Origin of the sequence: Polaromonas glacialis (assembly GCF_000709345.1) — a bacterium.
Classification (GTDB): domain Bacteria; phylum Pseudomonadota; class Gammaproteobacteria; order Burkholderiales; family Burkholderiaceae_C; genus Polaromonas; species Polaromonas glacialis.
Genome location: NZ_KL448323.1, coordinates 1,901,283 through 1,955,411, shown reverse-complemented (window position 1 = coordinate 1,955,411; position 54,129 = coordinate 1,901,283). Strand labels below are relative to the sequence as shown.

Below are 54,129 nucleotides of genomic sequence, written 5' to 3'. Positions count from 1 at the left end.
AGTTCTTCGCCTGACAACGGCTTGCCGTCATAGTCACCGCGCGTGCATTGACGAAGGTGGATTGCCATAAACACTGGTGTGGTCTGGGCTTGCGTGGGTACAAGCGTCACACGCACCGCGTTCCTAGCTGGGTCGAACTGCGCCTCACCCTTGAGGCCGTGGGCAAGCGCGGCCTGGATCAGGTTCTCGGTGGCGCAGCCCAGCGAGACGAAAATGTGATGATCGTCCGGATCTACCGCAGGGCAACGACGCGTCAGGTCGGGCTGGATGGTGATGGACCGGCCACTGCTTTCAAGTGCGAACTTCCAGCACTGCGTGTTGTGGCTGGACGGGGCCAGCGTGGCGTAGCGAACCAGCTCCCGACTGAGTGCGGCGCCACCCAGAACCGTCATGGCACCCAACTGCCATGTGCGCGCGGCGACCGCTTCGTAGCCGTCCGTCGCAGGCTCTTGGGAACAGCCGTAAAGCGCCAACGGGCTGGCTACCATGTACGACGTAGAAGCGGAGAACTGTCTGCGTGTGATCATGATTTCACTTTCCGATGCGTCTGACTGGCAGTCGCCAGAAGACCTGTTCCCACCAAGCCGGCAGGAATGAGGCCAAAGTCAGGCTGCACGCCAAGGAGAAAAGCAGCCTGGGCACCAACCAGGCACCACAGCAAAGGAACGATCAACGGGCTGCGCGGCGTGGGCGTTACTGCGAAGCACAGTAGGCCTATGGTGAAGATCGTCGTCGGGCACGGCAGGCCGAAAGTCGGTGTTGCCGGATACGGATGACCGGCGTAGGCCGACCAGACTGGGTACACGACCAGGGCAAAGACGATGAGCGCAGCCCCTGCCCACGCCTTCAGGCCGGGAACCCACTGGAATGATAGCCTGCGTCGAATCACGCCCTGCCAGATGAACGCGGCTGCGCCCACCATCGAGAGGGTGGCAAACACATAGGCAGGAGGACTGATGCGTGCGAAGAAGACGAGGTGGTAGGCCAAGGCGATCCAGGCCCAAAGCACCCCGAGGATGGCGGACTCGGCAACGCCAGACCAGGGCCGAGGCCTCAGCGCCGCTACCACTGCGGCCAGGGCCATTGCGACGAGTAACCACTGTGCCGGCCACATGGAAGTGTTGTAGTCACGAAAGACACCGTAAAACTGTTCGTTCGTGAACGAAAGATTCATAGCCGTTCAGTCTAAGCGCCAAACACTGCGGCGATCTGTGCGCTGCCGCACACGGCGCGACGGCTCTGGGACAAGCCAGTCGCACACCTTGCCCTAGCAACCGGCGCGCAGGCCGCCTGCACGACCCCGGATTTCGATGCCACAGGTCACCAACGAGAGCAAGGCGATCTCTGAGAAGAACGCTGCCTAGACAGTGGCGATTGAAGTTTTTTGGGCTGCTTGAAAGCTGACGGCCATGAACGGCAGGAACTGGCCCAGTCCTGTCCATCGGGCATGAACCGCGAGTGACCGTTCCCGCTGCAAAGGAGCCACTGGCGAAACCATTTCCAAATGGCCCATAAGCTCTCCTCAAATTGGCTGTTCACGCTGTCCGGCGTCAAACCAAGCAGTGGCTGCCTCGTGAATCAAGCGAGTCCATGCAGCATGGGCCAAACCTCCAGCCCAATTGCATACAGAACTTCATCATGGGCGATTCGGGCGGCTGGTTAGGCGGCGCCCGTTGACCCGGTCAAGACCTTGCAGCACGCAGCAAAACCAGATGACACTCCTCAGCCATTCAAAAAAGATAGCTGCTCACGCCCATCCCTATTGCGCAAAAGCCCGATTTAATCCCAAAACCTCCGTTGAAAAGCAGCTGTGAAACGCCGATGAGCGTCAGGCGCAAGGCGACTCGAAGGGAGAAACTCCCCCCACTTTATTTAAAATTATGCAAACGTCATAATTACCAAATTTCTCCGGAAATCCATAAACCATGACCTTCCGCCGCACCGTCCTCGCGCAGGAAATGGCCAAGCAGTTGCTGCGGCCAACATTTCTCGACACCTCATTGCGCTCCGGGCTCTTTCTTTCCGGGCAACGGCGAGTCGGCAAAACCACGTTTCTCGCCACCGACCTGATCCCGGCGCTGCAGGGTCTGGGGGCCATCGTCATTTATGTGGACCTGTGGAGCCAGCCGCAGGCCAACCCGGCGGACCTGGTGCACGGCGCCATCCGCCAGTCTTTGAACGCGTTGCAAACCCCCGGTTCAGCGATGCTCCAGCAACTCAAACGGGTTGCCAGCGTCGAGGCGGGCGCGGCGGGCTTCAAGTTTGGCTTCAAGCTCGCCGATGTGGGCAAGGAAGGCGGCGTCAGCCTGGCGCAGGCGTTCACGGAGCTGATTAACCAGTCGAAAACCGACCTGGTGCTGATCGTTGACGAGGTGCAGCATGCGCTGGGCAGCGCCGATGGCGACAACATGCTGCACGCGCTGAAAGCCGCGCGTGACGCCATCAACACGCGGCCGGCAACGCCGGGCTACTTTTTGTTCGTCGGGACCGGCTCGCATCGCGCGCGCGTCCAGGAACTCTCGCTGAAGGGCAACCAGGCGTTCAACGGCGCGGTGACGCATGAGTTTCCGGTGCTGGGGCTTGAATTTGTCGAATATGTCCTGGAGCAGGTCAAGCCGCAACTGGGCGTCATGGCACCCTCGGCCGGCGTCACCGAAGCGGCTTTCAAAAGAATGGGGAGCCGGCCCGAAGAACTGATGAAAGCCCTCAATGTCTTGCGCGCCCTGCCGCAGGGCGCCAACCCCGACGAGCATTTGCCGACCATTGCCCAGTCGTTTGGTGCTGCGGCGGCGGACATCGAGCTGCAAAAGATTGAAGCCTTCGGCCCGCTGGCGCAAGCCGTCTTTTCACGCATCTGCGGCATTGGCGGCAACGTCAAGGGCGTGTTCACCGCCGAGGCGCTGAAGGCGTATTCGGCCCAGATCGGCCGCGAAGCCACAGCCCAGGAAGTTCAGGGCGTTTTGGGCCTGATGACTTCGGCCAACTTGCTGATGCGCGTCAAGCACGGGCACTACGGGGTAACGGACAGCTTTGTCGAAAAAGCCTGGGGGACACGGTTGCAGGCCGACACGCTGTTGAAGCCCGGAGCGTCCACAGACCCTGCTGCGTCGGATTGAGGGGCTGGATGGCAAGCCAAAAGTGAGGAAACCACAGAACTCTCCATTTTGGAATATGGGTTGCTGAGGTACGAAAGCACAGTCATCAGCCTGCGGGAATACTGCGGACAAGTGCCTGAATCATGGATCAAACGCACGCAACGGCAGCCGCCGCACGTTCCTCCTGCCCACGGCGGTTAACGGCCAGTCCCATGCCCGCTATGCTTGCACCCTATGTACGCGCACCATTTCGGCATGAGCCAGGACCCGTTTTCCATCGCGCCCGACCCGCATTACCTGTTCATGAGCGAGCGCCACCGCGAGGCGCTGGCCCATCTGCTGTATGGCGTGGCCGGGCCGCACGGCGCTGGCAGCGGCACGGGCGGCGGTTTTGTGCTGCTCACCGGCGACATCGGCACCGGCAAGACCACGATTTGCCGCTGCTTCATGGAGCAGATTCCCGCCGGCTGCCATGTGGCCTATATCTTCAACCCCAAGCTCACCGTGACCGAGCTGCTGCAGTCGGTCTGCGAGGAATTCCACATCACGGCGGCGGCAGCGGCGGCTTCAGGCGCGCCGACGGTGAAGGACTACATCGATGCGCTGAATAGCTTTTTGCTCAAGAGCCATGCCGCCGGGGAAAGCAGCGTGCTGATCATCGACGAGGCGCAGAACCTCAGCGCCGATGTGCTGGAGCAGCTGCGCCTGCTGACCAACCTGGAAACCAGCGAGCGCAAGCTGCTGCAGATCGTGCTGATCGGCCAGCCTGAACTTCGCGCCTTGCTGGCTCGGCCCGAGATGGAGCAGCTGGCGCAGCGCGTGATTGCCCGCTTTCACCTTGACGCACTGACCGAGGCCGAGAGCGCGCAGTACATCGCCCATCGCCTGGCCGTGGCCGGGTTTGCTGGCCCGCTGCCGTTTGACCGCCCCGCGCTCAGGCGCATCCACCGCCTCGCGCGCGGCGTGCCGCGCCGCATCAACCTGCTCTGCGGGCGAGCGCTGCTCGGGGCCTGGGCCAACGGGCTGTTTCGCGTGAACCGAAAGGTGATCGACAAGGCGGCGGCCGAGGTGTTCGGGCTGGATGCCGGGCATGCTCCGGGCGCCGGAACGCGGCCAGCCGCCTATGCGCTGGGCGGTGTGGCCTTGCTGGCCGTCGCCGGGCTGGCGGGTTTCCTGGTGTTGAATCAGGGAAAAAAGGCGGCAGCGCCGTCCCAGCCTGTGGCGTCAAGCTTGCCAGCGCCGCAGGCTGGCGCTTCATCGCCGGTACCGGCTCAGCCGCCGGCCCTGCGTCCCGTCGAAGAGATCGACGCCTTGCTCGCGCAACTGCCGGCCGACATCAACGTGGCCTGGCGCGCGTTGGCGCCGGCCTGGAAACTGCCCGTCACCATCACCGTCACCGACCCGTGCCTGGCCGCCAGCGCGCAGCAACTGCAGTGCTACCGCACCGACAGCTTGAGCGTGCCGCTGCTGCGCCAGCTTGGCCGCCCCGGCATCCTGACGCTGCACACGGGCAATGGCCCGCCGGTGCATGCCGTGCTCGTGGGGCTGGATGACCAGACCGCCACGCTCCAGCTGGAAGGCGGCCAGCGCACGCTCAAGCTGGTGTCGCTGGGCCGGCTGTGGCGCGGCGAGTTCGCGACCTACTGGCGCCCGCCGCCGGGTTACACCGCCGGGCTGCAGGGCGGCGGCGCCGGCCCGGCGATCCGCCAGCTCGACGGTCAACTGGCCCAGCTGGAAGGCGTGCCCGCGCTGCCCGCTTCGACGGCGCCCCCGGTGCTGGATGCGGCCCTCAGGGCGCGTGTTCGGGCCTTTCAGCGCGCCCAGGGGCTGGACGCCGACGGGCAACCCGGCCCCCTGACCTTCATGCAGATCGACAGCGCCACGAATGCGGAAGCGCCGCGCTTGAACGCCAACCCGCCATCAGCCAAATAAGCCTATGTCCTACATCCTCGACGCCCTCAAGCGGGCCGATGCCGAACGCGAGCGCGGCGCCGTGCCCGGCCTGCAGTCGCGCCATGCGACGTTGCCAGCCGCCAAAGCAGACCGCAGCGGACGAAATTACATCTGGCTGGCAGCAGCAGCCTTGGCGCTTGGCGGCATGGCTGCCGGTTTGTGGCTTTGGCAAACACCTTCCGGCACCGAGCGGCTGGCGGCGGTGGAACCCGCCGTGCAAGCCATCCCAACGCCTCCGCCGCTGGCGCAGCCCGTGCCGCCGCCAACAATGCCACTGTCGGCATCGCCGCCTCCGGTGACGGCGCCACGGGTCGTCGCCTCTTCGCCGCCTGCCGTGGTTCGCGCCACGCCCACGCCTGTGCCCAGGCCGGCGCCTGCGGCATCCGCCGCTGCCGTGCAAGCGCCGCCCAGGCCCAAAACAGAGCCTGTCGCCAACTCGGCGGCAAGCCAGGCCGCGCCGCCCGCCGTGCGGCTGCTTGGCGATCTGCCCGAAGACATGCGCCGCCAGATTCCGCCGCTGGTCATCACCGGCTCGGTGTACTCAAGCAACCCGGACAAGCGGCTGCTGCTGGTGAACAACCAGGTTCTTCCGCAAGGCAGCCTGGCCGCGCCCGGGGTGACACTGGAACAAATCCAGGCCAGGAGTTCGGTGTTCAGTTATCAAGGCACGCGGTTCCGGGTGGCGCATTGATGGTTTCGCCTGCCTTGACCAAGAAAGAGAAAGGGCAAGCAACCGACAGCAGTGCTTGAGGCGCAAAGGAGCCGATCAGGCAGAGCGTGAAGCTGTTGGTGAACGAAGGGTAGAACCGGCCAGCCTTTGACAACGCCACCAGCCCTCAGATCCAGGTGCCCAGGGCCCAGCGAAGCGATGGCCCGTCGGAGCGTTCAGCTTCAACCCGCTCCCGCTCCCAAGGCAACTTTCTTGGCTATGTCACTGTTAAATGTGGAAATTTTCCCAAGGCCATCGCCAAGACAGCTTGCCCAGAGTCGCCATGGTGGCTGTCCAGGGCGCGAAACCAGCCCAGGTAGTTGTCCAGATAGCCCGTGGCAACGCCGTGAAAGCGGTGCAGCCACTGTTTGAGACGGCCGTGATAGGCGTTGACATTCTGGACATGGATGGCGCCGTTGACGCGCACGCCTGCGTTCAGATTGACCGCCTCGTGCGCCAGGTGCGCGTCGTGCGCAAAGCCGCAGTAGGTCCGGTTGCCATCGCTCACCAGCAGCGCATCCTTGGCCAGCACGGGCTGCAGTGCGCCGGCCAGTGCGGCTTTTGTCATCTGCCCGCGTCCCATCACCCAGTCCAGCGTCTGTCCGGCACGGTCCCGAGCCACCAAAACGCAGACCAGTTCACCGGACAGGCCCGCTTTTCTCGCCTTGCTGCCGCGACGGCGAGGCGGGCGGTCCAGCTTGCGACAGCCCTTGCGCGACTCCAGGATATAGGTCTCGTCGGCCTCGGTAATACCTTGCAGCGTTGTCGCGCGGTCTGCCTTGAGGCCGCTGAGAAAGCGATGGCGCCAGCGCAGCGCCGTGTTTCGGTGAACCTGCAGGGCAGTAGCGGCCCGGCGAAGGGTGAGGGACGCGGCCAGGGCTTGACTAAAACCGAACCACTTGCCCTTCTTGCGCAGCCGCGCCAGCGCGGTGCCCGTCAGGGCATTGAACGTGCGGTGGCATGTCCGGCAGCGGTAGCGCTGCAACCCACTGACGTGGCCATGCCGGTAAAGCTCGCTGCCTTGGCAGTGTGGGCAGCAGCGCGGCTCAGTCGCGCTGGACGACTCAATGACGGCCAGCCCTTTTTGCTGCTCATCGAGTTCATCCAGACGCTTTTTGAGCAGTTCACGCTGGCGCAGCGTGAGCCGGGGCACCTGTTGGTTCATCAACGCATTGAAAGTCTCGGCGTTCATGGCTAACCTCCTTCACGGTTCGCTATGAACTCTACGCCTCTGGAAAAAAAATTCCACATCTAACAGTGACAGAGCCACTTTCTTTGGTGGGCTTTCTTTTTTGCCAGAAAAGAAAGTTACCCCCCGCCGGGCAGGCGCTCCAAACCTTAGACCACAAAAGAAGCAACCAAAAGCCAAACAACAGAAAACAGAAAACGCAGCGATCAAACCGGAAGCATTAGCAGTTACACTTTTTGGCTTCAAAAAGGCCTCTGTCGCACGTCCAGTATGCGCAAGAAGCTATTGATTCAGTAGCAAAAATCTGTCGGGCGCCTTGAGGGCCGTGGCGCACGGGCAGGGTGATTTCGCGCTGCTACCGCGCCGGCAAGTCAAACACCAGGCAGGTAGTCGTCGCATGCGCATACAGCTTGCCGTCCGGGCCGACGATGCGGCCCTCGGCCGTGGCCAGCTGCTTGCCGCAGTGGATCACCGTGCCGATGGCGCGCAATGGTCCGGTGTCATGCGACGCAGCCCGAACGATGTTGATGCCCAGCTCGGCCGTGGTGTAGCCTCGGCCCGCCGGCATCAGGGTGTGAACCGCGCAGCCGACCGCCGAATCGAGCAGCGTGGCAAACCAGCCGCCATGCACCGTGCCCAGCGGGTTGTAGTGCTTGAGCTGCGGCGTACCCTGGAACGTCGCCTTGCCGGGTTCGACCGCGATCAGCGCGAAATCCAGCGTTTCGGCAATGTGCGAGTAGGGCAGTTCGCCCGCCAGCATCGCCTGCATGATTTCCATGCCGCTCTTGCCCGCGATGCACTCGGGCAGCGCCAAACCAGGCTTGCCGCCGCCGGCCAGCAGCTTGACGCGCACCGCCGCGCTTTCTTCCATCCACTCGGTCAATGTGTCCTTCTTGCGGGTCATGTTGTTCCTCCGGTTTAATTTGCATATGCAACAGTTGCAGCTACAATTAAATTATGCACGATAAGCCAACGCCTGTTCAAGACCTGCCTGAAGCCGACCTGATGGCTTCATTAAAAACCCTGAGCTGCACCAATTTCAAGCTGCGCCAGCTGATGCGCCGGGTGGCCCAGCACTACGATGTGGAGATGGCGGGCGCCGGACTCAAGACCACGCAGTATTCGCTGCTCAGCCATGTGCTCAAACTCGGCCCCCTGCGGCCGGGCGAGTTGGCGCAGACCATGAAGATGAGCGCGTCCACCCTGACGCGCAACCTCAAGCCGCTGGTCGATGCCGGCTGGCTGGAGTTGGCCCCCGGCAGCGATGCGCGCAGCCGCACCGTGACCATCACCCCGGCCGGCCGCGCCAAGCGCGAAGAGGCCCTTAGCCATTGGAAAATTGCCCAGCAAAGCCTGAACCAGCGTCTGGGCGCCGGCCGCGTGCTGGCGCTGCACGTTCTGATCAACGAATCCCTTGAACTGTTGCTGCCCGCTGACACCAGCACCGGCACTGGAGCTGATGATGAGTAAATCCAAAGCCCCCGCGCCCGGCGCAGCGTCTGCCCACAAGCACATCGCCATCTGGCTGGTGCTGCTGGCGGCTGGCGGCGCCTTTACGCTGACCATGGGCGTGCGCCAGACCATGGGCCTGTTCCTGTCGTCGCTGAACACCTCGACCGGGCTGGGCGTGGGCAGCATCAGCCTGGCGTTTGCCTTTGGCCAGCTCTGGTGGGGGCTGACGCAGCCGTTCGCCGGCGCGGTGGCCGACCGCATCGGCACTGGGCGGGTGATTGCCATCGGCCTGCTGCTGGTCGCCGTAGGGACCTTCATCACGCCGCTGATGACGACCACGGCCGGCCTGATCTTTGCGATTGGCGTGCTGGCGGCGGGCGGTGCCGGCATGGCCGGGCCTTCGGTGCTGATGGCCGCCAGCACGCGCCTGGTGGCGCCCGAAAAGCGCGGGCTGGCCACCGGCATCGTCAACGCCGGCGGCTCGTTCGGGCAGTTCGCCATGGCGCCGATCGCCATCGGCCTGACGGCTACCGTCGGCTGGGCCAGCGCCATGCAGTGGCTGGGCGTGCTGGTGCTGCTGGCGCTGCCGGCCGTGTGGGTGCTCCGGGGCAATTCCAACGCCGCGAACGCGCAGGCCGCCGCCGCTTCGGGCGTCAAGCCGCTCAGCGCCCGCCAGGCGATCGGCCAGGCGCTGGCCACGCCAGGCTATCGCTACCTGAGCCTGGGCTTCCTGGTGTGCGGATTCCACGTGGCATTCCTGGCGACGCACCTGCCGGGCGTGGTCGCCGCCTGCGGACTGCCGCCGGCCATCGGTGGCTGGGCGCTGGCGATGATCGGCCTGTTCAACATTGTCGGCAGCCTGGCGATGGGCTGGGCCGTCGGTCGCTGGCGCATGAAGTCGCTGCTGGCGCTGCTGTACGCGACGCGCGGGCTGGCGGTGTTGGTATTTTTGCTGGCGCCCAAGACGCCGGCGGTGATGCTGGTGTTTGCCGCCGTCATGGGCGTGACTTTTTTATCGACCGTGCCGCCCACGGTGGGGCTGGTCGCCAAGATGTTCGGCACGGTCAACATGGCGATGCTGTTCGGCGTCGTGATGCTGGCGCACCAGGTCGGCGGCTTTCTGGGCGCCTACCTGGGCGGCTACGTGTTCCAGGCGACCGGCAGCTATGACTGGGTCTGGTACATCGACATCGTGCTGGCCGCCGGCGCCGCGCTGGTGAACCTGCCGATCCCCGAGTCGCGCCTGCCGGGCGCCGCCAGGGCAGCCTGACCACGGAGAAATCAATGACCACCGTTGACCCGAGAACGCGCCTGCTGCTGGAGGCGCCGATTGGCCGCACGCTGCTGCGCCTGGCCATCCCCAATGTGGTGGTGATGGTGGCGCAGGCCGCCGTCGGACTGATCGAAACCTATTTCGTCGGCAAGCTCGGCCTTGACGCGCTGGCGGGCATGGCGCTGGTGTTTCCGGTCGTTATGCTGATGCAGATGACCTCGGCCGGGGCGATGGGCGGTGGCATCGCGTCGTCGATTGCGCGCGCGCTGGGGGCCGGGCGGCGCGACGACGCCAATGCGCTGGTGCTGCACGCGCTGGTGATTGCGCTCGGCTTTGGCCTGGCGTTTTCGCTGGCGCTGCTGCTCGGCGGGCGCTGGCTGTATGCGCTGATGGGCGGCAGCGGCGCGTCGCTGGAGGCGGCCCTGAACTATTCGCACTGGGTCTTTGGCGGCGCGGTGCTAGTGTGGCTGTTCAATTCGCTGGCGGCGGTGATACGCGGCACCGGCAACATGACGGTGCCGGCCAACGTGACCGTCGTGGGCGTGGTGGCGCTGGTGCCGCTGTCGCCGCTGTTGATCTTCGGCTGGGGCTTTGTGCCGGCGCTCGGCATCGCGGGCGGGGCCATCGCGCTGCTGCTGTACTACGCGCTCGGCACCCTGGCGCTGGCGGTTTACCTGTGCTCCAGCCGAAGCTTGCTCAAGCCGTCGCTGGCGTTGTCCGGGCTGCGCTGGCCGCTGTTTCGCGACATTTTGCGCATTGGGCTGATCGGCTCGATCTCCACCGTGGCGACCAACCTGTCGATCGGCGTGGCCACGTCGCTGGCGGGCGGCTTCGGGCCGGCGGCGATTGCCGGCTACGGCACGGCGTCGCGGCTGGAATACCTCTTGGTGCCGCTGGTGTTCGGCCTGGGCGCGCCGCTGGTGGCGATGGTCGGCACCTGCATGGGCGCCGGCCAGCATGAACGCGCGCTGCGCGCCACCTGGATAGGCGCGGCCATGGCGTTCACGCTGACCGGGGCGATTGGCCTGGCGGCGGCGATTTTTCCCCGGGCATGGCTGTCGCTGTTCGGCAGCGACCCGGCGATGCTGGAAGCCGGAACACTTTATTTGCGCACGGTGGCGCCGTTCTATGGTTTCTTCGGCGTCGCGCTGGTGCTGTATTTCGCCTCGCAGGGGGCCGGCCGGCTGCTCTGGCCGGTGGCCGGCAATGTCGCGCGGCTGGCGGTGGCCGCTGTCGGTGGCTGGCTGGCGATTCGCTGGGGCGGCGGCCTGGCCGGCGTCTTCATCGCGCAGGCTGCGGCGCTGGTGGTGTATGGCGTCGTGATCGCGGCGGCGATTGCCGGCGGCGCCTGGTTTGGACGTGTCGGCTGGCCTTGCGCGACCGCCACGCTGCTGCGCCGCCTGGAACACGTCAAGACTCTCAAACCGGGCTAAGCCCACACCCACCGAAAGCACCTCACCATGAACGCCACGATTTCCGAAAGCAGTTCAGCAACCATGCGCTACCTCGATGACCTGCAGGCCGGCGACCGTTTCGCCAGCGCAGACTATCTGCTCGACGAGGCGCAGATCAAGGCCTTTGCCCTGCAGTTCGACCCGCAGCCTTTCCACCTGGACCACGAGGCGGCCAAGGACTCCCTGTTCGGCGGGCTGGCCGCCAGCGGCTGGCACACGGCGGCCCTCACCATGCGCCTGCTGGTCGGCGGCGGCCTGCCGCTGGCGGGCGGCATCATTGGCGCCGGCGGCGAGATCAGCTGGCCCCAACCGACCCGGCCCGGCGATGTGCTGCGGGTCGAGAGCGAAGTGCTCAGCATCACGCCCTCGCGTTCGCGGCCCGAGCGCGGCATGGTGGTGGTGCGCAGCGAAACGCGCAACCAGCACGGCGATGTGCTGCAGCAGTCGGTTTACAAGCTGGTGGTGCCGCGCAGGCCGCAATGACGCCACCGGGCAGGTTGATGGCGCTGGCGGTTCCGTCCTTGCGGGCGGCGCTTGAGCCGCCAAGGGATGAAATTTCAGACAAAAATGGCCTTGTGCGCAATGCCGGAAAGCGAAGTTTGCTATTTAAAAAATAGCAAAGTGATGCTTTCGGCTGCGCAGAATTCCAGGCATGGCAGGGTTTCAACGGGTGTTTTCCAGGAAGCTGCTCCTGCCGTCGGCTTCGGCATACCGGGCACGGCCGGCCCTTACATGGCGAACAATGCGTGGCGCGGGCTGTTCGGGCTCTTCGTCTTCCAGTCGTTCATCGTCCCGGTACTGGTCGCGCAGGGCCAGGGCGCCGGCGGCCAGGCCGATGGCGAGCGCGGCATGCACCGCCAGCAGCGCTCCATTGGACAGGCGATGCTCGTAGCCGGGCGTGAAACGGTGCGGCGTTAGCTTGAAATCGACCAGGCAGGCGGTGGCGCTGGTGGCCGCCGCGCCGAGTGCGACGCCGGGCGTGGTGCGCAAGGCCGGCCGGTCGCTGGCAAGGGCCGCATACAGCGTGGCCCAGAACGTGGCCGCGACATGGTGCGTCAGGTAGCCCGCCGCCGTGTGGGCCAGGTCGGCTTCCTGCTGGCGAAATGCTTCATCGCCCCAGTACCAGTGGCTGACCGCATTCAGGGGAGCCGCCGCGCTGCCAGACTCGCGGCGGCCGGCAAGCGCCAGCACCGCCGTGGACATCAGGCTGGCAAGACTGCCTGCAAGCAGGCCCTGGCTGAGGACCAGTTTCCATTTTTTCACGGTCAGTCTCCTTGTATCCTTGTAAAGCGTCTACTGTGCCGCAGCCCCGGCCCAGAGACTGTAGGCCCCGGCCGAACGACAAGATAAGGCGCTGTCCTGCAATCAGCCGGGATGAAAACAGGGTCAATTTATGGAGCAGGCTATTGACCGGCCGGGTCCGGCGCTTCCTGCCCAGGTGTTGGGCGCGCGAATGGCTGTTTGGCGCCCCTGCCTCGCGCCCCGGCAAAATGACGGCGAACGCTGTACACAATCAGAACCCCCTGCGGACGCTGGCGAACCGCTGAACATCGCCCTGGAGAATTTTTTTGAGTCCCCTGCTGAACTGGAATGACGTCGACCTGGTCGTGTTCGACGTCGATGGAACGCTGTACGACCAGCGGCGCCTGCGCCTGGCCATGCTGCGCACCTTGCTGGCCGCCACCTGGCGCACCCGCAGCCTGGACACGCTGCGCACCTTGCGCACGTTTCGCCAGGTGCGTGAAGCGCTCGGTGACCGGCCCGAAGCCGATTTCATGCGCCTGCAATATGCCCGGACCGCCGCGCAGCAGCGCAAGACCGAGGACGAGGTGCGCGCCCTGACGGGCGAATGGATGGAGCGCCAGCCGCTGCCGCTGCTGGCCGGCTGCCGCTACCCGCATGTGGACGCGCTGTTTGCCGGCCTGCGCGGCGCGGGCAAGCAGGTGGCCGTATTTTCCGACTACCCGGCCATCGACAAGCTGGCGGCCCTTGGCCTGCAGGCCGCGCCGGTGGTCTGCGCCACCGACGCAGGGGTCGCCAGGCTCAAGCCCGACCCGGCAGGCCTGCTGTCCATCCTTCGCCGGACCGGGGTGGATGCGCGGCGCGCCTTGATGATCGGCGACCGCTTCGACCGTGACGGCGTGGCTGCCAGCCGGGCCGGCATGCGCGCGCTGATTCGCGCCGGCAGGCCGCATCCGGACTACGGCACCTTTCGCGCTTATGACGATCCGGTGTTCCAGCCCCTGCTGGCCGGATGCGCCCCCCGAGCCGCCGCGTGACGGCCCGGCGCGCGCCTGTCGTCGGCGTTGGCTACGGCGTCACGGTGTAGTTCAGCGTCATGCGTCCGCCATCGACCACGACGATCTCGCCGGTGATGTAGCTCGCCGCATCGCTGGCCAGGTAAGCCACCGTGTCGGCAATCTCCGACGGCTCGCCCAGGCGCCGCATGGGCGTGCGGCTCATGATGCGGGCCTTGGCCTCCTCGCTGGTCAGCACGGCTTTGGCGGCGAGTTCGGTGGCGATGGTGCCGGGCGCGACGGCATTCACGCGAATGCCCTTGTCGGCCAGCGACAGCGCCATCACCCGCGTCAGCTGGTTGATGCCACCCTTGCTGACGTTGTAGCCGGCAATCGTCGGGATCGCCAGCACGCCATTGACCGAACTCATGTTGACGATGCTGCCCTTGCCCGCCTTCGCCATCTCGCGCGCCACCGCCTGGCCCATCAGAAATGAGCCCTTGAGGTTGACGCGCAGCACGGCGTCGAAATCGGCCTCGGTCATTTCGAGGAAATCGGCGGCCCTGAAAATCCCGGCATTGTTGACCAGCACGTCGATGCGGCCGAGCGCCGCCAGGGTTTGCGCCACCAGCGCATCGACCTGCGCCTTGTCGCCGACATCGCAATGCGCATACACGCCATCCAGTTCCACCGCCAGCGCCGCGCCGCGCGCGTCGTCGATGTCGGCAATCACGACCTGTGCGCCCTCGCGGGCAAAGCGGCGGATGCAGGCTTCGCCGATGCCCTGCGCGCCGCCGGTGACGATGCAGACGCGGCCGGACAGGCCGAAGCTGATTTGTGATGATTTGGTGTTCATGCGCTTATGGTATATGAGTTTTGTGCTATTTAATTCGTAGCATTGTGCGCATGCGTTTCAGACGCTTGGCTGCGGCGCGAGCCGTCGTTGCGGTTTATCCAGCGCGATTCCTGTCGCCTGCGTGAAGGTTTTTCCTGATTTTTCTAAAGTTTTCTGCTTTGCCGGCCGATAGAACGACTGGACAGGCCTTTGATCCGTGGACTGACATCGAGACCCACTGGACGCAGCACGCCTGATCCCGATTTCCAACGAAAAGCCGATATGAACGAAACTGAAAAATACCTCAATACCCACTACCAAAGGGCAGACCGGATCATGCTGCCGGTGTTGTGGGTGCTGTTCGTCATCTCCCTCGGGCTGTCTGCCTGGCACGACACCCTTCGGTGAGCGCTGCTGATTGGCTTGCCCACGGCCATCATTCCCACGGCCCTGGTCTTTGGCTCGCCCGGCTCCTTGATGACACGGTCATCCATTGCGGCCGCATGCATGGTGTTTGCCGGGCTGCATGTGCATCAGGCCGCAGGAATGACCGAGCTGCACTTTGGCATTTTTGTGCTGCTCGCTATTTTGCTGGTCTACCGGGACTGGCGCGTCATCGTGGTGGCGGCAGCCGTCATCGCCGTGCATCACCTGAGCTTCAACTATCTGCAGGAACTGGGGTATGGCGTGATCTGCTTTACCAAGCCAGGGCTTGGCATCGTCATGGGCCATGCGGCTTATGTGGTGGTCGAGGCGGGTGTGCTGGCCTATCTGGCCATTTTGATGCAGCGCGAACTGGTGCAATCGGCTGAACTGGATGTCCGCGTGATGTCACTTTGCGCCGATGAGGCGGGAACCATAGACCTGTCGGCCACCATGGAGCCGCACAGCCAAAGCGCCAGGGACCTGGAACGCGTCCTGAACGCGCTGCGCAAGGCAATGACCGACATCAGCCAGGGTGCGCAGACCATCGCGACGGCGTCCAGCCAGATCGCGGCGGGCAACCAGGACCTGTCCAGCCGCACCGAGGAGCAGGCGAGTTCGCTGGGAAAAACTGCCGCATCGATGGATGCGCTGACCTCGACCGTCAGGCAAAACGCCGACAACGCCCGCCAGGCCAACGAACTGGCGGTGACGGCCTCGGGCGTGGCCGTCAAGGGCGGAAGCGTGGTGGCGCAGGTCGTCGGCACGATGGGCGCGATCAACACCTCGTCGAAAAAGATCGTGGACATCATCGGCGTGATCGACGGCATCGCGTTCCAGACCAACATCCTGGCGCTCAACGCCGCAGTCGAAGCGGCCCGGGCCGGCGAGCAGGGCCGGGGCTTTGCGGTGGTGGCTGCCGAAGTGCGCAACCTGGCCCAGCGCAGCGCGGCGGCGGCCAAGGAGATCAAGGTGCTGATCGACGAATCGGAGAACAAGGTCGGCGAGGGCAGCCGGCAGGTGGCCGAGGCGGGCAAGACGATGGACGAGATCGTGGACAGCGTGCGGCGCGTGACCGACATCATGGCCGAGATCACGGCCGCGAGCCAGGCGCAGGACAGCGGCATCGGCCAGATCAACCAGGCCATCGCGCAGATGCACCAGGTGACGCAGCAAAACGCGGCGCTCGTGGAAGAGGCGGTGGCCGCCGCGCAATCCTTGCAGGAGCAGGCCGGCGGGCTCAGCCAGGTGGTCAGCGTGTTCCGGCTGGATGCGGCGCAGCCGTTCAGCCCGGCGGCACGAACCGCCTGCGCCAGCACGGCGTCGATCCCCGGGCAGGCGCAGGGGAGGGGAAAGCGCTTCAAGGATGCCCCTCGGGACGCGGCCTGCTCTCAGATCGCCATGTAGCGGCCGGGCCGGTGGTTGATGGTGAGCGTCATGTTCAGCACCACCGCGCCGAGCACCGACAGCGCGACCCGCTCGCCGTCGGCCACCATCAGCGCGCCCAGCACGATCAGCGCGTCCATGGCCATCTGCACCTTGCCGGCGCGCCAGCCCAGGCGTTCCTGCAGGTAGAGCACCAGCACATTGAGCCCGCCCAGGCTGGCGCGGTGGCGAAACAGCATCAGCATGCCGGTGCCGCACAGCAGCCCGCCCAGCACTGCCGCCAGCGGAGGCGACAACAAGTCAAAACGCAGGCCGTGCGGCAGGAAATGCACGAACAGCGACAGCAGGCCGACCGCCGCGAAGGTCTTGGCGGCAAAGGCCTTGCCCATGCGTTTCCAGGCAAACACATAAAAAGGCAGGTTGATGACGAAAAACGCCAGGCTGAAACTCACGCCCGTGGCGTAGTGGATCAAAAAGGCGATGCCCGCCGTGCCGCCCGTGAGCAGCCCGGCGGTGCCGAACATCACCACGCCCAGCGCCACGAACAGCGTGCCGATGACCAACGCCTGGAGGTCCTCGTACCAGCGGTGGCGCGTGACAGACTCCGGGTCCGCGCCCGTGCCTGTCGCCGTGTCAGCGGCGGCGCTCATGGTGTCGCCCGGGTCATGCTCATGCCGCCTGCGCCGCCGGTTCGAGGGTTTTGCTGTCCGAGCAGCTGGCGCCGCCGCAGCCGTGGATGAGGCTGGCGGGCAGGGCGACCGTGCCGGTCAGCGGGTCGAAGCCGACGCTGCGCAAGTGCAGTGCCAGTGCCGCGTCCATGCTCTGGGCATGCTGGGGAAACCAGATGGCGAGTTCGCGCGCCATCTGGCGGACGGCGCCCAGGTCGCCCGCCTCGGCCAGGGCGATGCCTTCGCGCATCACCTGCAGCACCACCTTGTGCTGCACGCTGTGGCAGTTGGTGGAGGAAAAGCGCGTGTCCTGCATCCATCGGTCCTCGCGTCCGAAGTGGTCATCGGTATGGTCCACCAGCGTGCGCCAGTGGGCCAGCAGCGTGTCGTCGCCGGCGGTTTCGACCACCGCCAGCAGATCGACGAATTCACGGTGCGTGTCGTCCATGGCGGGCAGGTCAAGCACCAGCGCGTCGGACCATTGAAGTGGGGGCATGGAAGGAAAGCTCCTGTTTTGGCAAAGCCGCGAGCTTAATGAATCGCGCGTCGTCATGGACTGATCCAGGTCATGAAGCGGCCATGTCGCCAGATTTCCGCTGGCGCCGGCCTGCATGATGCTATTTTTTTGATAGCTGGTGACGCTGGCTGTCAGTGCGCAAAAGACCTATTTCTTATAAATTTCTTCCTGAAAAGAAAATCGCCCGGCAACCAGAGAAGGTTGCCGGGCGATACGTGCCGGGCGGCGTTTGACTTCCTGTGAATCAGCCCGCCGCCAAAGTCAGCTTAGCGGCCGGTAAACGAGCCGGGGCCGCCTGGACGGCGAGGCCCGCTGTTGCGTCCGCCCGCGCCGCCGCCGCCGGTGCGCGGACCGCCACGGAAGTTGTTGCGGTTGCCGGTAGGCTGGCCCGACGACGGGAAGCCCGAAGAAGCATGGCTGGCCGGTTGCTGGCTGTCGAAGTCGTTGCGCGACTCATGGTCGCGCTGCTGGCGCGGTGCCGGGGCATGGGCGCTTCGTGGCTGGCTGAAAGACGGCTGGCTGCCTTGCGGATAGCCGGCGTTCTGGCGCGGCTGGGCCGGTCCACGGCGGTCGGCATTGCCGCCACCGTTGCCGCCGAAGCCGCCGCCATTGCCGCCACGGCCAGCGCCTGCGCTGTTGCCGGCAGGGGCGCGGGGGCCGCGGCCACCGGCGCCGGCATTGCCGCCACGCGCAGGCTGGGCGCCCTTGGTGTCGCGGATGCGCGTCATCATCTCGCTGCGAGCAGCCTTGGCGGCGGCCTGCATCACGTCGCGGCTAGGCGGCTTGCCCAGGCCGCCCCAGATGGTCTGACGGCCCATGGCCAGCGGCTCGGCGCGTTCGCCGGGCTCGGCTTCAAAGCCGGGAACGATCACGTTCTCGATGTTCTGCTTGGTGAAGCGCTCGATGTCCTGCATGAAGCCTTCCTCGTCCAGGCACACCAGGCTGACGGCTTCGCCGCTGTTGCCGGCGCGGCCGGTGCGGCCGATGCGGTGGACATAGTCTTCGCTGACATTCGGGATTTCGTAGTTCACGACATGCGGCAACTCGTCGATGTCAATGCCGCGTGCGGCAATGTCAGTCGCCACCAGCGCGCGGATGTCGCCGTTCTTGAAGCCCTGCAGCGCCTGCGTGCGCGCCGTCTGGCTCTTGTTGCCGTGCAGCGCCATGGCCGGAATGCCGGCCTTGGTCAGGTGCTCGGCGACGTTGTTGGCGCCGAACTTGGTGCGCGTGAACACCAGCACCTGGCTCCAGTTGTGCTCGTTGATGATGTGCGTGAGCAGTGCCTTTTTCTTGCTGCGGCCGACCGGGTGGATGGTCTGCGTGATGCGCTGCACCGTGGTGTTGCGCGGCGTGACCTGGATCGACAGCGGATTGCGCAGCAGGCCGTTGGCCAGTTCGCGGATTTCATCGCTGAACGTGGCCGAAAACAGCAGCGTCTGCTTCTGCTTGGGCACCAGCGCCAGCACCTTCTTGATGTCGTGGATGAAGCCCATGTCCAGCATGCGGTCGGCTTCGTCAAGGATCAGGATCTGCACCTGGCTCAGGTCCAGCGTGCCCTGGCTCGCATGGTCCAGCAGGCGGCCGGGGGTGGCTACCAGGATATCGACGCCACGGCGCAGTTTTTCGATCTGCGCGCCCATGCCGACACCGCCGAACATCACCATCGAGGTGAGGTCCAGGTATTTGCCGTAGGTGCGAACGCTTTCCTCGACCTGAGCCGCGAGTTCGCGCGTCGGGGTCATGATCAGGGCACGCACCGCGTTGACGCCTCGCCGGTTGGTCAGGCGCGGCTCGGACGAAAGGCGCTGCAGCAGCGGCAGGGTGAAGGCCGCAGTCTTGCCGGTGCCGGTCTGGGCGCCGCCCAGCAGGTCGCTGCCGGCCAGCACGGCCGGAATGGCCTGTGCCTGGATCGGCGTGGGCGTGTCGTAGCCCTGCTCAAGCACGGCCTTCAGGATGGCCGGGGCCAGGTTCAATTCTTCAAATTTCATGGAATGTGCGCCACTGGGGCGCTAGTCTTGATCGGCCTGTTGGGCGCCTTGGTTTGAAGGCAACCCGCCAGTCATAGGCAGATGGGGTCAAGGAGCCGGGCTGAAAAACATCGCAGCTGGGTTGCTAAACCTGTCCCTGGATGTGCCCGAATGTTGAAGGCAACTGGAGCCCTCCAACCTCGGTATTGTTGCACGGAACGATAATCAACGGATAAAGGCCTGAATTTCGCCTCTAATGGCGCACTCAGGCATGCCGCCCGGCCCGCACAATTCGGCATTCATTTGCCAACAGGCGGGCCTGCAATTTATCCTTAGCTATTTTTATTTACCAAAGTGATCTGATGGCCCAGTACGTATTCACCATGAACAAGGTCGGCAAAATCGTGCCGCCCAAACGACAGATTCTCAAGGACGTTTCCCTGAGCTTTTTCCCGGGCGCCAAGATCGGCGTGCTGGGCGTGAACGGCTCCGGCAAATCGACCCTGCTCAAGATCATGGCCGGGCTGGACAAGGAAATCGAAGGCGAAGCCACGCCGATGCCGGGCCTGAACATCGGCTACCTGCCGCAGGAGCCCAAGCTCGACCCCGAGCACACGGTGCGCGAAAGCGTCGAGGCCAGCATGGGCGCGGTGTTCACCGCCAAGGCCCAACTGGAAGCGGTGTATGTCGCCTACGGCGAGCCCGATGCCGATTTCGATGCGCTGGCGACCGAGCAGGCCAGGCTGGAAGCCATCATCGCCACCGCCGGCACCGACTCCGAGCACCAGCTTGAAATCGCCGCCGACGCGCTGCGACTGCCGCCCTGGGACGCCAAGATCGGCCTGCTTTCGGGTGGCGAAAAGCGCCGCGTCGCGCTGTGCAGCATGCTGCTGTCCAAGCCCGACATGCTGCTGCTCGACGAACCGACCAATCACCTGGACGCCGAATCGGTGGACTGGCTGGAGCAGTTTTTGCAGCGCTACCCCGGCACCGTGGTGGCGATTACCCACGACCGCTACTTCCTCGACAACGCCGCCGAATGGATTCTGGAACTGGACCGGGGCCACGGCATTCCGTGGAAGGGCAACTACAGCACCTGGCTGAGCCAGAAGGGCGAACGCCTCGCGCAAGAGCAAAAGGGCGAGGAAGCCCGTGCCAAGGCCCTGAAGAAGGAACTCGAATGGTCGCGCCAGAACCCGAAGGCGCGCCAGGCCAAGAGCAAGTCGCGCCTGGCCCGGTTCGAGGAACTGTCCGATTTTGAATACCAGAAGCGCGTCGAGACCAACGAAATCTTCATCCCCGTGGCAGAGCGCCTGGGCAGCCAGGTGATTGAATTCCACAACGTCACCAAGTCGTTTGGCGACCGGGTGCTGATCGACAACCTGAGCTTCACCGTTCCGGCCGGCGCGATTGTCGGCATCATCGGCCCGAACGGCGCCGGTAAATCGACGCTGTTCAAGCTGATCGCCGGCAAGGAAAAGCCCGACAGCGGCGAGGTCGTGATCGGTTCGACCGTGCGCATGGCCTTCGTGGACCAGCACCGCGATGACCTGGCGAACGAAAAAACCGTATGGGAAGACGTGTCGGGCGGCCTGGACATCCTCAATGTCGGCAAGTTCCAGATGCCCAGCCGCGCCTATTGCGGCCGCTTCAACTTCAACGGCGGCGACCAGCAAAAGCGTGTCGGCACGCTGTCGGGCGGCGAGCGCGGACGCCTGCACCTGGCCAAGACCCTGATTGCCGGTGGCAACGTGCTGATGCTCGACGAGCCGTCGAACGACCTGGACGTCGAAACCCTGCGAGCGCTCGAAGACGCGTTGCTCGAATTCGCCGGCTCCATCATGGTCATCAGCCATGACCGCTGGTTCCTGGACCGCATCGCCACCCACATCCTGGCCGCCGAGGGCGACAGCCAGTGGACCTTCTTTGATGGCAACTACCAGGAATACGAAGCCGACAAGAAGCGCCGGCTGGGCGAGGAGGGCGCCAAGCCCAAGCGCATGCGGTTCAAGGATATCAAGTAATGCCCCCACGCTTGTCGCTTCGCGTACTGCGCTGCCCCCCGAGGGGGCCGCTGCGCCTGCGGCCTGGCAAAGCCAGTTCCGCGGCCCTGACTGGAAGGGAGCGGTGCCGACGACCATCAGTGCTTGTGGTTCCTTGCCCCCCTGGGTGCGTTGGCCTTGCTGGGCGCGGTACGGCGCTGCGGCCGGTCATCATCACCGGAGTCAGCGCATGACCGACGACGAAGTCCTGAACCAGACCCGCCACTGGCTTGAAAAAGCCGTGATCGGCCTGAACCTTTGCCCGTTCGCCAAGGCGGTGTATGTCAAGAACCAGGTTCGCCTGGTCGTGAGCCAGGCGCGCCATGCCGACGACCTGCTGGAAGAACTCGACCGCGAGCTGGACCTGCTGGTCAATACGCCCGCCGGGGAAATCGACACGACGCTGCTGATCCATCCGACGCTGTTCGACGATTTTCTGGATTTCAACGATTTCATGGAGATTGCCGAAGGCGTGCTCGACGAGCATGGACTCGAAGGCGTGGTGCAACTGGCCAGTTTTCATCCGAGGTTCCAGTTCGACGGCACCGAGCTTGATGACATCGGCAACTACACCAACCGCGCGCCGTTTGCGACGATCCATTTGCTCCGCGAGGAAAGCATAGAGCGGGCGGTGCAGTCATTTCCCCATGCCGAAGCGATTTATGAAGAAAATATCCGGACGCTTGAAAAGCTGGGACCTGCTGGCTGGCAGGCCCTGGGCTTGAAGTCCTGAGTCCAACCATGCCGGGTAGAAAAGGCCGTGGCCTGATGCCCTCAAATTTCTTTTGCAAAATTTTGCCGGAAGTGAGGTAGCCGACGCTATGACCCACCCAACACAAGCCCCAAGTGCAGCCTATCAGGCATGTATTGACGAAGTCCTCAGGCAGTGCCCCTTCTTGATTGACCGCTGGGCCGCCAAGCTTGTAGTTGCAATGCATGAGCGTTCCCTGAGCGTTGCCGATTCCTGGGAACGGCGCCAGCTTCAGGACGCCATCACGGTTCTCAACAAAAACCGCTTGGGCATCGAGCAAGGCTTTCCCCAAAGACTGAAAATCGCCATGGCTGCGGACGGCGTCACCAAGAGCGCCAGCAAAAAGCCGGTCCAATCCGGACGCTTGCTGTCATTGGTGAGCTTTGACGACCTCGAACTGATGGGCGACAGCCAGGTCCAGCAAGCCGTGGAGAACGCGCGCCTGCAGCAGCGTGTGAGACTGGGCTGCGAGGCCGGGCTGTCCAGTTTTTCGGCGCGGCTGAGCACGGCGCAGGGTTTTCTGGTGGTCAAGCCCGACAGCAACCCCCTGCGCCCGGAAATCATGTCCATGGCGTTGCTCGAATTGCTTCAGTCGCTCCCGGCGTCAGTCCAGACACGGGCCTACTGGCTGCTCGACGGCGCCTGGATCATGGGCGAGGAACTCCAGTCGCTGTATGTGTTCCTCAATGATTTCCTTGCCGGCCAGGGAATTGCGCCGGCGGCCTACGGTGTCATTGGCGTTCCCCAGGGAAGGGCGTCAAGCGCGGGGTCGTCAGAAAAAGCAGAAGACGCACCGCCTGCCCCGTCGTTTTCCGGACAGGCCGATGTTGCCGAGAGCCAGCCTGCGCAAGAAAATGCCTCAGCGCCTGTGGGGCGCAAGCCCTTGCTCACGCTCGATCACCTGCACCACCTGCTGGTCGGTGACTATGACGATTCCGACCATGAGCCGACTTCCTTTTCCGAGTTCGGCGCTGAAGAACTTTCGCAGCAGGATTTTTCTCATACGGTGCCTGCCGCGCTCGATGCACTGACCGAGCTTGAAGAGAAGGGCCTGGTTTCCGCCAGGATGAAATTGACCCGGCCGCCGCCCCCGGCGCCGGTGGCCAACCTGCGGGCCCGGCTCAAGACCGATGCCAAGACGCTGGGCCAGTCATTGGCCATTGAAGTGGTCGGACTGATGATCGAGCAGGTGGCCAGCGATGAGCGGCTCTTGGCACCGGTCCGGCAGATGATTGCGAACGCGGAACCGGCTTTTTTGCGGCTGGCGGTGACGGACCCCCGGTTTTTCAGTGACAAAAGCCATCCAGCCCGAAGGCTGCTGGACGCCATCACCCGCGCCAGCCTGGGATATGCCAACGAAAACGCCGCCGGTTTTCCGGAATTTTTGCAACATCTTCGCGAACTTGCTGTCCTGCTCGCAGACGAGAGCGTCAGCGATTCCGAGGATTTCGCCAGATTGCTTCACAATTTCGAAAGCAGGCAAGGCCGCAACACTCCTGAAAATAGAAAAGCGCAGCGCCTCGCGGTCCAGGCGCTGCTTCAGGCGGAACAACGTAACCTGATGGCCGTCAAGATCGCCGCCGAAATCAGGGCCCGCCCCGATTTCATCGGCGACAACCGGATCATCACGGCGTTTCTCACCGGTCCCTGGGCGCAGGTCCTGGCCCAGGAGCGGCTGGCCCCGCTTGGAAAAACTTCCGGCAGCAGCCCTTCGGCGTACAGCCTGGCGCTGGACAGCGTCCTCTGGAGCCTGAATGTCGAGCAGGCGACGAGGCACCGCAGACGACTCCTCAAGTTGATCCCGGGCCTGATCGATTCGCTCAGGCAGGGACTGTCGTCGATTGATTTTCCGGCCGAGCAGTCGCAGCCGTTTTTCAATGAACTCATGCTGGTCCACCGTGCGGCGCTCAAGGCGGTGCCCGACCTGCCAGCGCAGTCGGCAGAGGGCAGCCATTCGCTGGGCAAGATGTTCTTCGAAAATTCCGATCCGGTGCCGCTGTGGCTGGCGCCGTCCGAGGTCCAGCACTCCGGCTTCATGGATGACCCGGACGAGCCAACCCAGCCGTGGCCTGCCGCCAGCCTGCTGGAGCCTGAAGGCAGCGGGCTTCACGCCAGGGCTGAACTGAAGGGGAAGATAGAGCTTGAACTGGGCGACTGGGTTGACCTGCTTGTGGACATGCAGTGGCTGCGCGCGGAACTGACATGGGTCAGCCCCCTGGGCACCCTGTTCATGTTCACCAGCCAGGGAGGGCGCAAGCATTCGATGACCTCCCGCGTGCTGCGCAACCTGCTCGCGCTGGACCTGGTCAAGGTCGTCAGCCAGCAGGGCGTGGTCGAGGGCGCGCTGGACAGCGTTGCCCGCACCGCCATGCAAAACAGCGTGCAGGACAAGGGCCGCTCGTAACGCATTCGCTTGATGCTGAAAATAACCATTTCAGCATCAAATAGGCCTCTTGCGCACGTTTGGCGTGTGCAAGCAGCTATTAATTCAGTAGCAAAAAGCGGTCAGGCGCCTTGTGCGCCGTGGTCCAACGCCGGGTGATTTCGCCCCTGTGTCAGGCCGTTCTGGCCGTGTTCAGCCAGCGGCTGGCCAGTTGCACCCAGTAGGCGGCGCCCAGCGGGATCAAGTTGTCGTTGAAGTCATAGCTGGGGTTGTGTAGCATGCAGGGGCCGCCGCCGTGGCCGATGTCGCGGTGATCGCCCTCGCCGTTGGCAATGAAACAGTAAGCGCCTGGCCTGGCCTGCAGCATGTAGGAAAAATCCTCCGCGCCCATGGTGGGCTCCTGCGGCAGGATCTTGTCAGCGCCGACGATGCCCGCCATGACCTGGCGCGCAAAATCCGCCTCGGCCGCCGAGTTGATGGTGGGCGGGTAGTTGCGTGAAAACTCGAATTCGCAGTTCGCCTCGAACGCCGCGCAGGTGTGCTCGGCAATCGCCCGCATGCGCCGCTCGATCAGGTCCAGCACCTCGATGCTGAAGGTGCGCACGGTGCCCTGGAGTTCGCAAAAGTCGGGCACCACGTTGGTCGCTTCGCCGGCGTTGATCATCGTCACCGAGATGACGCCGGCGTCCAACGGTTTTTTGTTGCGGCTGATGATGGTCTGGAACGCCAGCACCATCTGGCAGGCCACCGGCACCGGGTCGATGCCGGTGTGCGGCATGGCCGCATGGCCGCCCTTGCCGCGAATGACGATCCTGAATTCGTTGCTCGACGCCATGACCGGCCCGGCGCTGACGGCAAACGTGCCGACCTCGCCGCCCGGCCAGTTGTGCATGCCGAACACCGCTTCCATGGGGAATTTCCCGAACAGGCCGTCCCGGATCATTTCCCGCGCGCCGCCGCCGCCTTCCTCGGCGGGCTGGAAGATCAGGTACACCGTGCCGTCGAAGTCGCGGTGCCTGGAGAAATGCTGCGCGGCGGCCAGCAGCATGGCGGTATGGCCGTCATGGCCGCAGGCGTGCATCTTGCCGGCGTGCTGGCTGGTGTGGGCGAAGGTGTTGGATTCCTGCATCGGCAGCGCGTCCATGTCGGCGCGCAGGCCTATGCCGCGCCCGCAGGCGCCGCCGTCGCGGCCGTGGACAATGCCCACCACGCCGGTCGTGCCCATGCCCCGGTGGATCGGAATGCCCCAGCCGGTCAGTTTGCCGGCCACCATGTCGGCCGTTCGAAGTTCCTCGAAGCACAGTTCGGGATGGGCATGGATGTCGCGTCGCAGCGCGGCGATCTCTGGCAGGTCAAACGCAAGCGTGTCAGTGAGTTTCATGTCGGGAGCCTTCTTGTCAATCAGGGTGGATGCCGAATCAGTTCGCGCGTGCCATCGACACAAGCACGTCGCAACTGCCCTCGGCGAGGACGGACTGGGTCACGCTGCCGAGCAGCAATTCTTCAGCGGCCGACTGGCCATGCTTGCCGGCCACCACCAGGTCGCAATCATGCGCCTGCTCCTGCCCGACGATGCACTGCCAGGCTTCGCCCTCGACAACGCAGGCGTCCCATTGCGCCGGCTGAAGAACGGCCTGCGGCGCCACGCACCGGACCAGGGCGATAGCCTGCGCCGACCAGGGCGAGAAGTCCAGCGCCACCAGCGCGCGGCGGTAGGGTTCGCGCGGCATTTGCTTGACCACCAGCAGCGGCCGCGTCGAGCGCCGCAGCAGCCGCTCGGACGTGCTGCCCAGCATCAGCCGCCGCAGGAAGCCCGCGCCACGGGCGCCGAGCACCAGCAGCCCGGCATTGACGTCATCGGCCTTCTGGCTGATCACGTCGAGCACCGGTCCGGTCGCCAGGCAGCACTGCACCGCCACCTGCTGCGCCGCCGCAAGTGCGTCGGCGAGTTGCTGCAGTTGCTGGCCGGTTTCGGCGATGAGCCGCTGCTCCGCCTGATGGCCCGTGCCCAGCCAGTGCCGCAGCTCATCGAGCACGCGGCTGGAAAGCGCATGCATCAGCGTGAGCGGCAGGCCGGTTTCGCGGGCCAGCCTCGCCGCCCGGTCCGCCGCGTGGCGCGAGGGCGCAGAGAAGTCGGTGGCGACCAGAATCGGGCGTTTTGGGTTCATGCCTTGTCCTCCCTGGATGAACGGGTGTCCCCGGACCCGCTGCAATGGCTTGCGTGCAGCGCGTGCAGCAAGGCTCGGCGGGTTTCCCCGTGCGAAAGGCGAATTTGGCGAACGGTCCGGGCGTCAGGCTCATGGTGGCTTTGCTTTTATCACGCCGGTTCAGGCGCCGCCATACAAAAAGACCAGCGCTGCGTTGAAAAGGTAGATGGCCAGCCGCCCCGCGCTGTCCCAGTTCCAGCACCTGCAACTCGCGGCCCAGCGGCCCTGCGGCCGGCCGCATCACCAGGCCGACCACGACCAGCCCGCTCACCACCACGGCGGCAATGGCCGTGCCGCCATGCACCGCCGAAGCGTCGGCGAGCAGCGGCCACCCGTCAGGCCGGTCGCCTGGGCGATGCGGCCGGCGTTCTGGCAAAGCACGGTGCCGGCCACTCCGATCAGCGCCGCGCACAGCAGGAATTGCAGCGCCAGCAGCCCCAGCGTCATGCCGCCAGCCTGCGGCCGAGCCGCACGACGAGTTTGCGCAGTTCCTCGGCCCAGAGCACGCAGCTGGCCAGCGCGGCCAGCGGCAGCAGCGCGGCGGGCGCCAGCGGAACGGTGTAAAACAGCGCATTCATCGGCGGCGCATACAGCACCAGCGCCTGCAGCCCGATGCTCAGCGACAGGCCGCCGAGCAGCCAGGGGTTTTTCAGCAGGCCCAGCGCCAGCGCCGAACGCGTGGCCGACTGGCAGTTCAGCACATTGAACCACTGGCACATCGCCAGCAGGGTGAAGGTCTCGGTGCGTACCAGTTCGACCGGCGTGCCCTGGCCCAGCCTCCAGGCAAACCAGCCGAAAGTGACCAGCACGGCGACTGTTGACATTAGCAGAATCCGTCCGAGCATCGTCCGGTCCACCAGCGCGTCATCCTTGGGCACCGGCACGCGTTTCATTTCCTCTCCATCCGGCGGGTCCATCACCAGGTTCACTGTCAGCGTGCCCTCGGTGACGATGTTGATCCACAAAATCTGCACCGCCATCAACGGCAGCGGGAAGCCGCCCAGCAAGGCCAGCAGCAGCAACGCCACCTCGTCAATCGACGTGGCGAACAGGTAGAGGATGACCTTTTTCAGGTTGCCATAGACCACGCGCCCCTGCTCGACCGCGCCGACGATGGTCGAGAAGTTGTCGTCGGTGATGACGATCTTGGCCGCGCTCTTGGCCACCTCGGTGCCGGTGATGCCCATGGCAATGCCGACATCGGCCCGGGCCAGCGCCGGTGCGTCGTTGACGCCGTCGCCGGTCATGGCGACCACCTCGCCGCGCGCCTGCAGGGCCTCGACGATGCGCAGCTTTTGCGCCGGATGCACGCGCGCAAACACGGCGATGCTGCCGAGGTCGCTGCGCAGGTCGGCTTCGCCCATCCGCTCCAGTTCGGCGCCATCGACGGCCCGGTCGCCGTCCCGGGCAATGCCGAGTTCTCTGGCAATCGACAGCCCGGTGAGCTTGTGGTCGCCGGTCACCATCACCGGCCGGATGCCGGCCGCGCGGCATTCGGCGACGGCGACCTTGACTTCCTCGCGCGGCGGGTCGGTCTGGCCGACCAGGCCGAGCAGGCGGGCGCGTCCGGCCAGCACGCAAAAGCCCGTGCCGGCGTCCAGCGGGTCGTCATCCACCACGGCAAAGGCCAGCACGCGCAGCGCCTGTCCGGCCATGGCTTCGGCGGCCGTGCGCGCGGCCTGGACTACGGCGGCATCGCTGGTGGCGCACAGGCTGAGCACCGCTTCCGGCGCGCCCTTGATGAAGACGCGGCGCGGCGCATCGGCAAAGCGGTGGCGCGTGGCCATCATCTTGGTGTCGGCGTCAAAAGGCAGCTCGGCTTCGCGCGGTGCGTCGTGTTTCAGCTGTTCCAGGTCGATGCCGGCCTTGGCCGCCAGCACGATCAGCGCGCCTTCGGTCGGGTCGCCCAGCACCGTCCACTGGGTTCGGGTTTCTTCGGGCGGCAACAATTGGGCATCGTTGCACAGCGCCGCCGCCTTCAGCAGCGGCAAGGTGGCCGCGTCGTCGGCGCTGAGCCGGCCCTCGGGCGCGTAGCCGATGCCGCTGACCGCTACTTCCTTGCCGCCGGGCAGCCAGAGCCGGCTGACGGTCATCTCGTTGCGCGTCAGGGTTCCGGTCTTGTCGGTGCAGATCACCGTGGTCGAGCCCAGCGTCTCGACGGCCGACAGCCGGCGGATGATGGCGCCGCGCGCTGCCATGCGCTGCATGCCCACGGCCAGCGCGATGGTCATGGCCACCGGCAGGCCCTCGGGCACCATCGACACCATCTGGCTGATCGCCACCATCAGCACATCGACCAGCGGCAGCTCGCGGTACAGGCCCAGCGCGACGACCAGGACGAACAGCAGCAGCGCCGCCGCCACCAGCCAGCGGCCGAACTGCTCGATGCGCTGCTCCAGCGGCGTCTTGGGCTCGCTCGCGTTTTCGGTCATGCCGGCGATGCGGCCGACTTCCGTCTGGGCGCCAATCGCCACGACGACCGCGCGCGCGCGCCCGGCGGTGGCGTAGGTGCCGGAAAACACCATGTTGTGGCGGTCGGCCAGGCCCGTGGCTTCGGGAAGGGCCGGGGTCGTCTTGCCGACCGGCACCGATTCGCCGGTCAGCGCGGCTTCGGCCACCTGCAGCTGGGCGGCCTCGATCAGCCGCGCATCGGCGCCCACCGCATCGCCCGCCGCCAGCAGCAGCACGTCGCCGGCCACCAGCTCGCGCGCCTCGATCAAGGCTTCATGGCCGCCGCGCAGCACCCGCACATGCAGCGCCGAGAGTTGCCGCAGCGAAGCCATCGAGCGTTCGGCGCGGCCCTCCTGGAACACGCCGATCAAGGCGTTGGCCAGCACCACCAGCAAGATGACCACCGCGTCGCCGTAATGCGACAGCGCCATCGCCAGCACCGCTGCCGCAAACAGGATGTAGATCAGCGGGCTCTTGAACTGGCGCGCCACCATCGCCAGCGTGGAGCGGCGCGGCGGCTCGGGCAGCGTGTTGGCGCCGTCCTGGGCGCGGCGCCGGTCAGCTTCCGCAGCGCTCAGGCCCGCTGCCGGGTCGCAGGCCAGCCGGGCCAGCACCTGCTCGACCGGCAGGGCATGCCAGTACGGCGCCGACACGATCTCCGGTGGCGCCTTGCTGGCGGGTGCGGGGGGCGTTGAATTCATGGGCAGATCGCGATCAAATTTGCCAGCCTAGCGCACAACCGGGCCAAATCAGACGGCGGCGGGAACCTGGTCGCGCTCAATGCCAAATGCCTTGCGTTAAATCAAGTGATCCTTCATTGAGCCGGCGGATCGCCTGATTTGCGCTGGGGTTGCGGGTTTGGCCCGTCTTGGCGCTGATCGCAGTCGTGCTGCCCGGCAGCGCCTACGGTTCCTTCTGAACGCCGGGCCGGTTTTGCAGTTTGCGGCGCACCAGCTGTATGTTGTTGCGCAGCGCATACAGCTCGTTGGCATACGACAGCGGCACGCTGATCTTTTCGGCCCGGCGATCCAGGCTGTCCAGCGCGTCGAGCAGCCCGCCTTCGGCGTCCGCGCCGTCGATGCGGTTTTCAATGTCGCGCAGCTGGCCGTACCAGCGAAAGATGCGCGAGCGCACCCGGAACTCGTACAGCGGCGGCACGATGCGCGACAGCGGCAGCATGATGGCGATGATCAAGCCCATCACCAGCCACATGCGCTCGACCAGGTTGGCCACCCAGAACGGCAGGTAGCGCTGCAAAAACGGCTTGTCGTTCTTGATGCTGCGCTCGGCCTCGGCGGAAATCGGCACCTCGTTTTGCGCCAGCTTGGGGTATTCGCGGGCCTGCTTGAACCAGCCCGCGCTGCCGTGGATGTCGTTGCCCGCCAGCGCGAACAGCTGCAGCAGCGCCGGGTGCGTGCCGGTGCGCGTGAGCAGGGTGGTGGTGGGCGCCAACAGGCGAACGTCCTGCGGCGGAATGTCGGCCGCCAGATCGACCACGCCGCGCGGCAGCACCGCCGGGCTCAGAAAGGCAAAGCGCCGGGAATAGGCTTCGCTCTGCGCAAAATCCATCAGCTTGACGCCGGGCGTCTGCAGCAGCATTTGCACCATCAGCGACTCGGGCGCCGAGGCGAACACGATGGCGTCGAGCTCGCCGCCCAGAAAGGCCATGGTGGCCGGCGTCTGCTCCAGCTCGGACACGGCCAGCGCGCTGGCGTCGATGCGGTTGCTCTCCAGCAATTTGCCCATCAGGCTGGGCAGGCCGCTGCCCGCCGTGCCGACGTTGACGCGCAGCCCCTTGAGTTCGCTCAAGCCGGTCAGCGTGGCCTGCGGGTTGACCCGGCGCGCCGCGTCCTCGCGGTAGAACAGCCAGACCGGCTCCAGGAACAGGCTGCCCAGCGATTCGAGTTCCTCAAGTCCTTCTTCCTGCGGGTTGCCCGCTTCGCTGCTGCCGCCCTGCACAAAGCCCAGGTCGGCCTTGCCTTCGCGCAGCAACTGCAGGTTGGCCGCCGACCCCTCGGAGGGCAGCAGCACGACGTCGATGCCTTCCTTTTTCAGCGCCTCGGCATAGCGCTTGCCAAAGGCCTCGTACGCACTTTGCGCCGGGCCGGTGGCCAGCGTGACGCGCTTGGGCGGATTCGGGTCCAGCCAGCTGTAGGCCAGCACCAGCAGCGCCACCGCCAGCACCAGAAACGGGCCGGCAGAAACCGCTAGGTCGCGCAGCGACAGCAGGGTGAAACGCAGGGTCTTGGGCATGGGCCGAACCATAGCATGCGGCGCCGGCCCGAGGTTTTGGACTCAATTTGTGAGTCAAATAGGCCTTTTGCGCAATACCCACGGGCGGTGACAGCTATACTTAAAATAGCAATTCAGTGCTTCGGTCTGATGCGTTCAATGCCATGGGCAAGGCCGCGCCCGCCCTGGCCCGACGCTGATTGCCAGAGCGCAGGAACTTCACCGTCGCCAGCCACCCCAAAGAACATGAACCTCATCAAAACCCTGATCCTGGCCGTTTCGGCCGCCGTGCTGGCCTTTCCCGCAGCGGCCCAGTTCGCCAAGCCCGAGGACGCCATCAAGTACCGGCAATCGTCCTTCAGCGTGATGCAGACGCACTTTTTTCGCCTGGGCAACATGGTCAATGGCCGCGTGCCTTACGACGCCAGGGCGGCAGCAGAAAATGCCGACACCGTTCAGGCGCTGGCCCGGCTGCCCTGGCCGGCTTTTGCCGCCGGCACCGGCCAGGGCGAAACCCGCGCCCATCCGGCCATCTGGACGCAGCAGGCCAAGTTTGCCGACCTGTCGAACAAAATGGTGGCCGAAACCGTCAAGCTCAGCGCCGCCGCCAAAACCGGTGACCTGGACAAGCTCAAGGTCGCCTTCAGGGCCACTTCCAGCACCTGCCAGTCGTGCCACGACGTGTTCCGCACGCGCTGAGGGGGACCGCTGGCTGCATGTGCTGAAGCCGCCTGCTTCCGCCCGGTTTGGTCCAACAGGCTGCCCCGGCGCTGCAAGCCGGAAATGGCCGGATTCCGGAACGCCCTGGCGGATCAAGCTGTGCCCAGCCCGGTCCAGCCGCCTGCGCGCCAGCGGCGACAGTGCCACCCTAGCGTCACGCAGGCGACAAAAAGCGTGGCGGCATCAGCAGCTACCCGAATGCGCGGCGCCCGGACTCGGGTTAGCCTGTGCGGACCTTATTCAGCCTGGAGCACTGCCTTGACCCGTCCTTCCATCGCCGATCAATCCGTGTCCGGCTCGCCGCCGCGCCACGACCTGCACCATGCGTTCTGGCCCAAGCGCCTGCCGCTCAGCATCACGCCGCCGCAAACGTCCCTGTGGCACAACCTGGCGGTCAGCGCGCTGCGCTTTCCCGACAAGCCGGCGCTGGTGTTTTTTGACCAGGCGCTGAGCTACGCCGCCGTGCTGCAGCAGGCCGAGCGGCTGGCCGCCACGCTGCACCGGCTGGGTGTGCGAAAGGGCGACCGGGTGCTGCTCAACCTGCAAAACTGCCCGCAGTGGGTGGTGGCGCATTTCGCCATTTTGCGGGTCGATGCGGTGGTGGTGCCGGTCAATCCGATGAACCGCGCCGAGGAACTCAAGCACTACATCACCGACCCGGACGTGAAAGTCGCCATCACCGCCGCCGACCTGGCGCCCGAACTGGCCAAGGCCAGCGGCGAACTGCCGCCGGCCGCCCGGCTGGCGCACCTGATCGTGACGCACTACAGCGACGCCTTCGAGGGCACGGCACCGGCCGCCGCCGACGACGGCGCGATGCCGCAAGCCTGGCGCGATTGGCTGGGCACGCGGCACGAACTGCCCGCGCTGCAAGGCGGGTCGGTGCTGGCCTGGGCCGATGCGCTGGCCGCCAGCGACATGAGCCACCTGCCCGACCACACGGCCACGCCGCAGGACCTGGCCGTGCTGCCCTACACCAGCGGCACCACCGGCCTGCCCAAGGGCTGCATGCACACCCATGCCAGCCTGATGCACAACGCCGTCGCCAGCGGCCTGTGGGGCAACAGCACGTCCGAGAACGTCGTGCTGTCGGTGATTCCGATGTTCCACATCACCGGCATGGTGTCGGTGATGCATGCGTCGATTTATGGCGGCGCCACGCTGGTCATCATGCCGCGCTGGGACCGCGAGCTGGCCGGCCGGCTGATTTCAACCTGGCGCGTGACGCACTGGACCAACATCCCGACCATGGTGATCGACCTGCTGGCCAGCCCGAACTTTGCCAGCTTTGATTTGAGCAGCCTGGTGTACATCGGCGGCGGCGGCGCGGCCATGCCGCAGGCCGTGGCCCAGAGGCTGTGGGAGCAGTACGGCCTGCGCTTTGCCGAAGGCTACGGACTGACCGAAACCGCCGCGCCGTCGCACAGCAACCCGCCCGACGCCACCAAGCAGCAATGCCTGGGCATTCCCTTCATGAGCACCGATGCGCGCGTCATCGACCCGCTTACGCTGCAGGAAATGCCGCAGGGTGAGCAGGGCGAAATCATCATGAGCGGGCCGCAGAACTTCTCGGGCTACTGGAAGCAGCCCGGGGCCACGGCAGCCGCCTTCATCGAAATCGACGGCAAGCAATTCTTTCGCTCGGGCGACCTGGGGCATGTGGACGAGGAAGGCTACTTCTTTATCACCGACCGGCTCAAGCGCATGATCAACGCATCGGGCTTCAAGGTCTGGCCGGCCGAGGTGGAAGCGCTGATGTTCAGGCACCCGGCGATTCAGGAAGCCTGCATCATTTCCACCCGCGACGCCTACCGGGGCGAGTCGGTCAAGGCCGTCGTGGTGCTGCGTGAAAAATTCAGGGGCCAGGTCAGCGAGCAAGAGATCATCGACTGGTGCAAGGACCACATGGCCGCCTACAAGTATCCGCGTGTCGTCCAGTTCGTCGATGCGCTGCCCAAGAGCGGCTCGGGCAAGGTGATGTGGCGCGCGCTGCAGGAAGCCGAAGGCGGCCAGCCCTGAGAGGCCTGAAAAATTGGATGAAACAAGCCGTTTGCGCAATGTGGGTGTGCGCAAGCAGCTATAAAAAACGGAGTATTCATCGATCTGGCGGCACAAGCGCCGGGTAGCCCCAGGCTTCGCCGCAAAGCCCTTGCCTGGGTTATCCTGCCGCCTTCCGAATCAAAAAAGACGCCTGCCCGCGTTGCCTGCCCGCATGAAGCCTTCCGCCGCCAAGCCCCCTGTTCCAGCGCTTGAAAAGCCCCTCGAAGGCTGGCGCCTGCGCTGGTACACCATCATTTTCGAGGCCGACACCCGCGCCGGCCGCATCTTTGACCAGACCCTGATCGGTGTCATCCTGCTCAGCATCGGCGTGGTCATGGCCGACAGCGTGCAGTCCATCCATCAGGTTCACGGCCGGACATTGACGTGGCTGGAATGGATTTTCACCCTCCTGTTCACCGCCGAATACCTGGCGCGCCTGCTGTGCGTACGCAGGCCGATGCAATACGCCACCAGCTTTTATGGCGTGATCGACCTGATCGCCGTGCTGCCGACCTACCTGGCGCTGTTCGTTCCGGGCCTGCATGCGCTGATCGATGTGCGGGTGCTGCGGCTGCTGCGCGTGTTCCGGGTCTTCAAGCTGACAGCCTACGTGGCCGAATACCAGTCGCTGGCGCGCGCGCTGAGTTCGAGCCGGCGCAAGATCATGGTGTTTTTGTCGGCGGTGCTGATGCTGGTGCTGGTCATGGGCACGGTGATGTATGTGGTCGAAGGCCCGGTCAACGGCTTCACCAGCATTCCCACCTCGGTCTACTGGGCCATCAGCACCGTGACGACCGTCGGCTTTGGCGACATCACGCCCAAGACCGACCTGGGGCGGCTGATTTCGTCGTTCATGATGCTGCTCGGCTGGGGCACGCTGGCCGTGCCGACCGGCATCGTGACGGCCGAAATGGCGGCCCACCGGCGGCTCGACTGGATGCAGGTCACGACCCGCACCTGCCATGAATGCCTCACCGAAGGCCATGCGGCCGATGCCGACTTCTGCTTTCACTGCGGCGCACGGTTGCCGCATTACAAGGCCGAGGAACACGGGGCCAAGGGCGAGCCGCAGGCGCAACGGCCGCGCGAGTCGCGGTAGCGGGATTAGCCGCCAGCCGTCAGCCGGCGCGGCGTGATTTCCACCGACTCGCTGCCGGTGCTCATCCACACCGTGCCGTCCTGGATCGTGATCTGCAACTGCATGCCGCGCTGGGCCAGTTTGGCCAGCGCCTGGCTTTCGGCTGCTTCAATTTGCCAGACGATCAGGTTGGCGGCGCGGGTCAGCTTGCTTTCTATGCCTTTCCACCAGACCGGCGTGCTGCTGGAAAAGCTGATCACCGTCACCCGTTCGGCCCGGCCGGCGGCGCGCATCAGGCGCTTGTCGTCGGGCTGGCCGACGTCGATCCAGTGCAGCACCGCGTCGGTGTAGTCCTTGTGCCAGAGGGCGGGCTCGTCCACGTCCCACAGGTCCTTGGCGAATTCGAGGTTGCCGCGCTTGTCGTCGCCCTGCACGTTCAGCGCGAACGCAAGCAGGCGGATCATCATGCGTTCGTCGGTTTCGGACGGGTGGCGGGCAATGATGACGTTGTGGTCGCCATAAATGCCGCGGTCCATGTCGGCGATCTGCAGTTGGGCTTTGTGAATGGTGGCTTTGATGGCCATGGGAATCGTTCTCGGGTGGCAATGCCCGGAATGCCTGACAGGCATCCGGGGAGTTTTTGCGTTAAACCGCCTATTGGAACAGCCTTTTTGCCGCCCGGGCAACGATCACATCAGATCAGCTTGGAGTAGGCCGCAGTGGTCGGCTGGGTCTGGTAGCTGTCGAACACCATGCCGCTGGCGCGCACAAACATCCGGCCTTTCGGGGTGACGCGGATGGCGTCCGGGTCAATGGTGATCAGGCCGGCTTCCTCGTAAGGCTTCAGAAGCGCCAGCTCGTGCGCGAAATACGTGCTGAAGTCGATGTCGTGGGCACGGTTGACCGCCTCGAACTCCACCGGCGCGCTGCACATCAGCGTCATGATGATCTCGCGCCTGAGCACGTCGTCGGCGCTCAGCGCAAAGCCCTTTTCCAGCGGCAGCCGGCCCTGGTCGAGCCGCTCGTAGTAGGCATTGACGGTGCGCACCGACTGGCTGTACGAATTGCCGACCTTGCTGATGGCCGACACGCCAAAGCCGATCAGGTCGCATTCGGCCCGCGTGGTGTAGCCCTGGAAATTGCGGTGCAGGGTTTTGTCCAGCCTGGCCTTGTTCAGCTCGTCGTCGGGCTTGGAGAAATGGTCGAGCCCGATGTACACATAACCGGCATCGAGCAAACGCTGCATCGACATCATGAAAATCTGCAGCCGCTCCTCGGCCGATGGCAGGTCGCTGTCGTTGATCAGGCGCTGGGCCTTGAAGCGCTGGGGCAGGTGCGCGTAGTTGTACAGCGCGATACGGTCGGGCGCGATGCGGATCAGGCTGTCGAGCGTGTGGCCGAAGCTGGTCAAGGTCTGCTTGGGCAGGCCGTAGATCAGGTCGGCATTGATCGACTCGAAGCCGGCCTTGCGGCTTTCCTCGACGGCTTTTTCCACCATTTCCAGCGGCTGGATGCGGTTCACGGCCTGCTGCACCGCCGCATCGAAATCCTGCACGCCAAAGCTGTTGCGGTTGAAACCCAGCCCGGCGAGCATGGCCAGCGTGCCTTCGCCGACGGTGCGCGGGTCGATTTCAACGCCGAGTTCGGCATCTGGCGAAAAGTCGAAATGCCGGCGCAGCATCGCCATCAGCTGGCCGAGCTCGTCGGCGCTGAAAAAAGTCGGCGTGCCCCCGCCCAGGTGCAATTGCACCGCCTTGCGGTCGGGGCCGATCCGCGCGGCGACCAGCGCCATTTCCTTGTCGAGGTAGCGCAGGTATTCGGCGACCCGGCCGTGCTCCCTGGTGATGATCTTGTTGCAGGCGCAAAAGTAGCACAGAGATTCGCAAAACGGCAGGTGTACGTAGATCGACAGCGGCGGGTTGCCGGGCTTGCCGGCGCGCTGCGCCAGGTGGTCCAGATAGGATTGCTCGGTAAAGCCGGTATTGAAACGGTCGGCGGTCGGGTAGGAGGTATAGCGGGGGCCGAGCTTGTCGAACCTGCGGATCAGTTCCTCGGACAGTTCAATATCGGGCAGGGGAGAAGTCATGGAAAGTCCAGGCAAAAAGGGTGGGATGATTTTGTCGCAAATTAAAACCCCTTTTGCAGTCGGCGCTGTCTGCGTCAAGGTAGGGACGCTGTCAGGGGTTTTGTCAGGGCGACGATATTTTTATAAGCAGGTAATGATTGTTTGCAAATTTCACCTTATCCTACGCCGCGCCGGCTCCCTAGCTGTTACAACCAAACCATGCGGCTGGCAAAGCCTATACGGGCGGCAGGCGAAATTAATGCAGCCAGCTAGGCGACATCAATACAACATCAGGAAGGAAAAACATGAAGGCTATCTGGAATGACGCTGTCATTGCCCAAAGCGACAACACCGTGGTGCTTGAAGGCAACCACTATTTCCCCGAAGGCTCGCTCAACCGCGACCACGTGACGTTCAGCAACCACCACACCATGTGTTCTTGGAAAGGCCAGGCCAGCTATTACTCGCTGCTGGTCAACGGCGAAATGAACACCGACGCCGCCTGGTATTACCCCGATCCCAAGCCCGAAGCCGACAATATCAGGGGGCATGTCGCTTTCTGGAAAGGCGTCCGGATTGAGCCCTGAAGTCAAGGAATTGGGCCTATGTTCAAGCACATTCTTGTTCCCGTTGACGGCTCGCCCGTCGCCCGCCAGGCGGTCGACAAGGCGCGCGCCATTGCGTGCGCATTCAGGAGTTCGGTGACGCTTATCTATGTCATCGACCCCTATGCCTTCACCAACAGGGACGCTGATTTTTCCTACGGCCAGTCCGAATACCTGCGTGCCGCCACGGTGGAGGCGAATGAAGCCATCGGCGCGGCCAGGCAGGTTTTTGAAGCCCAGGGAATGTTTGTCAAGGGCTCGGTCGTGGAAGGCCATTCGGTGTACCAGGCCATCCTGGAGGCTGCCGAAACGCTCGATGCCGACCTGGTCGTGATGGGTTCGCACGGCCGCCGGAGCCTGGATAAATTGGTGCTTGGCAGCGTCACGGCCCAGGTGTTGTCGCATGCCCACCTGCCCGTGCTGGTGGTGCGCGATGAAGGCGCCTGAATTTTTGTTCCTAAAGGAGTTGTCATGGAATTGTTGAATCACGATCTGGCGCATGAGTTTCCCCAGTACCTTGAAAAAATGAAGCAGCTCAAGGCCTCGGACGCGCATTTTTCAAGCCTTTGCGAACATTACGATACCGACAATCACACGATCACCCAATACGAGCAGGGCAAGACGGCCATGGCCGAAGACGCGCTGGAAGTGCTGAAGAAAAAACGGCTCGAACGCAAGGACGAGATCTACCAGATCCTGAAAGCCGGCTGACAAGTCCATGGCCACTGTTTACGCATCAAAAAATTGCTTTTCGCATGCTGTATATGCATTTAATGCTATATAAAAAATAGCAAAATAGTTCTGGAAACCTCGCGTTCGTTTTTCCCGCAGGCGGTCTGACTTTTTCATCAAACTGAAACAACGCATCGCTATGCTGGCGTGTTAAATCAACCAGCAGTGCCCGGAGCGCGCCATGAATTCAATTGACGAAGAGGTGATGCGGCGAATCCGCAATGACCTGATCGACAGCTACGACGAAGAGCTGGAGATGGAGCTTGAGGACCAGACGGTCGCCCAGCTCACAGGGGAAGAACCCATCAACTCAAGCTCGCAGGACAAGGAGCGCCGCCGCCAGTATTTCCGCGAATTGTTTCGCCTGCAGGGCGAACTCGTCAAGCTGCAGGACTGGGTGATTGCCACCGGCCACAAGGTGGTGATTCTGTTCGAAGGGCGCGATGCCGCCGGCAAGGGCGGCGTCATCAAGCGCATCACCCAGCGCCTGAACCCGCGTGTTTGCCGCGTGGCGGCGCTGCCTGCGCCCAGCGACCGCGAGCGCAGCCAGTGGTACTTCCAGCGCTACGTGGCGCATTTGCCCGCCGCCGGTGAAATGGTGCTGTTCGACCGCAGCTGGTACAACCGCGCCGGCGTCGAGCGGGTGATGGGCTTTTGCAGCGACGCGCAGTACGAGGAGTTTTTCCGCACCGTGCCGGAGTTTGAAAAGATGCTGGTGCGCTCGGGCGTGCAGATCATCAAGTACTGGTTCTCGATTTCCGACGACGAGCAGAACCTGCGCTTTCTGGGCCGCATCCACGATCCGCTCAAGCAGTGGAAACTCAGCCCGATGGACCTGGAGTCGCGCCGCCGCTGGGAGGAATACACCCGCGCCAAGGAAGTCATGCTGGAGCGCACCCACATTCCTGAAGCACCATGGTGGGTGGTGCAGGCCGATGACAAGAAAAAGGCCCGGCTGAACTGCATCCACCATCTTTTGCAGCAAATGCCCTACCAGGAAACCGAGCATCCGCCCGTGGTGCTGCCTGAGCGAATCCGCCATGACGACTATGTGCGCCAGCCGGTGTCGCAGGACATCGTCGTGCCCGAGGTGTATTGAGCGGGTTTCAGTCCCGGACGTCGGCGACCGGCTGCGAGCCAAAGTCGGACCGCACCAAGCAGGCGAGCACGCGGCGGGCAGCTTCGTCGGGCGAGGTCAGCTGGCCGCCGGTCTTTAGGCGCGCAAAGCTGTCCCGGTCAGGGAAGGCCGCCGGGTCCGCGCTGCGCAACTGAACCTGCATTTCGGTGTCGATCACGCCGGGCGCCAGCGAACAGATTTTTGCGCCATGGGTCTTGAGCGCTTCTTCCAGCGCCACGCAGCGGCTGAAATGGTCCATGCCGGCCTTGGCCGCGCAGTAGGCGGCTTGCGACGCCATCGGCCGGCGGCCCAGGCCCGACGAGATGTTGAGCACCCTGCGGTCGGCCTTCCAGCCGTCGGTGGCGCGCAGGAAGGCCGACGTCAGCAGCATGGGCGCCTCCAGCCCGACTCGCAATGCACGCGCCAGATCGGCCGGGTCGGCCTGGCTCAGCGGACCGATGCAGGCAATGACTCCGGCGTTGTTGATCAGCGTGGCGCTGCGCCAGTCCGTGCCGCCCTGTTCGCGCAGCCAGGCTTCAAGCCGTGGACCGAGTGCGCTGCTGTCGGCCAGGTCGTGGCAGCACTGGAGCAGCGCGGCGCCAGCCGACTGCGCGTGTTGCGCCAGCGCGGGTTGTTCGGTGCGCGAGATGCACAGCAGCGTGTGGCCAGGTGCGAGCAGCTGGCGCGCCATCGACAGGCCCATGCCGCGCGATGCGCCGGTCAGGATGAAAAGGTGTGGAGTCGTCATGCAGCGCATGGTAGCGCCAGGCGTTGCGGCATGCAGGCGCGAACGCGCAACGGTTAAAAATCGGGCGGGCTTTCAAACGACAGCGGGGCGCCGGTTGCCGGATGCAGCAGGCGCAGGGCGCAGGCATGCAGCAGCAGGCGCGGCGAACTGGCCTGCACCGCGCCGGGCGCATACAGCGCATCGCCCAAGATCGGATGGCCCAGCGCCTGCAAATGCACGCGCAACTGGTGCGAGCGGCCGGTGACCGGCTCCAGCTCGACGCGCGTGCTGTCGGCGGCGTCATCAAAGGCCAGGCTGCGCCAGCGCGTCTGGCTGGGCTTGCCGGCGGCGTCGATGATGCGCAGCGGGCGGCGCGGCCAGTCCACCGCAATCGGCAGGTCGATCAGGCCCCAGCCGTCGGCGCTCGATGCGGACGCCAGCCGGCCATCGACCACGGCCAGATAGCGCTTGTGGACTTCGCGGCGCTCGAACAGCTGGCTCAGGGCGCGCTGCATGGCGGCGCCGCGCGCCATCAGCATCAGGCCCGAAGTCGCCATGTCCAGCCGGTGAACGACCAGCGCGTCAGGGCAGAGGGATTGCGCCCGGCGGCTCAGGCAGTCCTGCTTGTCCTCGCCGCGCCCGGGCACGGACAGCAGGCCCGAGGGCTTGTTCAGCACCAGCAGGCTGTCGTCGGCATAAAGGATTTGCAAAGGCGTGTCCGCCGCAGGCATGTCGGTGTCCATGCCTTCCTTGACAGGGTTCAAGCTTTGGGCGGGGGGAAGTTGTGAACGGTCGGGCTGGTGCGCCGGGCCTCGCGCAGCATGAAAAGGTAGAGGCTTTCGACCTTTTCGCGTGCCCAGGGCGTCTTGCGCAGGAATTTGAGGCTGGACGCCACGCTGGGTTCGCTGGTGAAGCAGCGGATGTTGATGCGCCGGCCCAGGTCTTCCCAGCCGTAGTGGGCGGCCAGCGCGGTGACGATGGCCTCCAGCTTGACGCCGTGCAGCGGGTTGCCCGGCTGGCCGCCCGCCGGGGCAGGCGCTGGCGCAAGGGCGGTGGTAGGTCCGTCGGGCAGCACCATGAGGGAGCTTATTTGTTCTTCAGCTTGCCGCGCACCGGCACCTGCGTCACCACGGTCGGGCGAACCGCGTCGGGCGACACCAGCTTGGGCGGCGAGCTGTCTTTCTTGGGTTTTTTGACCATCTTGTCGTTGTTCTGCTGACCTTTTGCCATGTCGTTACTCCAGTAAGTTAATGCTTGAATTATCAGTGCAACTTTATCCGTGGGCGGTGCGTCCGGTCAATCATTTCGGACAGGGTGATGCGTGCGGCTTTGGAGGAGTCCGCCGAGCCCGGCTGACGGTGGATGGGTATGGATTTTTAAGTCGAAAAGGCCTTTTTCGCAAGCACAGTGGGCGTAATTAGCTATTGAATATATAGCAAAAAGTGGCCGTGAATGCTGGCTTGCATGGGTTTGAAGGCGGGCCGGCTGGTAAGCTCCGGCCCCATGCTGACCAATAGCTTTGCCGAACTCACCCGCCAGCGCGCTTTCATGCGCATGTGGTTTTCCCGACTGTTCGGCACCACCGGCAACCAGATGCTGATGGTCGCCGTCGGCTGGCAGATGTACGAGCTGACCGGCAGCGCCTGGGACCTGGGGCTGGTCGGCCTGTACCAGTTCGCGCCTGCGCTGCTCTTGACACTGGTGGCCGGGCATGTGGCCGACCGGCTGAACCGGGCGCATATCGTGGCGGCTTGTTTGCTGGCGCAGGGCGGCGTGGCGCTGCTGCTGGTGGCTGCGACGCAGGGCTGGGGTGCCCCGGCGGGCTGGGCATCGCGTGAATTGCTGCTCGGCGTGTCGGTCATGCTGGGCGTGGCCCGGGCCTTCCAGATGCCGGCGCAGCAGGCGCTGACGCCGATGCTGGTGCCTGCCGTGATGCTGCCGCGCGCCATGGCCTTCAGCTCGGCCGGCATGCAGGCGGCGGTGATCAGCGGCCCGGCGCTGGGTGGCGTGATTTTTGTCGCTGGCGCCACGGCGGTGTACGCGACCTGCGCGTTTTTATTCGCCACCGGCTGCGCGCTGGTCGCGGTGGTGCGCTACGACCATGTGCCGCCGCCGCGCGAGCCGGTGTCGGTGCGCACGCTGCTGGCCGGAGCCGAATTTGTCTGGCGGCGCAAGGCGCTGCTGGGCGCGGTGTCGCTGGACCTGTTCGCGGTGCTGCTGGGCGGCGCCACGGCCTTGCTGCCGATGTTTGCCAAGGACATCCTGCATGTCGGCCCCTGGGGCCTGGGCCTGCTGCGCGGGGCACCGGCGGCGGGCGCTTTGCTGCTGTCGGTGGCGCTGACGCGCTGGCCGCTGGAGCGGCACGTCGGCCGCACCATGCTGATGGCGGTGGCGGTCTACGGCGTGTGCATGCTGGTGTTCGGCCTGTCCACCCACTTTGTGCTGTCGATGGTGGCGCTGGCGGTGTCGGGCGGCGCCGACATGGTCAGCGTGGTGGTGCGCCAGACGCTGGTGCAGATCGAGACGCCCAACGAGATGCGCGGCCGGGTCAGCGCGGTCAATTCGGTGTTCATTGGCGCGTCGAACCAGCTCGGCGAATTCGAATCCGGCGCCACGGCGGCGCTGCTCGGGCCGGTCGGATCGGTGGTCGCGGGCGGCATCGGGACGCTGCTGGTGGCCGCGCTCTGGCTCAAGGGCTTTCCGGCGCTTGCCAACCGCGACCGCATGACCGATCCGCCGACGCCGGGGTAAAAATCCTGGCGGTGCGCGTTCAATGCGCCTGGTTGGCCCGGACGCGGTTGACTTCCAGCGGCGTGACGGCGCCGGCCTGGTTGCCCCACGAGGTGCGGATATAACTGATGAGGCTGGCCACTTCGCTGTCGTCGAGCACCAGCACGAAGGGCGGCATGCCAAAGGGACGCGGGTTGCCCTGTGTTGCTGGGGCAAAGCCGCCGTTGAGCACCATCTGCACCAGGTTGTTGGTGGCCGCCATCGTCACCGCGCGGTTGCCGGCCAGCGGCGGATAGGCATTGGCAATGCCTTCGCCCTGCGCGCCATGGCACTGCGCGCAATGCTGCTCGTACAGCTTGGCAGTTTTGTCGGTGTTCAGGGACAGCCTGGTGGGGCCGGGCGGAACTGTTTTTTCGGGCGGCGGGCTCGCGGCGGGAAGCGCCTGGAGGTAATTCGCCATGGCGCCCAGGTCCTGCGCCGTCAGGTGCTGGGTGCTGCGCAGCACCACCTCGGCCATCGGTCCGCTGACCGAGGCACCCGGCGCCACGCCGGTCTGGAGCAGTTGCACGATGCGCCCCTTGTCCCAGTCGCCCACGCCGGCCTCGTGCGGCGAGGTCAGCGAAGGTGCGTACCAGTTCTGCATCGGGATCAGCCCGCCGGCCAGCGCCAGGCTCTGGCGGCTTCCGCCCAGCGCATCGCGCGGCGAGTGGCAGGCGCTGCAGTGGCCCAGGCCATTGGCCAGGTAGGCGCCCCGGTTCCATTCGGCATCGCGGCTGGCGTCAGGCTGGTACACGCCCGGCTTGAAGTACAGCGCGCGCCAGACGGCGAGCGCGGCCTGTGAGCTGAAGGGAAAGCTGAGCGCGTGCGGCCGGTTCGTCTGGTTCACCGCCGGCTGGCTGCGCAGGTAGGCAAAAATCGCATCCGAATCTTCCCGCGTGACCTGGGTGTAGCTGGTGTAGGGAAAGGCCGGATACAGCAGCCGGCCGCTTTTGGAGCGGCCGTTGTGCAGGGCGCGCCAGAAATGCGCCGGCGACCAGCTGCCGATGCCGGTGTTGGCATCGGGCGTGAGGTTGGAGGTGAACACCGTGCCGAAGGGCGTCGGGATGCCCAGCCCGCCCGCATAGCTGGCGCCGCCGCGCGCCGTGTGGCAGGCCATGCAGTTGCCGGCGCGCGCCAGGTAGGCGCCGCGCGCGATCAGGCTGTCGGTGGGCGCAAAAGCCGCCGTGGCCCTGACATCGGCCTCGCCCTGCACATTGAGCGCCCAGATGGCAGCTGCGGCGCCAAGCACCAGCACGGCGATTCCCAGTGCAAATCGGGACCTTGTCTTCATTTTTGCGCTTTCGTTTCAAGCGTTCCGGCGGCCGGCAGCGCTGCGCTGCCGCAGCGCAGGGGGTCGCTGCCGGGCGCAACGGCGGGCGGCGAGGTGGCCGGATGGGTATCGGCCGGCAGCGGCTGGGCGGCGACCCAGCTGGCCACCGCGTTGATGTCTTCCAGGCTCAGGCGTGCCACGACCTCCTGCATGCAGTCGGGCGCATGGGCGCGGCGCTGGCCGGCCTTCCAGGCGCCCAGCTGCGCATTAAGGTAGTCGCGCGGCAGCCCGAGCAGCCCCGGCACCGCAGGCGCCACGCCGGTCATGGCCTGGCCGTGGCACTGGATGCAGGCCGGCAGCTTGCGGCCGCTGTCGCCGTGCATCACCAACTGCTCGCCCCGGCGCAGCACCGCAGCGGGCGCCTGTGCCGGCAGCGGCGCCGGGTAGGGCACGTCCAGGCTGGCGAAATACCGCGCCATCTCCAGCAGGTAAGCATCGCTCAGCGGATCAATCAGCCGGGTCATCAGGCCGTAATGGCGCCGCCCTTCGCGGAAATTGAGCAACTGGTTGTACAGGTAGCCGGCCGGCTTGCCGGCCAGTCGCGGGTAGTAGCCGTCGGGCGCGGCGCGGCCTTGCGGACCGTGGCAGGCGGTGCAGGCCAGCGTGCGCTGGGCCATGGTGTCTTCAAACGGCGCGGCGGCAGCAGCCGCATTGACGCTGGCGGTTAGCAAGCCGCAGCCCATCAGGACGGGCGCGGCGAGTCGGCGCGCCAGGGTGTGCAGTCGGGTCATCTTCATGGGGGGAATCATGCCTCAGCCCGCAGGCGTTTGTCCGTGGTCAGAAAAGCGCTTCAATCACCACGTCGGACGCTGGATACGCCACGCAGGGCAGGATGAAGCCCTCGCGTTTTTCATCCAGGCTCAGCCCCGGCCAGTCGATGCGGTACACCACCTGGCCGCTGACCAGCCGGCACAGGCAGGTGCGGCAGGTGCCGTTGCGGCAAGAACTGTCCCGCAGCCACACCCCGGCTTGTTCGGCGGCGCGCAGCAGCGGCAGCGCCGCAGGCGCTTCAAACACCGCGCCGTCGCCTGCGACACGCGCGATGAAGACAGTGCTGGCTGGGTCTGCCGGGGCGATGGCTGTCGGCTTGCGTTCTGGCATGGCGTGATGGGTGCGGGCAGGTTGGCGGTGCAAGGCGAAAAGCTGAATTTAACCCAATCCCTTTGGGCGCCGATTCGAATTGCGCGACAATCCGGCCTTTCCGACAGGCTGCTAGCCTTCCCCTGACTTTCACAAGCGATTTTTCTATGTCCAGCTATTCCGTCCGTCCCGCCGTTGCCCGTGATGCCAAAGCCATTGCTGAAATCCATGTTGCCACCTGGCAAGCCGCCTACAAGGATTTGATGCCCGACGACTACCTGGCCAAGATGACGGTGGACAAGCGCCAGGCCTACTGGCGCGAAGCGATCGAGTACAGCGAGCCGCAGGTGCTGGTGGCCACGCACGGCGACGAGATCGTCGGCTTCGTCGGCTTCGACCGTTCGCGCGATCCGAAGACCCGCTCCACCGTGGGCGAGATCTGGGCGCTCTACGTGTCGCCCGAGCACTGGAGAAAGGGCGTGGGCCTGCAGTTGTGGGACGGCGCGCGCGATGGCCTGAAGGATGAAGGCTGCACGCAGGTCACCCTGTGGGTGCTGCTGGGCAACGAGCGCGCGCTGGAGTTTTGCGAACATGCCGCCGGTTTCAAGCGGGAAATGCCGTCGCTCAAGACGGTCGATTTTGGCAGCGTGAAACTCGAAGAGCTGCGTCTCAAGCGGGCGGTGGACTGACGCCAGCCGCCGGCCGGCCGATGGTTTGCGACAGCACAATCTGGTGGTCGGCCTGCAGTCCCATAGCTTCCGACAGCGCCTGGCGGTCAATCCAGGCACGAATCACCGTTCCCAGCCCGGCCGAGGCACAGAATAAATAGACGGATTGCGCCATGGCGCCTGCCGCCACGGATGCATACGACTCGCGGTGCGCCGCCGGCACTGCGGTCATGCGGGAATGGTCTGCGACAAAAATCAGGTCGAGCGGCGCCCGGTCGACAAAGTCCTGGTAGCCGGTCACGCGCCGCATATCGGTCGCGCTGATCAGGTACAGCACATGGCCGGAAGACTCGTAGCGGTACAGGCCCTCGGGCAAGGCCACATACACCTCGATTTCCTGAGAATTCATCGCGCTCGGCGTCGTGCGGCCCTCGACATCGGGCCGGTTGACGCCCGCTGCCGCCCACAGCAGGTCGGACAGGACCTGATGACCCAGCGGGGAGGGTGAAAACTCGCGCTCCGAATGGCGCTGGCTGAGCGCCTGCATCAACGGCAGGCCGCCGTGCGTCTGCGGCGGTGGCAAGGACAGTGCGGAAACAGCATTGCCTTGCGCTGGCTGCGGCTTGAGCTGGCCGATCATCCCCAGCGCCAGTTTCGTCAGTGTGTTCATGGCTTCCCTTTTCTTGCGACAGCAACGTTTCCATGCTATGGCAACAAGCTCATCAGCACTTGTTATTAATCAAGCGCTTCGATGGAAAGAATCAGGGAAAACCCTTGTAGCCCCGACTTCGCGCGATTTCATGCGAAACGCGACGCAAAGGCTAACGTCGGTCCAGGCGTCAGGTCGGTACCGTGACCTCGCCTTCCTCGTCCGGAATCAGCGGCGTTCCCTGGTCGGGATTCACCGGCAGTTCCAGGCCTTCCTCGTCTTCGTCGGCCTCCTCGCCCGGACCCTTGCGGGGCAGGGTGTGGCCGGCGGCGCCTGCGTGGCGGTTCTGAAAGACGGAATTTGAAAAATGATGCATGCTGGGTTCCTCCGGTTTTTGGCGCGGCCGGTTGGCGCCACGCGTCAGCAGTGGATTATTGGCCCAAATCAGGCTCGGTTTCAGCCGGGCAGGGTTTGTCTTTCCTGTCCTACAAGGGCTTCCTGCGGCGCCGCACAGGCGGTGAACCGCAGCGCCGCTTAAACTGGACTTTCAAGCCCATGTGGCGTGGTTTCTGCACGGCACCGCCTGTCGGCAAGATTCGAAACTGCTGAATTTTTAAAGGAAACAAGATGGAACACACGACTTCATACCCCGGCGATCCCAGCGCTGGCAACACCAACACCACCGACGGCGGGGCGCTCAAGCGCGGCGTGGAATCGGCGGGCTCGGCGTTGCACAGTTCCATCGACAAGATGGTCGATCCTGCGATTGACACCGTTGCACGTGTCACCAGCGTGGCGCATGACGCGGTCAACCGGCTCTCCAGCGGCGCAACCCACATGGCTGACCGTGTTTCCGAACAGGCCACACGCGCTTCCGAGGCTTCCGGGCGTGCCGTGGAGTACTCAAAATCCTGGATTCAGGACAAGCCGCTCGAAGCCGTTGGCATGGCGCTGGCGCTGGGCTTTATCATCGGCCGCCTGACGGCGCACTGATCCAGACCGGGCCCATGCGCCGATGCCCGGAATCGGAAACCGCCTCAGGGCGGTTTTTTGCTGTCCCGGCATTCGGGATGATGTTGCTTTTCGTACCTTTCTCTATTTAACCCTGGCGTGCCACCGCACGCCCTGAAAACCCATGGCCACCAGCCTTTTAGCCCTGATCGATGACATTGCCAGCGTGCTGGACGATGTGGCCCTGCTGTCCAAGGTGGCGGCGAAGAAAACCGCCGGCGTCCTCGGCGACGACCTGGCCCTGAACGCGCAGCAGGTTTCCGGCGTCAAGGCGGAGCGCGAACTGCCGGTGGTCTGGGCGGTTGCCAGGGGTTCCTTCATCAACAAGGCGATCCTGGTGCCGGCGGCGCTGGCGATCAGTGCGTTTGCCCCGTGGCTGGTGACGCCGCTGCTGATGGTCGGCGGCGCTTTCCTGTGCTATGAAGGCTTTGAAAAGCTGGCGCACAAGTTCATGCACAGCACGGCCGAGCAGGCGGCCGAGCATGAGAAGCTCGCCAATGCGCTGGCCAATCCTGCGGTGGACCTGCGGGAAGTGGAAAAAGACAAGATCAAGGGCGCGATCCGCACGGACTTCATCCTGTCGGCGGAAATCATCGCCATCACGCTCGGCACGGTGCAGGACAGCCCTTTCACGACCCAACTGATGGTGTTGAGCGGCATTGCCCTGGTCATGACCGCCGGCGTCTATGGCCTGGTGGCCGGCATTGTCAAGCTTGACGACGGCGGACTCTACCTGAGCCAGCGTCCGGGCGCCGGGGCATGGAGCCGCTTTCAGCAAAGCCTGGGACGCGGCATCCTGTTTTCAGCGCCGTGGCTGATGAAGTTCCTGTCGATTGCCGGCACCGCTGCGATGTTTCTGGTCGGCGGCGGCATTCTGAGCCATGGTTTCCCGTTCCTGCACCATGCCGTTGACGTGGCCACACAATGGGCCAGCGATGTCAACGGAATTGGCGGTGTGCTGGGTGCCCTGGCGCCGCTGGCCATCGATGCCGTCGTCGGAATCATGGCCGGCGCGCTGGTGCTGCTGGCGGTCACCGCATTCAAGCGCATGAAGCCGGGCGCACATTGAACGCCGGGCAATCTTTCCCAACGTTCAGACGGTGCCAGGCAAGCTGACGGTTGCCAGGTCCAGCGCTTGCAGCTTCAACCCGAACTTTTGTCTTTGCCCGAACGGGCCGAAGGCTTGCCTTCCTGGTGAACGGCAAAGAGTTGCTTGTTGGCGCAAAACGGCCAGCTGCCTTTTTCTTCCGGTGCCGCGGGGCGGGTGGCATCGCGGGCGCGCTGCTCAATCATTTTGCGGCTGTCGCCATTGGGTGGCGGGGCGTTGAATCTTGACACGTGCTTGTCTCCCTGGGTAAGGTTTAACCTTAAACGTCCAGCGCCCGCCCTAGCTGTAGTCGCGGATTCAAGGCCTGCGTAGGATGACCTTGGCCCTTGCCCCCGGGAATTCCGACCGCCTGGAAGGCAAATCCTAGGATGCGGTTTTTTATCAGGAACTGCCTTGCAAAATTCACCCATGGCCTTTACCCCAACTCATCTCGTTGCCGGAATCGATTTTTCAGCCGCCAGCGACACCGTGGCGCGCCAGTTGATCGGCATGCGGCTGCTGGTCGATGGTGTGGGCGGCGTCATCGTCGAGACCGAAGCCTACGATGGCGAAGACCCGGCGTCGCACAGCTTTGGCGGCCCCAGCGCACGCAACGCAGCCATGTTCGGCCCGCCCGGCTGCGTCTATGTGTACCGCTCCTACGGCATCCACTGGTGCATGAACCTGGTCTGCCGCGAATCCGGACACGGCGCCGGGGTGCTGCTGCGCGCCATCGAGCCCACCGATGGGCTGGAGCGCATGCGCGAGCGGCGCGGGCTTAACGACGTCCGGCTGCTCTGCGCCGGTCCTGGCCGGCTGGGGCAGGCGCTGGGCATTGACCGCAGCTTCAACGGCCTGCGGCTGGGCGAACCGCCGTTTGCGCTGTTCCCCACCCCGCCAGGGCTGGCGCCGGGCGTCGTGGCCGGACCGCGCATTGGTATTTCAAAAGCCGTGGACCGGCTCTGGCGCTTCGGGCTGGCGGGCTCGCGTTTCCTGAGCCGGCCGTTTTGCCAGGGTGCTATTTAATTCATAGCTGCTTGCGCCCGCCATGCGTGCGCAAGTGCCCTGTTTTTCTCAAGAAATGCGGACGGCAGGGGTTTTATTGCCGGGAAAACCCCGGCCATCTGTTAAAACACTTGCTCTTTTCTTTCTGATCTTTCTGACTGCGTTACCCATGCCTACCTTCTTTTCCGTCACTTCCACCGCGCTTGCCGAAACCGCCGCCCCGGCCTCAACCCTGATCGAGTGGAAAGAAGCCGGCGTGGCGCATTCGGCGCTCTGGCGTTCCGAGCGCGGCGCCGCCCCGCCCCGGCGCATCGTCGAGGCCGACGACACCATGGCCGCCGACACCGCCTACCGGCTGGCTTGCGAAGGCACTGGCCTGCTGTGGCGCGGCGACTTCCAGAATGCCCGGCAGATGGTGCAGGCGCTGGCCCGGCGCATCGACAAGCCGCCGAAAGCGTCCAAGCTGGCGCGGGTCGCGACCAAGAAAGCCGCCGACAACGCCGTTTCCGGCGTGCCGGCCGGCCAGGATTTCCACCTGCACCGCCAGGCGCAGTCGCAGCGCGCCCGCGTGCTCGGCATGGTGCTGATCGAGTTCGGCGCCGACTACGCCGTTGACCTGCGCCGCGCACCTGACGCCAAACAGGCCTGCGCCGAAGCCTGGGGTGCGCCCGGCGACGTTGCCCAGCCCAGCGTGGCGTCGCTGCGCGAGCTGATGGGCGTGATCAGCGCGCACGAGTGGCGCAAGAAGGGCGTTGAAATCGCCGCGCTGGGCAAGGCGCCCAACAACCGCATCCACCCGCATTACGGCGTGTTTTCGCCGGTGCGCGGCGAGTACGTCGATCTGGTGGCCAACGCTCCCTTGCCCGCCAGCCCGTCTTCCAAGTTTGTCGCGTTCGACATCGGCACCGGCACCGGCGTGCTGTCGGCCGTGCTGGCGCTGCGCCCGGAAGTGGACCAGGTCGTCGCCACCGACCTGGACCCGCGCGCCCTCGAATGCGCCCGCGAGAACATCTACCGGCTGCGCCTGCCCAACCCGGTCAAGGTCATGCAAGCCGACCTGTATCCAGAGGGGCTGGCGTCGGTCATCGTCTGCAACCCGCCGTGGCTGCCGGCGCGCCCCGGCTCGCCGCTCGAAGGCGCGGTGTACGACGAAGACAGCCGCATGCTGCTCGGTTTCCTCAAGGGCTTGCCTGCGCACCTGGCGCCGGGGGGCGAAGGCTGGCTGATCCTGTCCAATTTTGCCGAGCAGCTGGGCTTGCGCACGCGCGCCGAACTGCTCGCCGCCATCAAGTCCAGCGGCCTGAAGGTGCTGGGCCGCATCGACGCCAAGCCTGAGCACCCGAAGGCGCTAGATGCCAGCAACCCGCTGCACAAGGCGCGCGCCGCCGAAGTGACGTCGCTGTGGCGCCTGGGCGCGGCTTGAGGCGGCTTAAAGCTCATCCCCGCACGCTGGCGGGTCCGTGACCATTTTGCTCGCGCCCATGGAAGGGCTGCTCGACTTCGTGCTGCGCGACATCCTGACGCGGGTCGGCGGCATTGACCGCTGCGTGTCCGAATTCATCCGCATCACCGACCAGCTGCTGCCCGAGCGTGTCTTCACCCGCATCGTTCCCGAACTGCTGAGCGGCAGCCGCACCCTGGCCGGCGTGCCGGTGCGCGCCCAGCTGCTCGGTTCCGACCCGGTCTGCCTGGCGGAAAACGCCGGGCGTCTGGCCGGACTGGGGCCGGCCGGCATCGACCTGAACTTTGGCTGCCCGGCCAAGGTGGTGAACCGCCATGGCGGCGGCGCCTTGCTGCTGGAGACGCCCGAGATCATTTTCGACATCGTTGCCGCCGTACGCCGCGCCGTGCCAAACCACATGCCGGTATCGGCCAAGATGCGGCTGGGCTTCAACGACGATTCCCGTGCGGTGGAATGCGCGCTGGCGATTGCCGGCGGCGGCGCCGACGAGCTGGTGGTGCATGCCCGCACCAAGGCGCAGGCCTACCGCCCGCCCGCGTACTGGGAACGCATCGCCGACATCCGCGCCGCCGTGCGGATTCCGGTGGTGGCGAATGGCGAAATCTGGACGGTCGAGGATGCGCGCCGCTGCCGCGAAGCGTCGGGCTGCGACATGCTGATGCTCGGGCGCGGCGTGGTCACCGACCCGGGGCTGGGCTGGGCCATCAAGGCGTCGATGAATGCCGCCGCGCCGCAAAACCGCGTCGGCTGGCCGGAGGTGCTGCCGCGCCTGGCCGAGTTCTGGCACGTCGTCTGCACCCGGCTGGACGCCCGCTCACGCGCCGGGCGCCTCAAGCAGTGGCTCAACTTTTTGCGGCGGCGTTTTCCCGAGGCGCAAACCGCTTATCAGCAGATCAGGACCACCAACGACCCGGCGCTGATTGATGCCTGGCTGGCGGCGATGCTGCAGGCGCAGCTTGTTGATGGCGCGTCAGGGCGCAAAGCAGCCATAAACGCCATCCCACCGGTTTGCGCGTAAGCAGACTCCGTTGGACACGCGGCATGTGACGTGTGTCAACGGCGGCGATGCAACTGGAGCTTGTCTGACGGCAGCGCAGTCGCTTGGACCACGCCAACGGCGTGGCGTGGGAGTTACAACCGTATTGCAGCGAGCGTCCCGCTCGTCCATGCGTTAACTTTTTCCAGGAGCGCACATGAACTCATCCAGCACTCAACCTTCAGGCGTGACACCCGCTGACCCAGACCTTGCAGAGCAGGCCGTTCCTGGCCATGGTGTTCCCTCCCAGGATCCGGACCCTGCCGCGCAGGTTGCCCTCAGTCCCGAAGAAGCCGAACGGGAATCAAAATCCGCCCTGATGGGGGGCGGCATCGTGGCAGGTTTGGCGACCGGTGCGGCCGTGGGTGCTGCGGTGGCAGGCCCGGTCGGTGTGATGGTGGGCGGCACGATTGGGGCTGTTGCCGGCGCGCTCGGCGGCAGCGCCGCCGGTGGCTTGGCAAGTCCGGAAAGCACGACCAGCGCTGACGAGTCGCCAAAGGATGCCGAAGGCACCGATCGCAGCATTCCGCCACGCCCTTGACGACGGCAGATGTCAATAGGCCGGTCGCTGGTTGACGCGGGTCCGGTGTTCCCTTAAAAAACAGGGTTTTCCAGGGAGAAAACATCAATGCACAGGCGAGAATTTTCACAGGCCGCCGCTGCCATGGCTGCCCTTGGCCTATGGGGCCGGCAGCATGCGCAGGCGACCGGGCAGCCTGAGGCAAAAATGCCCCCGGTCGTCATGGGGAGCAATCTTTCCGGCCTTGAATGGGCCATACCCGGACTGCGCCACGGCCTCAGTTCCGCCCCCAACATTCACTTCACCGTGCCGCGAAAGTCCGACGTGGCCTACCTGGCCGCCTGCGGGTTCACCAAGAACCGGCTGCCCATCCAGTGGGAACTGCTCCAGCCCATGCTGCCAGGCACCACCGCAAATGCCGCCGCCCGGTCTCTGATTGGCGAACCCGGCGCCTTTCATGCGGGCTATGCGTCCTACATCACCGGTTTGCTCGATGCCCATGCCGCGTCAGGCACGCGATGCATCATCGACCTGCACAACTATGCGCGCTATGTGGACTTCGTCTACCAGCCCGACGGCTCGGTCATCGGCCTGAAGGCGGCGCCTGATCCCCTGCTTCGGCCCTACACCACCGACAGGTTGCAGATACAGCGGCGGATTTTTGCGCTGGAGAAGGGCGCCACCCTCACGCCGGCCCTGTTTTCCGATGTGTGGCGCCGCATCGTGACGATGTGGAAAGGCCATCCCGGCCTGGGTGGCTACGGCCTGATGAACGAGCCCCACGAAATGCCCGAGCGCGGCAGCATCGTTGAAAGCAAAAGAGGCCGCGACGACCTGATGATCCTGCCGGTGTTCATGCAGGCAGCCATTGACACCATCCGCGCCATCGACAAGGAAACGCCGATTTATGTCGCTGGCAACGAATGGAGCAGCGCAGCCAGCCTGGCAACAAAAAATCCGGGCTATCCGCTGAAGGGAGACGGCCTGATTTATGAAGTGCATGCCTACCTGGACCGGCGCAGCACCGGACAAGCCTTCGACTGGGACACCGAATCGTCCCCCCGGAAAATCGGCGGTCTTCAGGGCGCGCCGATCACCCGCACCACCGGACGCGAGCGGATCAGGTCGGCGGTGGACTGGGCCAGGGAAAAAGGGGTGAAGCTCGCGCTGGGTGAAGTCGGCATGCCGGTCGATGACGCGCGCT

At 65.0% G+C, this 54,129-nt stretch carries 56 protein-coding genes (2 of these 56 running past the window's edge); 30 read left to right on the top strand and 26 right to left on the bottom strand.

From position 1 onward, the window contains the following. Together EC86_RS0109705 and EC86_RS0109700 are read right to left on the bottom strand one after the other, a co-directional pair. Positions 1–527 carry the start of an Acg family FMN-binding oxidoreductase gene (locus EC86_RS0109705; protein ID WP_029525449.1) on the bottom strand. 583 nt of this gene lie to the left of the window's left edge, so the window shows 527 of its 1,110 coding nt (coding positions 1–527); the start codon lies at positions 525–527; its stop codon lies beyond the left edge, outside the window. Then, entirely contained in the window at positions 524–1,174 is a 651-nt protein-coding gene (locus EC86_RS0109700) for a DUF6064 family protein (RefSeq protein ID WP_051675805.1), read from the bottom strand. The genes EC86_RS0109705 and EC86_RS0109700 overlap by 4 nt, the downstream gene beginning before the upstream one ends. 751 nt (positions 1,175–1,925) lie before the next feature. Here EC86_RS0109700 and EC86_RS0109695 point away from each other — a divergent pair. The 3 genes from EC86_RS0109695 (at position 1,926) to EC86_RS30380 (ending at position 5,739) form a co-directional block, all read left to right on the top strand. Then, a complete protein-coding gene (locus EC86_RS0109695; RefSeq protein WP_029525447.1) occupies positions 1,926–3,116 on the top strand; it encodes an AAA family ATPase in 1,191 nt (396 codons plus the stop codon). Positions 3,117–3,329: 213 nt separating this feature from the next. After that, complete coding sequence (locus tag EC86_RS0109690; RefSeq protein ID WP_029525446.1) at positions 3,330–5,027, top strand: ExeA family protein; 1,698 nt, start codon at positions 3,330–3,332, stop codon at positions 5,025–5,027. A gap of 4 nt (positions 5,028–5,031) precedes the next feature. Continuing rightward, the gene (locus EC86_RS30380) at positions 5,032–5,739 is read left to right on the top strand and encodes a general secretion pathway protein GspB (RefSeq protein WP_029525445.1); all 708 of its coding nucleotides are present in this window, start codon (positions 5,032–5,034) and stop codon (positions 5,737–5,739) included. A gap of 235 nt (positions 5,740–5,974) precedes the next feature. Here EC86_RS30380 and EC86_RS0109680 read toward each other — a convergent pair whose 3' ends face one another. Next, positions 5,975–6,949 carry an IS1595 family transposase gene (locus EC86_RS0109680; RefSeq protein WP_029524292.1) on the bottom strand — a complete coding sequence of 325 codons (975 nt, stop codon included), beginning with the start codon at positions 6,947–6,949 and terminating at the stop codon, positions 5,975–5,977. Between the two features lie 352 nt (positions 6,950–7,301). Continuing rightward, positions 7,302–7,850, bottom strand: coding sequence for a PaaI family thioesterase (locus EC86_RS0109675; protein WP_029525444.1), 549 nt, complete (start codon positions 7,848–7,850; stop codon positions 7,302–7,304). Positions 7,851–7,903: 53 nt separating this feature from the next. Here EC86_RS0109675 and EC86_RS0109670 point away from each other — a divergent pair, with 53 nt between their 5' ends. The 4 genes from EC86_RS0109670 to EC86_RS0109655 are packed head-to-tail and all read left to right on the top strand — an operon-like array spanning position 7,904 to position 11,608. Then, a complete protein-coding gene (locus EC86_RS0109670; RefSeq protein WP_029525443.1) occupies positions 7,904–8,416 on the top strand; it encodes a MarR family winged helix-turn-helix transcriptional regulator in 513 nt (170 codons plus the stop codon). After that, entirely contained in the window at positions 8,409–9,668 is a 1,260-nt protein-coding gene (locus EC86_RS0109665; protein WP_029525442.1) for an MFS transporter, read from the top strand. The genes EC86_RS0109670 and EC86_RS0109665 overlap by 8 nt, the downstream gene beginning before the upstream one ends. Before the next feature lie 14 nt (positions 9,669–9,682). Beyond that, on the top strand, positions 9,683–11,104 hold the full coding sequence (locus EC86_RS0109660; protein ID WP_029525441.1) for an MATE family efflux transporter: 1,422 nt from the start codon (positions 9,683–9,685) through the stop codon (positions 11,102–11,104). A gap of 27 nt (positions 11,105–11,131) precedes the next feature. Beyond that, positions 11,132–11,608 carry a MaoC family dehydratase gene (locus EC86_RS0109655; protein ID WP_198026771.1) on the top strand — a complete coding sequence of 159 codons (477 nt, stop codon included), beginning with the start codon at positions 11,132–11,134 and terminating at the stop codon, positions 11,606–11,608. 180 nt (positions 11,609–11,788) lie between these two features. Here the strand turns inward: EC86_RS0109655 and EC86_RS0109650 are convergent, their stop codons facing one another. Continuing rightward, a complete protein-coding gene (locus EC86_RS0109650) occupies positions 11,789–12,388 on the bottom strand; it encodes a hypothetical protein (RefSeq protein ID WP_232229848.1) in 600 nt (199 codons plus the stop codon). A 305-nt stretch (positions 12,389–12,693) separates the two neighbouring features. Between EC86_RS0109650 and EC86_RS0109645 the strand changes: the two genes are divergently transcribed. Next, the gene (locus tag EC86_RS0109645; RefSeq protein ID WP_029525438.1) at positions 12,694–13,404 is read left to right on the top strand and encodes an HAD family hydrolase; all 711 of its coding nucleotides are present in this window, start codon (positions 12,694–12,696) and stop codon (positions 13,402–13,404) included. 31 nt (positions 13,405–13,435) lie between these two features. Here the strand turns inward: EC86_RS0109645 and EC86_RS0109640 are convergent, their stop codons facing one another. Then, on the bottom strand, positions 13,436–14,218 hold the full coding sequence (locus EC86_RS0109640; protein WP_029525437.1) for an SDR family NAD(P)-dependent oxidoreductase: 783 nt from the start codon (positions 14,216–14,218) through the stop codon (positions 13,436–13,438). A gap of 261 nt (positions 14,219–14,479) precedes the next feature. On the opposite strand from EC86_RS0109640, the gene EC86_RS30375 reads away from it, so the two are divergent. Together EC86_RS30375 and EC86_RS30370 are read left to right on the top strand one after the other, a co-directional pair. Further along, a complete protein-coding gene (locus EC86_RS30375; RefSeq protein WP_269635699.1) occupies positions 14,480–14,605 on the top strand; it encodes a hypothetical protein in 126 nt (41 codons plus the stop codon). Positions 14,606–14,620: 15 nt separating this feature from the next. Next, positions 14,621–16,027: a methyl-accepting chemotaxis protein gene (locus tag EC86_RS30370; RefSeq protein ID WP_269635698.1), complete on the top strand. Its 1,407-nt coding sequence runs from the start codon at positions 14,621–14,623 to the stop codon at positions 16,025–16,027. On the opposite strand, the gene EC86_RS0109625 is transcribed toward EC86_RS30370, so the two are convergent. The 3 genes from EC86_RS0109625 to EC86_RS0109615 form a co-directional block, all read right to left on the bottom strand. After that, positions 16,012–16,656: a YitT family protein gene (locus EC86_RS0109625; RefSeq protein ID WP_029525435.1), complete on the bottom strand. Its 645-nt coding sequence runs from the start codon at positions 16,654–16,656 to the stop codon at positions 16,012–16,014. The two genes, EC86_RS30370 and EC86_RS0109625, sit on opposite strands and share 16 nt — an antisense overlap. A 19-nt stretch (positions 16,657–16,675) precedes the next feature. Further along, a complete protein-coding gene (locus EC86_RS0109620) occupies positions 16,676–17,170 on the bottom strand; it encodes a hemerythrin domain-containing protein (RefSeq protein WP_029525434.1) in 495 nt (164 codons plus the stop codon). Between the two features lie 287 nt (positions 17,171–17,457). Then, positions 17,458–19,179, bottom strand: coding sequence for a DEAD/DEAH box helicase (locus EC86_RS0109615; protein ID WP_029525433.1), 1,722 nt, complete (start codon positions 19,177–19,179; stop codon positions 17,458–17,460). A 341-nt stretch (positions 19,180–19,520) separates the two neighbouring features. Between EC86_RS0109615 and ettA the strand changes: the two genes are divergently transcribed. The 3 genes from ettA (at position 19,521) to EC86_RS0109600 (ending at position 24,355) form a co-directional block, all read left to right on the top strand. After that, positions 19,521–21,182, top strand: coding sequence for an energy-dependent translational throttle protein EttA (ettA, locus tag EC86_RS0109610; protein ID WP_029525432.1), 1,662 nt, complete (start codon positions 19,521–19,523; stop codon positions 21,180–21,182). Between the two features lie 208 nt (positions 21,183–21,390). Beyond that, on the top strand, positions 21,391–21,933 hold the full coding sequence (locus EC86_RS0109605) for a DUF1415 domain-containing protein (RefSeq protein WP_029525431.1): 543 nt from the start codon (positions 21,391–21,393) through the stop codon (positions 21,931–21,933). A gap of 88 nt (positions 21,934–22,021) precedes the next feature. Continuing rightward, the gene (locus EC86_RS0109600) at positions 22,022–24,355 is read left to right on the top strand and encodes a DUF1631 family protein (RefSeq protein WP_084181259.1); all 2,334 of its coding nucleotides are present in this window, start codon (positions 22,022–22,024) and stop codon (positions 24,353–24,355) included. A gap of 151 nt (positions 24,356–24,506) precedes the next feature. Here EC86_RS0109600 and EC86_RS0109595 read toward each other — a convergent pair whose 3' ends face one another. The 5 genes from EC86_RS0109595 to EC86_RS0109575 form a co-directional block, all read right to left on the bottom strand. Continuing rightward, complete coding sequence (locus EC86_RS0109595) at positions 24,507–25,715, bottom strand: M20 aminoacylase family protein (RefSeq protein ID WP_029525429.1); 1,209 nt, start codon at positions 25,713–25,715, stop codon at positions 24,507–24,509. A gap of 37 nt (positions 25,716–25,752) precedes the next feature. Then, positions 25,753–26,502: a universal stress protein gene (locus EC86_RS0109590; protein ID WP_029525428.1), complete on the bottom strand. Its 750-nt coding sequence runs from the start codon at positions 26,500–26,502 to the stop codon at positions 25,753–25,755. A 306-nt stretch (positions 26,503–26,808) separates the two neighbouring features. Next, positions 26,809–26,988, bottom strand: a complete 180-nt coding sequence (locus EC86_RS0109585; RefSeq protein ID WP_029525427.1) for a hypothetical protein — start codon at positions 26,986–26,988, stop codon at positions 26,809–26,811. Further along, on the bottom strand, positions 26,985–29,693 hold the full coding sequence (locus tag EC86_RS0109580) for a cation-translocating P-type ATPase (protein WP_029525426.1): 2,709 nt from the start codon (positions 29,691–29,693) through the stop codon (positions 26,985–26,987). Before EC86_RS0109580 ends, EC86_RS0109585 begins: the two co-directional genes overlap by 4 nt. A 202-nt stretch (positions 29,694–29,895) precedes the next feature. After that, positions 29,896–31,245, bottom strand: coding sequence for a TAXI family TRAP transporter solute-binding subunit (locus EC86_RS0109575; protein ID WP_029525425.1), 1,350 nt, complete (start codon positions 31,243–31,245; stop codon positions 29,896–29,898). 225 nt (positions 31,246–31,470) lie between these two features. Here EC86_RS0109575 and EC86_RS0109570 point away from each other — a divergent pair, with 225 nt between their 5' ends. The 3 genes from EC86_RS0109570 to EC86_RS0109560 all read left to right on the top strand — a co-directional run bounded on the left by EC86_RS0109570 (position 31,471) and on the right by EC86_RS0109560 (position 35,083). Continuing rightward, positions 31,471–31,923 carry a c-type cytochrome gene (locus tag EC86_RS0109570; protein ID WP_029525424.1) on the top strand — a complete coding sequence of 151 codons (453 nt, stop codon included), beginning with the start codon at positions 31,471–31,473 and terminating at the stop codon, positions 31,921–31,923. Between the two features lie 279 nt (positions 31,924–32,202). Next, positions 32,203–33,963: a long-chain fatty acid--CoA ligase gene (locus EC86_RS0109565; protein WP_232229847.1), complete on the top strand. Its 1,761-nt coding sequence runs from the start codon at positions 32,203–32,205 to the stop codon at positions 33,961–33,963. A 193-nt stretch (positions 33,964–34,156) separates the two neighbouring features. Further along, entirely contained in the window at positions 34,157–35,083 is a 927-nt protein-coding gene (locus tag EC86_RS0109560; protein WP_029525422.1) for an ion transporter, read from the top strand. A gap of 5 nt (positions 35,084–35,088) precedes the next feature. Here the strand turns inward: EC86_RS0109560 and EC86_RS0109555 are convergent, their stop codons facing one another. Together EC86_RS0109555 and hemN are read right to left on the bottom strand one after the other, a co-directional pair. Next, positions 35,089–35,646 (bottom strand): YaeQ family protein, encoded by a 558-nt coding sequence (locus tag EC86_RS0109555; protein ID WP_029525421.1) that lies wholly within the window; start codon positions 35,644–35,646, stop codon positions 35,089–35,091. Positions 35,647–35,756: 110 nt separating this feature from the next. Then, entirely contained in the window at positions 35,757–37,148 is a 1,392-nt protein-coding gene (gene hemN, locus EC86_RS0109550; RefSeq protein ID WP_029525420.1) for an oxygen-independent coproporphyrinogen III oxidase, read from the bottom strand. Between hemN and EC86_RS28750 the strand changes: the two genes are divergently transcribed. From EC86_RS28750 to ppk2, 5 genes are all read left to right on the top strand, one after another. After that, a complete protein-coding gene (locus EC86_RS28750; RefSeq protein WP_156955282.1) occupies positions 37,147–37,452 on the top strand; it encodes a hypothetical protein in 306 nt (101 codons plus the stop codon). The two genes, hemN and EC86_RS28750, sit on opposite strands and share 2 nt — an antisense overlap. Continuing rightward, positions 37,433–37,714 (top strand): DUF427 domain-containing protein, encoded by a 282-nt coding sequence (locus EC86_RS0109545; RefSeq protein ID WP_029525419.1) that lies wholly within the window; start codon positions 37,433–37,435, stop codon positions 37,712–37,714. Before EC86_RS28750 ends, EC86_RS0109545 begins: the two co-directional genes overlap by 20 nt. A gap of 18 nt (positions 37,715–37,732) precedes the next feature. Then, on the top strand, positions 37,733–38,179 hold the full coding sequence (locus EC86_RS0109540) for a universal stress protein (RefSeq protein ID WP_029525418.1): 447 nt from the start codon (positions 37,733–37,735) through the stop codon (positions 38,177–38,179). Between the two features lie 24 nt (positions 38,180–38,203). Beyond that, entirely contained in the window at positions 38,204–38,443 is a 240-nt protein-coding gene (locus tag EC86_RS0109535; protein WP_029525417.1) for an HP1242/YdcH family protein, read from the top strand. Between the two features lie 202 nt (positions 38,444–38,645). Then, a complete protein-coding gene (gene ppk2 / locus EC86_RS0109530; RefSeq protein ID WP_029525416.1) occupies positions 38,646–39,563 on the top strand; it encodes a polyphosphate kinase 2 in 918 nt (305 codons plus the stop codon). A gap of 7 nt (positions 39,564–39,570) precedes the next feature. Here ppk2 and EC86_RS0109525 read toward each other — a convergent pair whose 3' ends face one another. Genes EC86_RS0109525 through EC86_RS29460 form a run of 4 tightly spaced genes read right to left on the bottom strand, consistent with a single transcriptional unit; the run spans position 39,571 to position 41,538 of the window. After that, positions 39,571–40,329 (bottom strand): SDR family NAD(P)-dependent oxidoreductase, encoded by a 759-nt coding sequence (locus EC86_RS0109525; protein ID WP_029525415.1) that lies wholly within the window; start codon positions 40,327–40,329, stop codon positions 39,571–39,573. 53 nt (positions 40,330–40,382) lie between these two features. Next, positions 40,383–41,039, bottom strand: coding sequence for an RluA family pseudouridine synthase (locus tag EC86_RS0109520; protein WP_029525414.1), 657 nt, complete (start codon positions 41,037–41,039; stop codon positions 40,383–40,385). A gap of 29 nt (positions 41,040–41,068) precedes the next feature. Continuing rightward, positions 41,069–41,386, bottom strand: coding sequence for a VF530 family protein (locus EC86_RS0109515; RefSeq protein ID WP_029525413.1), 318 nt, complete (start codon positions 41,384–41,386; stop codon positions 41,069–41,071). Positions 41,387–41,394: 8 nt separating this feature from the next. Further along, a complete protein-coding gene (locus EC86_RS29460) occupies positions 41,395–41,538 on the bottom strand; it encodes a hypothetical protein (protein ID WP_196869574.1) in 144 nt (47 codons plus the stop codon). Between the two features lie 273 nt (positions 41,539–41,811). On the opposite strand from EC86_RS29460, the gene EC86_RS0109505 reads away from it, so the two are divergent. Further along, complete coding sequence (locus tag EC86_RS0109505; protein ID WP_084181533.1) at positions 41,812–43,059, top strand: MFS transporter; 1,248 nt, start codon at positions 41,812–41,814, stop codon at positions 43,057–43,059. Positions 43,060–43,078: 19 nt separating this feature from the next. Here EC86_RS0109505 and EC86_RS0109500 read toward each other — a convergent pair whose 3' ends face one another. The 3 genes from EC86_RS0109500 to EC86_RS0109490 are packed head-to-tail and all read right to left on the bottom strand — an operon-like array spanning position 43,079 to position 45,508. Further along, a complete protein-coding gene (locus EC86_RS0109500; RefSeq protein WP_029525411.1) occupies positions 43,079–44,368 on the bottom strand; it encodes a c-type cytochrome in 1,290 nt (429 codons plus the stop codon). Further along, on the bottom strand, positions 44,365–45,138 hold the full coding sequence (locus tag EC86_RS0109495) for a c-type cytochrome (RefSeq protein WP_408633917.1): 774 nt from the start codon (positions 45,136–45,138) through the stop codon (positions 44,365–44,367). The genes EC86_RS0109500 and EC86_RS0109495 overlap by 4 nt, the downstream gene beginning before the upstream one ends. A gap of 46 nt (positions 45,139–45,184) precedes the next feature. Continuing rightward, a complete protein-coding gene (locus tag EC86_RS0109490; RefSeq protein ID WP_029525409.1) occupies positions 45,185–45,508 on the bottom strand; it encodes a 2Fe-2S iron-sulfur cluster-binding protein in 324 nt (107 codons plus the stop codon). 146 nt (positions 45,509–45,654) lie between these two features. On the opposite strand from EC86_RS0109490, the gene EC86_RS0109485 reads away from it, so the two are divergent. Continuing rightward, positions 45,655–46,176 (top strand): GNAT family N-acetyltransferase, encoded by a 522-nt coding sequence (locus EC86_RS0109485; protein ID WP_029525408.1) that lies wholly within the window; start codon positions 45,655–45,657, stop codon positions 46,174–46,176. Here EC86_RS0109485 and EC86_RS0109480 read toward each other — a convergent pair. Next, positions 46,157–46,825 carry a nitroreductase family protein gene (locus tag EC86_RS0109480; RefSeq protein ID WP_029525407.1) on the bottom strand — a complete coding sequence of 223 codons (669 nt, stop codon included), beginning with the start codon at positions 46,823–46,825 and terminating at the stop codon, positions 46,157–46,159. The genes EC86_RS0109485 and EC86_RS0109480 overlap by 20 nt on opposite strands. Before the next feature lie 169 nt (positions 46,826–46,994). Further along, entirely contained in the window at positions 46,995–47,180 is a 186-nt protein-coding gene (locus tag EC86_RS0109475; RefSeq protein WP_029525406.1) for a hypothetical protein, read from the bottom strand. Positions 47,181–47,431: 251 nt separating this feature from the next. On the opposite strand from EC86_RS0109475, the gene EC86_RS0109470 reads away from it, so the two are divergent. Further along, entirely contained in the window at positions 47,432–47,797 is a 366-nt protein-coding gene (locus EC86_RS0109470; protein WP_029525405.1) for an ElaB/YgaM/YqjD family protein, read from the top strand. Positions 47,798–47,939: 142 nt separating this feature from the next. Continuing rightward, on the top strand, positions 47,940–48,884 hold the full coding sequence (locus EC86_RS0109465; RefSeq protein WP_029525404.1) for a DUF808 domain-containing protein: 945 nt from the start codon (positions 47,940–47,942) through the stop codon (positions 48,882–48,884). Between the two features lie 74 nt (positions 48,885–48,958). Here the strand turns inward: EC86_RS0109465 and EC86_RS28745 are convergent, their stop codons facing one another. Beyond that, the gene (locus EC86_RS28745) at positions 48,959–49,153 is read right to left on the bottom strand and encodes a hypothetical protein (RefSeq protein WP_156955281.1); all 195 of its coding nucleotides are present in this window, start codon (positions 49,151–49,153) and stop codon (positions 48,959–48,961) included. Between the two features lie 178 nt (positions 49,154–49,331). Between EC86_RS28745 and EC86_RS0109455 the strand changes: the two genes are divergently transcribed. The 5 genes from EC86_RS0109455 to EC86_RS0109435 all read left to right on the top strand — a co-directional run. Then, on the top strand, positions 49,332–49,928 hold the full coding sequence (locus EC86_RS0109455) for a DNA-3-methyladenine glycosylase (protein WP_029525403.1): 597 nt from the start codon (positions 49,332–49,334) through the stop codon (positions 49,926–49,928). Between the two features lie 148 nt (positions 49,929–50,076). Beyond that, positions 50,077–51,330 carry a methyltransferase gene (locus EC86_RS0109450; protein ID WP_029525402.1) on the top strand — a complete coding sequence of 418 codons (1,254 nt, stop codon included), beginning with the start codon at positions 50,077–50,079 and terminating at the stop codon, positions 51,328–51,330. A gap of 37 nt (positions 51,331–51,367) precedes the next feature. Then, on the top strand, positions 51,368–52,387 hold the full coding sequence (locus EC86_RS0109445) for a tRNA dihydrouridine synthase (RefSeq protein WP_232229846.1): 1,020 nt from the start codon (positions 51,368–51,370) through the stop codon (positions 52,385–52,387). 175 nt (positions 52,388–52,562) lie between these two features. Then, complete coding sequence (locus EC86_RS0109440) at positions 52,563–52,946, top strand: hypothetical protein (RefSeq protein ID WP_029525400.1); 384 nt, start codon at positions 52,563–52,565, stop codon at positions 52,944–52,946. Positions 52,947–53,069: 123 nt separating this feature from the next. Then, positions 53,070–54,129, top strand: partial view of a glycoside hydrolase family 5 protein gene (locus tag EC86_RS0109435; RefSeq protein WP_232229845.1) — the 5' portion only. Its footprint extends 1,286 nt past the window's final position; 1,060 of the gene's 2,346 nt are visible here — the first part of the coding sequence; it begins with the start codon at positions 53,070–53,072; its stop codon lies beyond the right edge, outside the window.

What these genes read in the sequence shown, in the direction of transcription:
- EC86_RS0109490 (WP_029525409.1), bottom strand. Translation starts at nt 45,508, where the DNA reads ATGCCAGAACGCAAGCCGACAGCCATCGCCCCGGCAGACCCAGCCAGC.
- EC86_RS0109475 (WP_029525406.1), bottom strand. Translation starts at nt 47,180, where the DNA reads ATGCATCATTTTTCAAATTCCGTCTTTCAGAACCGCCACGCAGGCGCC.
- EC86_RS0109670 (WP_029525443.1), top strand. Translation starts at nt 7,904, where the DNA reads ATGCACGATAAGCCAACGCCTGTTCAAGACCTGCCTGAAGCCGACCTG.
- EC86_RS0109570 (WP_029525424.1), top strand. Translation starts at nt 31,471, where the DNA reads ATGAACCTCATCAAAACCCTGATCCTGGCCGTTTCGGCCGCCGTGCTG.
- EC86_RS0109690 (WP_029525446.1), top strand. Translation starts at nt 3,330, where the DNA reads ATGTACGCGCACCATTTCGGCATGAGCCAGGACCCGTTTTCCATCGCG.
- EC86_RS0109640 (WP_029525437.1), bottom strand. Translation starts at nt 14,218, where the DNA reads ATGAACACCAAATCATCACAAATCAGCTTCGGCCTGTCCGGCCGCGTC.
- EC86_RS0109615 (WP_029525433.1), bottom strand. Translation starts at nt 19,179, where the DNA reads ATGAAATTTGAAGAATTGAACCTGGCCCCGGCCATCCTGAAGGCCGTG.
- EC86_RS0109535 (WP_029525417.1), top strand. Translation starts at nt 38,204, where the DNA reads ATGGAATTGTTGAATCACGATCTGGCGCATGAGTTTCCCCAGTACCTT.
- EC86_RS0109595 (WP_029525429.1), bottom strand. Translation starts at nt 25,715, where the DNA reads ATGAAACTCACTGACACGCTTGCGTTTGACCTGCCAGAGATCGCCGCG.
- EC86_RS0109575 (WP_029525425.1), bottom strand. Translation starts at nt 31,245, where the DNA reads ATGCCCAAGACCCTGCGTTTCACCCTGCTGTCGCTGCGCGACCTAGCG.
- EC86_RS0109505 (WP_084181533.1), top strand. Translation starts at nt 41,812, where the DNA reads ATGCTGACCAATAGCTTTGCCGAACTCACCCGCCAGCGCGCTTTCATG.
- EC86_RS0109515 (WP_029525413.1), bottom strand. Translation starts at nt 41,386, where the DNA reads ATGGTGCTGCCCGACGGACCTACCACCGCCCTTGCGCCAGCGCCTGCC.
- EC86_RS0109525 (WP_029525415.1), bottom strand. Translation starts at nt 40,329, where the DNA reads ATGACGACTCCACACCTTTTCATCCTGACCGGCGCATCGCGCGGCATG.
- EC86_RS0109700 (WP_051675805.1), bottom strand. Translation starts at nt 1,174, where the DNA reads ATGAATCTTTCGTTCACGAACGAACAGTTTTACGGTGTCTTTCGTGAC.
- EC86_RS0109680 (WP_029524292.1), bottom strand. Translation starts at nt 6,949, where the DNA reads ATGAACGCCGAGACTTTCAATGCGTTGATGAACCAACAGGTGCCCCGG.
- EC86_RS0109440 (WP_029525400.1), top strand. Translation starts at nt 52,563, where the DNA reads ATGAACTCATCCAGCACTCAACCTTCAGGCGTGACACCCGCTGACCCA.
- EC86_RS0109520 (WP_029525414.1), bottom strand. Translation starts at nt 41,039, where the DNA reads ATGCCTGCGGCGGACACGCCTTTGCAAATCCTTTATGCCGACGACAGC.
- hemN (WP_029525420.1), bottom strand. Translation starts at nt 37,148, where the DNA reads ATGACTTCTCCCCTGCCCGATATTGAACTGTCCGAGGAACTGATCCGC.
- EC86_RS0109545 (WP_029525419.1), top strand. Translation starts at nt 37,433, where the DNA reads ATGAAGGCTATCTGGAATGACGCTGTCATTGCCCAAAGCGACAACACC.
- EC86_RS0109480 (WP_029525407.1), bottom strand. Translation starts at nt 46,825, where the DNA reads ATGAACACACTGACGAAACTGGCGCTGGGGATGATCGGCCAGCTCAAG.
- EC86_RS0109465 (WP_029525404.1), top strand. Translation starts at nt 47,940, where the DNA reads ATGGCCACCAGCCTTTTAGCCCTGATCGATGACATTGCCAGCGTGCTG.
- EC86_RS0109590 (WP_029525428.1), bottom strand. Translation starts at nt 26,502, where the DNA reads ATGAACCCAAAACGCCCGATTCTGGTCGCCACCGACTTCTCTGCGCCC.
- EC86_RS0109620 (WP_029525434.1), bottom strand. Translation starts at nt 17,170, where the DNA reads ATGCCCCCACTTCAATGGTCCGACGCGCTGGTGCTTGACCTGCCCGCC.
- EC86_RS30375 (WP_269635699.1), top strand. Translation starts at nt 14,480, where the DNA reads ATGAACGAAACTGAAAAATACCTCAATACCCACTACCAAAGGGCAGAC.
- EC86_RS0109455 (WP_029525403.1), top strand. Translation starts at nt 49,332, where the DNA reads ATGGCCTTTACCCCAACTCATCTCGTTGCCGGAATCGATTTTTCAGCC.
- EC86_RS0109665 (WP_029525442.1), top strand. Translation starts at nt 8,409, where the DNA reads ATGAGTAAATCCAAAGCCCCCGCGCCCGGCGCAGCGTCTGCCCACAAG.
- ppk2 (WP_029525416.1), top strand. Translation starts at nt 38,646, where the DNA reads ATGAATTCAATTGACGAAGAGGTGATGCGGCGAATCCGCAATGACCTG.
- EC86_RS0109655 (WP_198026771.1), top strand. Translation starts at nt 11,132, where the DNA reads ATGAACGCCACGATTTCCGAAAGCAGTTCAGCAACCATGCGCTACCTC.
- EC86_RS0109605 (WP_029525431.1), top strand. Translation starts at nt 21,391, where the DNA reads ATGACCGACGACGAAGTCCTGAACCAGACCCGCCACTGGCTTGAAAAA.
- EC86_RS0109695 (WP_029525447.1), top strand. Translation starts at nt 1,926, where the DNA reads ATGACCTTCCGCCGCACCGTCCTCGCGCAGGAAATGGCCAAGCAGTTG.
- EC86_RS0109540 (WP_029525418.1), top strand. Translation starts at nt 37,733, where the DNA reads ATGTTCAAGCACATTCTTGTTCCCGTTGACGGCTCGCCCGTCGCCCGC.
- EC86_RS30380 (WP_029525445.1), top strand. Translation starts at nt 5,032, where the DNA reads ATGTCCTACATCCTCGACGCCCTCAAGCGGGCCGATGCCGAACGCGAG.
- EC86_RS0109555 (WP_029525421.1), bottom strand. Translation starts at nt 35,646, where the DNA reads ATGGCCATCAAAGCCACCATTCACAAAGCCCAACTGCAGATCGCCGAC.
- EC86_RS29460 (WP_196869574.1), bottom strand. Translation starts at nt 41,538, where the DNA reads ATGGCAAAAGGTCAGCAGAACAACGACAAGATGGTCAAAAAACCCAAG.
- EC86_RS28750 (WP_156955282.1), top strand. Translation starts at nt 37,147, where the DNA reads ATGGAAAGTCCAGGCAAAAAGGGTGGGATGATTTTGTCGCAAATTAAA.
- EC86_RS0109560 (WP_029525422.1), top strand. Translation starts at nt 34,157, where the DNA reads ATGAAGCCTTCCGCCGCCAAGCCCCCTGTTCCAGCGCTTGAAAAGCCC.
- EC86_RS0109675 (WP_029525444.1), bottom strand. Translation starts at nt 7,850, where the DNA reads ATGACCCGCAAGAAGGACACATTGACCGAGTGGATGGAAGAAAGCGCG.
- EC86_RS0109485 (WP_029525408.1), top strand. Translation starts at nt 45,655, where the DNA reads ATGTCCAGCTATTCCGTCCGTCCCGCCGTTGCCCGTGATGCCAAAGCC.
- ettA (WP_029525432.1), top strand. Translation starts at nt 19,521, where the DNA reads ATGGCCCAGTACGTATTCACCATGAACAAGGTCGGCAAAATCGTGCCG.
- EC86_RS0109660 (WP_029525441.1), top strand. Translation starts at nt 9,683, where the DNA reads ATGACCACCGTTGACCCGAGAACGCGCCTGCTGCTGGAGGCGCCGATT.
- EC86_RS0109625 (WP_029525435.1), bottom strand. Translation starts at nt 16,656, where the DNA reads ATGAGCGCCGCCGCTGACACGGCGACAGGCACGGGCGCGGACCCGGAG.
- EC86_RS0109600 (WP_084181259.1), top strand. Translation starts at nt 22,022, where the DNA reads ATGACCCACCCAACACAAGCCCCAAGTGCAGCCTATCAGGCATGTATT.
- EC86_RS0109470 (WP_029525405.1), top strand. Translation starts at nt 47,432, where the DNA reads ATGGAACACACGACTTCATACCCCGGCGATCCCAGCGCTGGCAACACC.
- EC86_RS0109450 (WP_029525402.1), top strand. Translation starts at nt 50,077, where the DNA reads ATGCCTACCTTCTTTTCCGTCACTTCCACCGCGCTTGCCGAAACCGCC.
- EC86_RS0109495 (WP_408633917.1), bottom strand. Translation starts at nt 45,138, where the DNA reads ATGACCCGACTGCACACCCTGGCGCGCCGACTCGCCGCGCCCGTCCTG.
- EC86_RS0109580 (WP_029525426.1), bottom strand. Translation starts at nt 29,693, where the DNA reads ATGAATTCAACGCCCCCCGCACCCGCCAGCAAGGCGCCACCGGAGATC.
- EC86_RS0109500 (WP_029525411.1), bottom strand. Translation starts at nt 44,368, where the DNA reads ATGAAGACAAGGTCCCGATTTGCACTGGGAATCGCCGTGCTGGTGCTT.
- EC86_RS0109585 (WP_029525427.1), bottom strand. Translation starts at nt 26,988, where the DNA reads ATGACGCTGGGGCTGCTGGCGCTGCAATTCCTGCTGTGCGCGGCGCTG.